This window comes from Rhizobium sp. LARHSG275 (genome assembly GCF_052871115.1).
Genome location: NZ_JBIXJN010000016.1, coordinates 112,562 through 170,232 on the forward strand (window position 1 = coordinate 112,562; position 57,671 = coordinate 170,232).

At 61.6% G+C, this 57,671-nt stretch carries 47 protein-coding genes (2 of these 47 running past the window's edge); 32 read left to right on the forward strand and 15 right to left on the reverse strand.

Translation table 11 applies throughout. From position 1 onward, the window contains the following. From ACIPSK_RS21945 to ACIPSK_RS22060, 24 genes are all read left to right on the forward strand, one after another. Positions 1–167: the final stretch of an NADH-quinone oxidoreductase subunit A gene (locus ACIPSK_RS21945; RefSeq protein ID WP_010055493.1), read on the forward strand. It extends 199 nt beyond the left edge of the window; 167 of the gene's 366 nt are visible here — the last part of the coding sequence; its start codon lies beyond the left edge, outside the window; its stop codon occupies positions 165–167. Then, on the forward strand, positions 158–742 hold the full coding sequence (locus ACIPSK_RS21950; RefSeq protein ID WP_003547368.1) for a NuoB/complex I 20 kDa subunit family protein: 585 nt from the start codon (positions 158–160) through the stop codon (positions 740–742). The genes ACIPSK_RS21945 and ACIPSK_RS21950 overlap by 10 nt, the downstream gene beginning before the upstream one ends. Before the next feature lie 18 nt (positions 743–760). Further along, positions 761–1,363, forward strand: coding sequence for an NADH-quinone oxidoreductase subunit C (locus ACIPSK_RS21955; RefSeq protein WP_017963848.1), 603 nt, complete (start codon positions 761–763; stop codon positions 1,361–1,363). A gap of 51 nt (positions 1,364–1,414) precedes the next feature. After that, a complete protein-coding gene (locus tag ACIPSK_RS21960; protein ID WP_162117282.1) occupies positions 1,415–1,771 on the forward strand; it encodes a four helix bundle protein in 357 nt (118 codons plus the stop codon). Positions 1,772–1,850: 79 nt separating this feature from the next. Beyond that, a complete protein-coding gene (locus ACIPSK_RS21965) occupies positions 1,851–3,041 on the forward strand; it encodes an NADH-quinone oxidoreductase subunit D (protein ID WP_018241591.1) in 1,191 nt (396 codons plus the stop codon). After that, positions 3,041–3,310 (forward strand): hypothetical protein, encoded by a 270-nt coding sequence (locus ACIPSK_RS21970; RefSeq protein ID WP_017963850.1) that lies wholly within the window; start codon positions 3,041–3,043, stop codon positions 3,308–3,310. The genes ACIPSK_RS21965 and ACIPSK_RS21970 overlap by 1 nt, the downstream gene beginning before the upstream one ends. Before the next feature lie 16 nt (positions 3,311–3,326). Further along, positions 3,327–4,493, forward strand: coding sequence for an NADH-quinone oxidoreductase subunit E (locus ACIPSK_RS21975; protein ID WP_162117238.1), 1,167 nt, complete (start codon positions 3,327–3,329; stop codon positions 4,491–4,493). A 10-nt stretch (positions 4,494–4,503) separates the two neighbouring features. After that, the gene (nuoF, locus tag ACIPSK_RS21980; RefSeq protein WP_162117239.1) at positions 4,504–5,808 is read left to right on the forward strand and encodes an NADH-quinone oxidoreductase subunit NuoF; all 1,305 of its coding nucleotides are present in this window, start codon (positions 4,504–4,506) and stop codon (positions 5,806–5,808) included. Positions 5,809–5,810: 2 nt separating this feature from the next. Next, complete coding sequence (locus ACIPSK_RS21985; RefSeq protein WP_162117240.1) at positions 5,811–6,479, forward strand: 5' DNA nuclease; 669 nt, start codon at positions 5,811–5,813, stop codon at positions 6,477–6,479. 218 nt (positions 6,480–6,697) lie between these two features. Further along, a complete protein-coding gene (gene nuoG / locus ACIPSK_RS21990) occupies positions 6,698–8,779 on the forward strand; it encodes an NADH-quinone oxidoreductase subunit NuoG (RefSeq protein ID WP_162117241.1) in 2,082 nt (693 codons plus the stop codon). Between the two features lie 12 nt (positions 8,780–8,791). After that, the gene (nuoH, locus tag ACIPSK_RS21995; protein WP_162117242.1) at positions 8,792–9,835 is read left to right on the forward strand and encodes an NADH-quinone oxidoreductase subunit NuoH; all 1,044 of its coding nucleotides are present in this window, start codon (positions 8,792–8,794) and stop codon (positions 9,833–9,835) included. Positions 9,836–9,875: 40 nt separating this feature from the next. Next, the gene (gene nuoI / locus ACIPSK_RS22000; RefSeq protein ID WP_003547385.1) at positions 9,876–10,367 is read left to right on the forward strand and encodes an NADH-quinone oxidoreductase subunit NuoI; all 492 of its coding nucleotides are present in this window, start codon (positions 9,876–9,878) and stop codon (positions 10,365–10,367) included. Positions 10,368–10,511: 144 nt separating this feature from the next. Then, on the forward strand, positions 10,512–11,126 hold the full coding sequence (locus ACIPSK_RS22005) for an NADH-quinone oxidoreductase subunit J (protein WP_033180330.1): 615 nt from the start codon (positions 10,512–10,514) through the stop codon (positions 11,124–11,126). Between the two features lie 23 nt (positions 11,127–11,149). Beyond that, positions 11,150–11,458 carry an NADH-quinone oxidoreductase subunit NuoK gene (gene nuoK, locus ACIPSK_RS22010; protein ID WP_027685143.1) on the forward strand — a complete coding sequence of 103 codons (309 nt, stop codon included), beginning with the start codon at positions 11,150–11,152 and terminating at the stop codon, positions 11,456–11,458. Positions 11,459–11,465: 7 nt separating this feature from the next. After that, the gene (gene nuoL, locus ACIPSK_RS22015) at positions 11,466–13,466 is read left to right on the forward strand and encodes an NADH-quinone oxidoreductase subunit L (protein WP_162117243.1); all 2,001 of its coding nucleotides are present in this window, start codon (positions 11,466–11,468) and stop codon (positions 13,464–13,466) included. Further along, positions 13,466–14,977, forward strand: coding sequence for an NADH-quinone oxidoreductase subunit M (locus tag ACIPSK_RS22020; RefSeq protein WP_162117244.1), 1,512 nt, complete (start codon positions 13,466–13,468; stop codon positions 14,975–14,977). The genes nuoL and ACIPSK_RS22020 overlap by 1 nt, the downstream gene beginning before the upstream one ends. An 18-nt stretch (positions 14,978–14,995) precedes the next feature. Next, positions 14,996–16,441 (forward strand): NADH-quinone oxidoreductase subunit NuoN, encoded by a 1,446-nt coding sequence (nuoN, locus tag ACIPSK_RS22025; protein WP_018484027.1) that lies wholly within the window; start codon positions 14,996–14,998, stop codon positions 16,439–16,441. Beyond that, entirely contained in the window at positions 16,441–17,205 is a 765-nt protein-coding gene (locus ACIPSK_RS22030; protein WP_162117245.1) for a biotin--[acetyl-CoA-carboxylase] ligase, read from the forward strand. Before nuoN ends, ACIPSK_RS22030 begins: the two co-directional genes overlap by 1 nt. A gap of 17 nt (positions 17,206–17,222) precedes the next feature. Next, positions 17,223–18,893 carry a ribonuclease J gene (locus ACIPSK_RS22035; RefSeq protein WP_162117246.1) on the forward strand — a complete coding sequence of 557 codons (1,671 nt, stop codon included), beginning with the start codon at positions 17,223–17,225 and terminating at the stop codon, positions 18,891–18,893. A 2-nt stretch (positions 18,894–18,895) separates the two neighbouring features. Next, positions 18,896–19,300, forward strand: a complete 405-nt coding sequence (gene mce / locus ACIPSK_RS22040) for a methylmalonyl-CoA epimerase (RefSeq protein ID WP_162117247.1) — start codon at positions 18,896–18,898, stop codon at positions 19,298–19,300. Between the two features lie 135 nt (positions 19,301–19,435). Further along, positions 19,436–19,711 carry a DUF1467 family protein gene (locus tag ACIPSK_RS22045; protein ID WP_162117248.1) on the forward strand — a complete coding sequence of 92 codons (276 nt, stop codon included), beginning with the start codon at positions 19,436–19,438 and terminating at the stop codon, positions 19,709–19,711. A gap of 582 nt (positions 19,712–20,293) precedes the next feature. Continuing rightward, a complete protein-coding gene (proS, locus tag ACIPSK_RS22050) occupies positions 20,294–21,616 on the forward strand; it encodes a proline--tRNA ligase (protein ID WP_162117249.1) in 1,323 nt (440 codons plus the stop codon). Between the two features lie 15 nt (positions 21,617–21,631). Further along, the gene (locus ACIPSK_RS22055; RefSeq protein ID WP_162117250.1) at positions 21,632–22,936 is read left to right on the forward strand and encodes a lipoprotein-releasing ABC transporter permease subunit; all 1,305 of its coding nucleotides are present in this window, start codon (positions 21,632–21,634) and stop codon (positions 22,934–22,936) included. A 14-nt stretch (positions 22,937–22,950) separates the two neighbouring features. After that, positions 22,951–23,634 carry an ABC transporter ATP-binding protein gene (locus ACIPSK_RS22060; protein ID WP_162117251.1) on the forward strand — a complete coding sequence of 228 codons (684 nt, stop codon included), beginning with the start codon at positions 22,951–22,953 and terminating at the stop codon, positions 23,632–23,634. A 233-nt stretch (positions 23,635–23,867) separates the two neighbouring features. Here the strand turns inward: ACIPSK_RS22060 and ACIPSK_RS22065 are convergent, their stop codons facing one another. Next, positions 23,868–24,332 carry a DUF5680 domain-containing protein gene (locus ACIPSK_RS22065; RefSeq protein ID WP_162117252.1) on the reverse strand — a complete coding sequence of 155 codons (465 nt, stop codon included), beginning with the start codon at positions 24,330–24,332 and terminating at the stop codon, positions 23,868–23,870. 501 nt (positions 24,333–24,833) lie between these two features. Between ACIPSK_RS22065 and dnaE the strand changes: the two genes are divergently transcribed. Further along, on the forward strand, positions 24,834–28,328 hold the full coding sequence (gene dnaE / locus ACIPSK_RS22070; RefSeq protein ID WP_162117253.1) for a DNA polymerase III subunit alpha: 3,495 nt from the start codon (positions 24,834–24,836) through the stop codon (positions 28,326–28,328). A 74-nt stretch (positions 28,329–28,402) separates the two neighbouring features. Here dnaE and ACIPSK_RS22075 read toward each other — a convergent pair whose 3' ends face one another. Continuing rightward, positions 28,403–29,659: a L,D-transpeptidase family protein gene (locus tag ACIPSK_RS22075; RefSeq protein ID WP_162117254.1), complete on the reverse strand. Its 1,257-nt coding sequence runs from the start codon at positions 29,657–29,659 to the stop codon at positions 28,403–28,405. Between the two features lie 92 nt (positions 29,660–29,751). Beyond that, positions 29,752–31,044: a DNA polymerase IV gene (locus tag ACIPSK_RS22080; RefSeq protein ID WP_162117255.1), complete on the reverse strand. Its 1,293-nt coding sequence runs from the start codon at positions 31,042–31,044 to the stop codon at positions 29,752–29,754. A gap of 76 nt (positions 31,045–31,120) precedes the next feature. Here ACIPSK_RS22080 and ACIPSK_RS22085 point away from each other — a divergent pair, with 76 nt between their 5' ends. Beyond that, complete coding sequence (locus ACIPSK_RS22085; RefSeq protein ID WP_162117256.1) at positions 31,121–31,708, forward strand: GNAT family N-acetyltransferase; 588 nt, start codon at positions 31,121–31,123, stop codon at positions 31,706–31,708. On the opposite strand, the gene ACIPSK_RS22090 is transcribed toward ACIPSK_RS22085, so the two are convergent. Then, positions 31,683–32,357 carry a hypothetical protein gene (locus ACIPSK_RS22090; RefSeq protein ID WP_162117257.1) on the reverse strand — a complete coding sequence of 225 codons (675 nt, stop codon included), beginning with the start codon at positions 32,355–32,357 and terminating at the stop codon, positions 31,683–31,685. The genes ACIPSK_RS22085 and ACIPSK_RS22090 overlap by 26 nt on opposite strands. Before the next feature lie 2 nt (positions 32,358–32,359). Then, complete coding sequence (locus ACIPSK_RS22095; protein WP_017963875.1) at positions 32,360–32,668, reverse strand: DUF3572 domain-containing protein; 309 nt, start codon at positions 32,666–32,668, stop codon at positions 32,360–32,362. A gap of 132 nt (positions 32,669–32,800) precedes the next feature. Between ACIPSK_RS22095 and ACIPSK_RS22100 the strand changes: the two genes are divergently transcribed. Further along, entirely contained in the window at positions 32,801–33,172 is a 372-nt protein-coding gene (locus ACIPSK_RS22100; protein WP_003547430.1) for a response regulator, read from the forward strand. Positions 33,173–33,190: 18 nt separating this feature from the next. Continuing rightward, the gene (locus ACIPSK_RS22105) at positions 33,191–34,564 is read left to right on the forward strand and encodes a PleD family two-component system response regulator (RefSeq protein ID WP_162117258.1); all 1,374 of its coding nucleotides are present in this window, start codon (positions 33,191–33,193) and stop codon (positions 34,562–34,564) included. A 745-nt stretch (positions 34,565–35,309) separates the two neighbouring features. Here ACIPSK_RS22105 and rpmG read toward each other — a convergent pair. The 9 genes from rpmG to ACIPSK_RS22150 form a co-directional block, all read right to left on the reverse strand. Then, positions 35,310–35,477, reverse strand: a complete 168-nt coding sequence (gene rpmG, locus ACIPSK_RS22110; RefSeq protein ID WP_003547442.1) for a 50S ribosomal protein L33 — start codon at positions 35,475–35,477, stop codon at positions 35,310–35,312. Between the two features lie 91 nt (positions 35,478–35,568). Beyond that, positions 35,569–36,753 (reverse strand): MFS transporter, encoded by a 1,185-nt coding sequence (locus ACIPSK_RS22115; protein WP_162117259.1) that lies wholly within the window; start codon positions 36,751–36,753, stop codon positions 35,569–35,571. Between the two features lie 249 nt (positions 36,754–37,002). Beyond that, positions 37,003–37,455: a DUF983 domain-containing protein gene (locus ACIPSK_RS22120; RefSeq protein ID WP_162117260.1), complete on the reverse strand. Its 453-nt coding sequence runs from the start codon at positions 37,453–37,455 to the stop codon at positions 37,003–37,005. Positions 37,456–37,474: 19 nt separating this feature from the next. Then, positions 37,475–39,847, reverse strand: coding sequence for a ribonuclease R (gene rnr / locus ACIPSK_RS22125; protein ID WP_162117261.1), 2,373 nt, complete (start codon positions 39,845–39,847; stop codon positions 37,475–37,477). Between the two features lies 1 nt (position 39,848). After that, positions 39,849–42,503 carry a type I DNA topoisomerase gene (topA, locus tag ACIPSK_RS22130; protein WP_162117262.1) on the reverse strand — a complete coding sequence of 885 codons (2,655 nt, stop codon included), beginning with the start codon at positions 42,501–42,503 and terminating at the stop codon, positions 39,849–39,851. A 249-nt stretch (positions 42,504–42,752) separates the two neighbouring features. Then, on the reverse strand, positions 42,753–43,895 hold the full coding sequence (gene dprA, locus ACIPSK_RS22135; protein ID WP_162117263.1) for a DNA-processing protein DprA: 1,143 nt from the start codon (positions 43,893–43,895) through the stop codon (positions 42,753–42,755). Next, positions 43,895–44,515: a glycerol-3-phosphate 1-O-acyltransferase PlsY gene (gene plsY, locus ACIPSK_RS22140; RefSeq protein ID WP_017963882.1), complete on the reverse strand. Its 621-nt coding sequence runs from the start codon at positions 44,513–44,515 to the stop codon at positions 43,895–43,897. Before plsY ends, dprA begins: the two co-directional genes overlap by 1 nt. Positions 44,516–44,589: 74 nt before the next feature. Further along, the gene (locus ACIPSK_RS22145) at positions 44,590–45,879 is read right to left on the reverse strand and encodes a dihydroorotase (RefSeq protein ID WP_162117264.1); all 1,290 of its coding nucleotides are present in this window, start codon (positions 45,877–45,879) and stop codon (positions 44,590–44,592) included. Beyond that, positions 45,876–46,832 carry an aspartate carbamoyltransferase catalytic subunit gene (locus ACIPSK_RS22150; RefSeq protein ID WP_017963884.1) on the reverse strand — a complete coding sequence of 319 codons (957 nt, stop codon included), beginning with the start codon at positions 46,830–46,832 and terminating at the stop codon, positions 45,876–45,878. The genes ACIPSK_RS22145 and ACIPSK_RS22150 overlap by 4 nt, the downstream gene beginning before the upstream one ends. 178 nt (positions 46,833–47,010) lie before the next feature. Between ACIPSK_RS22150 and ACIPSK_RS22155 the strand changes: the two genes are divergently transcribed. After that, positions 47,011–48,669, forward strand: coding sequence for an acyl-CoA dehydrogenase family protein (locus tag ACIPSK_RS22155; RefSeq protein ID WP_017963885.1), 1,659 nt, complete (start codon positions 47,011–47,013; stop codon positions 48,667–48,669). A gap of 399 nt (positions 48,670–49,068) precedes the next feature. Here the strand turns inward: ACIPSK_RS22155 and ACIPSK_RS22160 are convergent, their stop codons facing one another. Continuing rightward, a complete protein-coding gene (locus ACIPSK_RS22160) occupies positions 49,069–51,942 on the reverse strand; it encodes an Rne/Rng family ribonuclease (RefSeq protein WP_162117266.1) in 2,874 nt (957 codons plus the stop codon). A 624-nt stretch (positions 51,943–52,566) separates the two neighbouring features. Between ACIPSK_RS22160 and ACIPSK_RS22165 the strand changes: the two genes are divergently transcribed. From ACIPSK_RS22165 to prfB, 3 genes are all read left to right on the forward strand, one after another. Further along, positions 52,567–53,823 (forward strand): N-acetylmuramoyl-L-alanine amidase, encoded by a 1,257-nt coding sequence (locus tag ACIPSK_RS22165; RefSeq protein WP_162117267.1) that lies wholly within the window; start codon positions 52,567–52,569, stop codon positions 53,821–53,823. A gap of 373 nt (positions 53,824–54,196) precedes the next feature. Beyond that, the gene (locus tag ACIPSK_RS22170) at positions 54,197–56,656 is read left to right on the forward strand and encodes a penicillin-binding protein 1A (protein WP_162117268.1); all 2,460 of its coding nucleotides are present in this window, start codon (positions 54,197–54,199) and stop codon (positions 56,654–56,656) included. A 102-nt stretch (positions 56,657–56,758) separates the two neighbouring features. After that, positions 56,759–57,671 (forward strand): peptide chain release factor 2 gene (prfB, locus tag ACIPSK_RS22175; protein WP_012756997.1). Its coding sequence is split into 2 segments (ribosomal slippage): positions 56,759–56,827 and positions 56,829–57,671, totalling 1,131 coding nucleotides (it continues 219 nt past the right edge of the window); the frame shifts between segments, so codons are not numbered across the junction.

The following is a 57,671-nucleotide window of genomic DNA, read 5'->3' on the forward strand; positions in this document are numbered from 1 at the left end:
CGATCCTCTTCATCATCTTCGACCTCGAAGTCGCCTTCCTCTTTCCCTGGGCCGTGTCTTTCGGCGCCATCGGCTGGTTCGGCTTCTGGTCCATGATGGTCTTCCTTCTCGTGCTGACCATCGGCTTTATCTATGAATGGAAGAAGGGAGCCCTGGAATGGGAGTAGCCCCTGTGAGCAATCAGCCGCTTGTGGCCCAGCAGCCCAAGGGGATCATCGATCCCTCGACCGGCAAGCCGATCGGCAGCAACGACCCGTTTTTTGGCGAGATCAACAACGAGCTTGCCGACAAGGGGTTTCTCGTCACCTCGACCGACGAGCTGATCAACTGGGCCCGCACCGGCTCGTTGATGTGGATGACCTTCGGTCTCGCCTGCTGCGCCGTCGAAATGATGCAGCTGTCGATGCCGCGTTATGACGTCGAGCGCTTCGGTTTTGCGCCGCGCGCCTCGCCGCGCCAATCCGACGTGATGATCGTCGCCGGCACGCTGACCAACAAGATGGCGCCGGCGCTGCGCAAGGTCTACGACCAGATGCCCGAGCCGCGTTATGTCATCTCGATGGGCTCCTGCGCCAATGGCGGCGGCTATTATCACTATTCCTATTCGGTGGTGCGCGGCTGCGACCGCATCGTGCCGATCGACATCTACGTGCCGGGCTGTCCCCCCACGGCAGAGGCGCTGCTCTACGGCGTGCTTCTGCTGCAGAAGAAGATCCGGCGTACCGGCACGATCGAACGCTAAGGGTTAAGGACAAGGCATATGAGTGAAGCCCTGACTGAGCTTGCGTCCTACCTTGGCGAAGCGCGCGGCAACCTGATCGCCGCATCGCAGATGAAGTATGGCGAACTGACGCTGACGACGACGGGTGAGAACCTGATCGCCCTGCTGACCTTCCTGCGCGACGACGCCAAATGCGGTTTCGTCAACCTGATCGATATTTGCGGGGTCGATTGGCCGCAGCGCGAGCTGCGTTTCGACGTCGTCTATCACCTGCTGTCGCCGAAGAAGAACCTGCGCATCCGCGTCAAGGTCGCGACCGACGAGGATACGCCGGTTCCGTCGGCCTGCCCGGTCTATCCGGGCGCCGACTGGTTCGAACGCGAGACCTGGGACATGTATGGCGTGCTCTTCACCGGCCATCCGGACCTGCGCCGCATCCTGACCGACTACGGATTCGAAGGCCACCCGCTGCGCAAGGACTTCCCGACGACCGGTTTCGTCGAGGTTCGCTATGACGATGCGGCAAAGCGCGTCGTTTACGAGCCGGTCGAACTGAAACAGGAATTCCGCAATTTCGACTTCATGTCTCCCTGGGAAGGCACGGAATATGTGCTGCCGGGCGATGAGAAGGCGAAGCCGTAGCGGCGAATAGTGAGTAGCGAATAGCGAATAGTTGGAAGGGGCGGGCAGACGATAAACTCCTACAAGGATCTTAAGGTCTGGCAGATTGCGATCGATCTCGCGGTGGATTGTTATCAACTGACCAGAAAATTTCCCAGGGAGGAGGTTTACGGTCTGACAGCTCAGATACGCAGGGCGGCGAGTTCGATCGCAGCCAATATTGCTGAAGGACACGGACGTGAGGTCACGGGAAGTTTCATTCAGTTTCTGCGTATCTCTCAAGGTTCGTTGAAGGAATTGGAAACGCATATGCTCATTTCTCATCGCATCGGCCTGACCGACGAGAGTGAGTTCAGGCAGATGACCGGAAAGTGCGACGAGACCGGACGAATGATTCGGGCGCTGATACGGAGTCTCCAGGAGAAGTAATGAGACCGAACGAAACTATTCGCTATTCGCCATTCGCTATTCGCTTGATTGGCAACGCGTTTGGCATGGAGCACGCAGCATGACCGAACATAACGTCCGCAACTTCAACATCAACTTCGGACCGCAGCATCCGGCGGCGCACGGCGTTCTTCGTCTTGTCCTGGAGCTTGACGGCGAAATTGTGGAGCGTGTCGATCCGCATATCGGCCTTTTGCATCGCGGCACCGAGAAGCTGATCGAGACCAAGACTTATCTTCAGGCCGTGCCCTATTTCGATCGGCTCGATTACGTCGCGCCGATGAACCAGGAACATGCCTATGCGATGGCTGTCGAAAAGCTGCTCGGCATCGAGATCCCGATTCGCGGCCAGCTGATCCGCGTTCTCTATTCGGAAATCGGCCGCATCCTCTCGCATCTTCTGAACGTCACGACGCAGGCCATGGACGTCGGCGCGCTGACGCCGCCGCTCTGGGGCTTCGAAGAGCGTGAAAAGCTGATGGTGTTCTACGAGCGCGCCAGCGGCTCACGCATGCACGCCGCCTATTTCCGTCCGGGCGGCGTCCACCAGGATCTGCCCGAACAGCTCGTGCAGGATATCGGTAACTGGTGCGACCCGTTCCTGAAGGCGCTCGACGACATCGACAACCTATTGACCGGCAACCGCATCTTCAAGCAGCGCAACGTCGATATCGGCGTCGTCTCGCTGGAGGAATGCTGGGCCTGGGGCTTCTCCGGCGTCATGGTGCGTGGTTCGGGTGCGGCCTGGGATCTGCGTCGCGCCCAGCCCTATGAATGTTATTCCGATCTCGAATTCGACATCCCGATCGGCAAGAATGGCGACAACTACGACCGCTATCTGATCCGCATGATCGAGATGCGCGAATCCGTCCGCATCATGAAGCAATGCGTCAACCGCCTGCTCTCGGATGCGAAGACCGGTCCCTTCTCGTCGATCGACGGCAAGGTCGTACCGCCGAAGCGCGGCGAGATGAAGCGCTCGATGGAAGCGCTGATCCACCACTTCAAACTCTATACCGAAGGCTACCATGTGCCGGCCGGCGAGGTTTATGCCGCCGTCGAGGCGCCGAAAGGTGAGTTCGGCGTCTATCTCGTCTCCGACGGCACCAACAAGCCCTATCGCTGCAAGATCCGCGCGCCGGGTTACGCCCATCTGCAGGCGATGGACTTCATGTGCCGCGGTCACCAGCTTGCCGACGTCGCGGCCGTGCTCGGCTCGCTCGACATCGTCTTCGGCGAGGTGGACCGCTGATGCAGCTTCTGCTGGCCATCGCAATTCTTCTTTCGGCATCCGGGGTTTCGGCTCAGGACTCCGATAGTCTCGGCACGCCGCTGGGCCGTAAGGAAGAGACGCCGCCGGCGCAGCAATCGTCCATGGGCGAGCTTTTGTCCAAGGGCTATCAGATCAAGGCTGCCATTCCGAACGGCAGCAAATTCGTAGTGTTTCTGCAAAAAGACCAGTCGGCCTATGCCTGCGAAATGCAGTCTTTGACCGCTTCGCGGTGTGGAACCCTAAACTGACAAGGCGTGAGGAAGAATGTCCGTTCGTCGATTAGCCGAAGATCAATTCCAGCCTGCCGCATTCGCCTTCAGCGATGAGAATGCGGTCTGGGCGGACAAGACGATCCAGAAATACCCCGCCGGCCGCCAGCAATCGGCGGTCATTCCGCTGTTGATGCGGGCGCAGGAGCAGGACGGCTGGGTCACGCGCGCGGCGATCGAAAAGATCGCCGACATGCTCGACATGGCCTATATAAGAGTGCTCGAGGTCGCGACCTTCTATACGCAGTTCCAGCTGCATCCGGTCGGCACCCGCGCTCACGTCCAGGTCTGCGGCACGACGCCCTGCATGCTGCGCGGCTCGGAAGCGCTGATGTCGGTCTGCAAGAGCAAGATCCATGCCCATGCCTTCGAGCGCAATGCCGAAGGCACGCTGTCCTGGGAAGAGGTCGAATGTCTCGGGGCCTGCGTCAACGCGCCGATGGTGATGATCGGCAAGGACACCTATGAAGACCTGACGCCCGAGCGTCTCGAAGAGATCATCGACATCTTTGCTGCCGGCAATGGCGCCAGCATCAAGCCCGGCACCCAGATCGATCGGGTGTTTTCGGCGCCCGAAGGCGGCCTGACCTCGCTGACGACCGAAGAGCCGAAGGCAAGGACGCGCGCCAAGAAGGCCGACGCCGAAACCGTGTCGGCTCCGGTCGACCGCGCTCCCGTTCCGCCCTCCGAGGCCGGCCGCGCGAAAAGCACCGATGCCGAAACCAATGCCGCCCTGAAGACGCCGGCAACGGCGCCGAAGGCGGCTGCGAAAAACGCAAAGGCAGCCGAGCAGCAGCCGATATCGGGCACTGGGGCTGCCGAACCGGCGCCGAAAGCTGCCGTCAAAGCGGAAGCTGCCCCCGCGGCAAAGCCCGCTCTGACCGACAAGAATCGGCCGGTCGGCATCGAAAAGCCCGCCGCACCGGATGATTTGAAGATGATCTCGGGTGTCGGCCCGAAGATCGAGGCGACGTTGAACGAAATCGGCATCTTCACCTTCGCGCAGGTCGCAGGCTGGAAGAAGGCCGAACGCGAATGGGTCGACGGCTATCTGAATTTCCGCGGCCGCATCGAGCGCGACGACTGGGTCAAGCAGGCCAAGGCGCTCGCCAAGGGCGGGGAAGCGGAATATATCAAGGTCTTCGGCAAGAAGCCGCGGTAAGAGGTGAAGCATGTTACAAGATAAAGACCGCATCTTTACCAACATCTACGGCCTCAAGGACAAATCCCTGAAGGGCGCGATGAGCCGCGGCCATTGGGACGGCACCAAGCAGATCCTCGAAAAGGGGCGCGACTGGATCATCAACGAGATGAAGGCGTCAGGCCTTCGCGGTCGTGGCGGCGCCGGCTTCCCCACAGGCCTCAAATGGTCCTTCATGCCGAAGGAAAGCGACGGCCGCCCGCACTACCTCGTGGTCAACGCCGACGAGTCCGAGCCCGGCACCTGCAAAGACCGCGACATCATGCGCCACGATCCGCATACGCTGATCGAAGGCTGCGTCGTTGCGAGCTTCGCGATGGGCGCCAATGCGGCCTATATCTACGTGCGCGGCGAATATATCCGCGAGCGTGAAGCGCTGCAGGCGGCGATCGACGAATGCTATGATTATGGCCTGCTCGGCAAGAACAACAAACTCGGCTGGGACATGGATATCTTCGTCCATCACGGCGCCGGCGCCTATATCTGCGGCGAAGAAACCGCGCTGCTCGAAAGCCTCGAAGGCAAGAAGGGCCAGCCGCGCCTGAAGCCGCCGTTCCCGGCCAATATGGGCCTCTACGGCTGCCCGACGACGGTCAACAACGTCGAATCGATCGCTGTCGCGCCGACGATCCTGCGCCGCGGCGCCGGCTGGTTCTCGGCCATCGGCCGTCCAAACAATGTCGGCACCAAGCTGTTCATGCTCTCCGGCCACGTCAACAAGCCGTGCACGGTCGAAGAGGAAATGGGCGTCACCTTCCGCGAACTGGTCGACCGCCATGCCGGCGGCATTCGCGGCGGCTGGGACAACCTGCTTGCGGTCATTCCGGGCGGCGCATCCTGCCCGATCGTTCCGGCCAAGGACATCATAGATTGCCCGATGGATTTCGACGGCCTGCGCGGCGTCGGTTCTTCCTTCGGCACGGCTGCCGCGATCGTCATGGACAAGTCCACCGACGTCATCAAGGCGATCGCCCGTATCTCCGCCTTCTTCAAGCATGAGAGCTGCGGCCAGTGCACGCCCTGCCGCGAAGGCACGGGCTGGATGTGGCGCGTGATGGAGCGGATGGCCAAGGGCAATGCCCAGAAGCGCGAAATCGACATGCTGTTCCAGGTGACGAAGCAGATTGAAGGTCACACCATCTGTGCGCTCGGCGATGCCGCCGCATGGCCGGTGCAGGGTCTGATCCGTAATTTCCGTCCCGAGATCGAAAAGCGTATCGACCAGTATACGGCAAGCGCGCTCGATCACGGTGCGGTTCTGGAGGCGGCTGAATAATCATGGCGGACAACGCATCCAAGGGTGGGAAGAAGGAAGAAGTCGCCGATTTCGCGGCCGGTTTCGGCCGTCTAGCCGCCGAGATGCTGGAAAATGCACGGGCGATGCCGGTGCATCCGCTGATGGCGCAGCCCGCGGCAGCCTTTGCCGCCGCAACGGCGATCGGATTCGGTATCTCGACCCAGATGGCCGGCGCTTTCTTCGGTGCCTGGCACAGCGCCCTGGAAACCACCGGCAAGGTCGCGGCCGCACTCGATGACACGCCGCCGGACGAGCCGATGCCCGATGTCGATATCCGGCCGGAGAATATTCGCTCGCAGGTCAAGGCTTACACCAAACCGCCGGCCGAGAAGAAGGCAAAGCCGACACTGACTGTTGTCAGGTCGATCAGCGCGCCGATATCCGTCAGCCAGCCAAAGCCGGCAGTTAAGGCAAAACCGGTTGCGCGGGCAGGAAAGGCAGACGATCTCAAGCTGATGGCCGGCATCGGCCCGAAGCTGGAGCAGGTGCTGAACGCCAAGGGCATTCGCAGCTTCGCCGAGATTGCCGCCTGGACCGACGAGGAAATCGCCCGGCTCGACGCCGAACTCGGCTTCAACGGCCGCATCGGCCGTGACGACTGGATCGGTCAAGCAAAAGTTCTGGCGGGGCGGGGCCGCAGGAAGAAATGAACTGTCCGGCCGTGTCGATCGGCCGGAAAGATGGGCGGGTCGGCGGACGGGCGGGGGCCTCAAGATGCCGGTGCGGGTTCCGGATCTGGAACGCGCGACAGAGAATTTGAGCGACATCAGCTGCCGGCAGGACGAAAGATCCGGCTTGGCAATGAGAGTGCTGCAAAAATAGGTTTGTTTGCCGTCATCAGGCAAACGGGAAACAGGACTGAGCGACGATGGCAAAACTGAAGATTGACGGCAACGAGATCGAAGTTCCGGATCATTACACGCTATTGCAGGCGTGCGAGGATGCTGGTGCCGAGGTTCCGCGCTTCTGCTTCCATGAGCGCCTGTCGGTTGCCGGCAACTGCCGCATGTGCCTTGTCGAGGTGAAGGGCGGCCCGCCGAAGCCGCAGGCTTCCTGCGCCATGAGCGTGCGCGATATCCGCGGCGGCCCGAACGGCGAACTGCCCGAGGTCTTCACCAACACCCCGATGGTCAAGAAGGCCCGCGAAGGTGTGATGGAATTCCTGCTGATCAACCATCCACTGGATTGCCCGATCTGCGACCAGGGCGGCGAATGCGACCTGCAAGACCAGGCGATGGCCTTCGGCATTGACACCTCGCGCTATCAGGAAGACAAGCGCGCCGTCGAGGACAAGTATATCGGGCCGCTGGTCAAGACGGTGATGAACCGCTGCATCCACTGCACGCGCTGCGTCCGCTTCACAACCGAGGTCGCCGGCATTTCCGAGCTCGGCCTGATCGGCCGCGGCGAGGATGCGGAGATCACCACCTATCTCGAACAGGCGATGACCTCCGAGCTGCAGGGCAACGTCGTCGACCTTTGCCCGGTCGGCGCGCTCACCTCGAAGCCCTTCGCCTTTACCGCGCGCCCGTGGGAATTGAACAAGACCGAATCGATCGACGTCATGGATGCCGTCGGTTCGGCGATCCGCGTCGACACCCGCGGCCGTGAAGTCATGCGCATCCTGCCGCGCGTCAATGAGACGATCAATGAGGAGTGGATTTCCGACAAGAGCCGCTTCATCTGGGACGGCCTGAAGACCCAGCGCCTCGACCGGCCCTATGTTCGCCGCGACGGCCGCCTGCAGCCCGCCACTTGGGCCGAAGCCTTCGGCGCCATCAAGGCCGCCGTCGGCGCAACCTCGGGTGACAAGATCGGCGCGATATCAGGCGACCTCGCTTCCGTCGAGGAAATGTATGCGCTCTCCGAACTGGTGAAGTCGCTGGGGTCGGCCAATCTCGACTGTCGCCAGGATGGGGCGGCACTCGATCCGTCGCTCGGCCGTGCAAGTTATCTCTTCAACCCGACCATATCCGGCATCGACCAGGCCGATGCGCTATTGATCATCGGCGCCAATCCGCGCTTCGAGGCGGCCATCCTCAACGCCCGCATCCGCAAGCGCTGGCGCCGCGGCAAGTTCCCGATCGGGGTGATCGGCGAGCGTGCTGAACTGCGCTACAGCTATGATTACCTCGGCGGCGGTCCCGACACGCTGAAGGATCTGGTCGACGGCACCCACGCCTTCGCGGACGTGCTGAAGAACGCCGCCAAGCCGATGATCATCATCGGCCAGGGCGCGCTGTCGCGCACCGATGGCGCCGGCGTTCTCGCCAGTGCTGCCAAGCTCGCCGGCTCGGTCGGCGCGGTCGTCGAAGGCTGGAACGGCTTTGCCGTCCTCCATACCGCTGCCGCGCGTGTCGGCGGCCTCGACCTCGGCTTCGTGCCGGGCGCCAAGGGCGTCAATGCCGCCGAGATGCTGACGGCGATGGACGTGCTCTTCCTGCTCGGCGCCGACGAGCTCGACTTCACCGCCAAGAGGGCCAAGCTCACCATCTATATCGGCTCGCATGGTGATAATGGCGCGCACCATGCCGACGTCATCCTGCCGGCCGCAGCCTATACCGAAAAGTCCGGCACCTGGGTCAACACCGAAGGCCGCGTCCAGATGGGCAACCGCGCAGGTTTTGCGCCGGGTGACGCCCGCGAGGACTGGGCGATCATCCGTGCCCTTTCCGACGTGCTCGGCAAGAAGCTTCCCTTCGATTCGCTCAGCGAATTGCGTGTCCGGCTCTATGCCGCTTTCCCGCATTTCGCCGCCATCGACGAGATCGCTGAAACCGATAGCGCCCAAATTGCCGCAGTTGCGAAAAAAGCCGGCAGGATGAACAAATCCGGGTTTGCGTCGCCGGTGAAAGACTTCTATTTGACGAACCCGATAGCGCGTGCCTCGGCTGTCATGGCGGAGTGCTCGGCATTGGCCCGCAACAACTTCAAAGTCGCGGCAGAGTAAGGGCAGGGGACTATGGATTCTTTCTTTTCAAGCTATGTCTGGCCGGCGATCATCATGATCGGTCAGTCGCTGCTGCTTCTCGTCTGCCTGCTCGTCTTCATCGCCTATGTGCTGCTCGCCGACCGCAAGATCTGGGCGGCCGTGCAGCTGCGCCGCGGCCCGAACGTCGTCGGTCCCTTCGGCCTGTTCCAGTCCTTCGCCGACCTTCTGAAGTTCGTCTTCAAGGAGCCGATCATTCCAGCCGGCGCCAACAAGGCGGTGTTCCTGCTTGCCCCGCTGGTGACGGTGCTTCTGGCGCTATCCACCTGGGCGGTGGTACCGCTGGCCGACGGATGGGTGATCGCCAACATCAATGTCGGCATCCTCTATATTTTCGCGATCTCCTCGCTCGAGGTTTACGGCATCATCATGGGCGGCTGGGCTTCGAACTCGAAGTATCCGTTCCTCGGCGCGCTACGCTCGGCGGCACAGATGGTGTCCTATGAAGTCTCGATCGGCTTCGTCATCGTCACCGTGCTTCTCTGCGTCGGCTCGCTGAATCTGACCGATATCGTCAATGCGCAGCATACCGGCCTCGGCACCATGCTCGGCCTGCCGGCGTCGTTCCTCGACTGGCACTGGCTGTCGCTCTTCCCGATGTTCATCATCTTCTTCATTTCGGCACTTGCCGAGACGAACCGCCCGCCCTTCGACCTTCCGGAAGCCGAATCGGAACTCGTCGCCGGCTTCATGGTCGAATACGGCTCCTCGCCATACATGATGTTCATGCTCGGCGAGTATGCGGCCGTCTGCCTGATGTGCGCGCTGACGACGATCCTCTTCCTCGGCGGCTGGTTGCCCCCGGTCGATATCTGGATCCTCAACTGGGTCCCCGGCATCATCTGGTTCACACTGAAGGCCTGTCTGGTGTTCTTCATGTTCGCGATGGTCAAGGCCTTCGTTCCGCGCTACCGCTACGACCAGCTCATGCGCCTCGGCTGGAAGGTCTTCCTGCCGCTGTCGCTCGCCATGGTCGTCATCGTTGCATTCGTGCTGAAACTGATGGGTTGGGCATGATCATGTCCGCTCTCGTTTCCGGCAAAATTGGAGGTTGAAGATGGCAAGCTTGTCCGGCTCCATCAGCTCGCTGTTTCTCAAGGAATTCGTCGGCGCGTTCTTTCTGTCGATGCGCTATTTCTTCCGCCAGAAGGCGACGATCAACTATCCCTTCGAAAAGGGTCCGGTTTCCCCGCGTTTCCGCGGCGAGCATGCGCTGCGCCGTTATCCGAACGGCGAGGAACGCTGCATCGCCTGCAAGCTTTGCGAGGCGATCTGTCCTGCCCAGGCAATCACCATCGAGGCGGGGCCGCGCCGCAATGACGGCACGCGCCGCACGGTCCGTTACGACATCGACATGGTGAAGTGCATCTATTGCGGCTTCTGCCAGGAAGCCTGCCCGGTCGATGCGATTGTCGAAGGCCCGAATTTCGAATTTGCGACGGAAACCCGCGAAGAGCTCTATTTCGACAAGGCGCGGCTTCTGGACAACGGAGACCGATGGGAGCGCGAAATCGCCCGCAACATCGCGATCGACTCGCCGTACCGCTGATTGAGATTTTGAAATGCCGCGATGGAGCTTAAGTGCTCCTGTCGTGGTCAATATGCACAGGAGCTTTGCCGGTTAGCACCAGCGAAAGCTCCATCGGGCAGGGAAACTCCCGGCTGCCCGGGGGAAGATGAAAAAGGCACCAACATGGGTCTGCAGGCTCTATTTTTCTATCTTTTCGCCTTTGTCGCGGTGGCGTCGGCGTTCATGGTCATCTGGGCGAAGAACCCGGTTCACTCGGTTCTGTTCCTGATCCTGGTGTTCTTCAACGCGGCCGGCCTCTTCCTGCTGGCCGGTGCCGAATTCCTGGCGATGATCCTGCTCGTCGTCTATGTCGGCGCCGTCGCCGTTCTCTTCCTCTTCGTGGTGATGATGCTCGATATCGACTTCACCGAACTGAGGGCCGGCGTTCTCGAATATGCGCCGATCGGCGGGCTGATCGGGGTGATCCTGGCGGCCGAACTGATCGTCGTCATCGGCGGCAGCGTTATCTCGCCTGAGATCGCCAAATCAGTCGCCATGCCGATCCCGGCGTTGAGCGAGCGCACCAATACCGCCGCTCTCGGCGACGTGCTCTACACCAACTACGTCTATTTCTTCCAGATCGCCGGTCTGGTGCTCCTGGTCGCGATGATCGGCGCGATCGTGCTGACGTTGAGACACCGCACCAACATCAAGCGGCAGAATATTCCGAGGCAAGTTGCCCGCACGCCCGCCACCGCCGTCGAGGTGGTTTCGGTCAAGCCCGGGCAGGGCGTCTAAAGGCAGGTCAAGGAACAAAGAACATGGTCATCGGACTTTCCCACTACCTGACGGTCAGCGCCATCCTCTTCACGCTCGGCGTCTTCGGCATCTTCCTGAACCGGAAGAATGTTATCGTCATCCTGATGTCGATCGAACTGATCCTGCTTGCCGTCAACATCAACATGGTCGCCTTCTCCCACTTCCTGAACGACATCGTCGGCCAGGTCTTCGCGCTGTTCATCTTGACAGTCGCGGCTGCCGAAGCGGCGATCGGTCTTGCAATTCTCGTTGTCTTCTACCGCAACCGCGGCTCGATCGCGGTCGAAGACGTCAATATGATGAAGGGCTGAGTGGCTCATGTTCCTCTATAAGGCTATTGTCTTTCTTCCGTTGATCGGTGCGATCGTCGCCGGCCTTTTCGGCCGCGCGATCGGCGCCAAGGCTTCGGAATATGTCACCAGCGGCCTGATGATCATCGCTGCCATCCTGTCCTGGGTCGTCTTCTTCACCGTCGGCATGGGTCACGCCGAAGGTGGCCCGATCAAGGTCGAGGTGCTACGCTGGATCCAGTCCGGCGGCATCGACGCCTCCTGGTCGCTGCGTGTGGATACGCTGACGTCAGTCATGCTGATCGTCGTCAACACGGTCTCGACGCTGGTGCACGTCTATTCGATCGGCTACATGCATACCGATCCGCATCGTCCGCGCTTCTTCGCCTATCTCTCGCTCTTCACCTTCGCCATGCTGATGCTGGTGACAGCTGACAATCTCGCCCAGATGTTCTTCGGCTGGGAAGGCGTCGGTCTCGCTTCCTATCTGCTGATCGGCTTCTGGTTCAAGAAGCCGTCGGCGACGGCTGCGGCGATGAAGGCCTTCATCGTCAACCGCGTCGGCGACTTCGGCTTCGTGCTCGGCATTGCCGGCGTCTTCGCGCTGTTCGGCTCGATCAACCTCGACACGATCTTCGCCAATGCCTCGAACTTCGCCCCGCATGAAGGCGGCGGCGAAGCGGGCGAGGTGATCCTCAATCTCTTCGGCATGCAACTCGACAAGGCGCATGCACTGACCGGGATCTGCCTGCTGCTCTTCATGGGCGCGATGGGCAAGTCGGCGCAGTTCCTGCTGCACACCTGGCTGCCGGACGCCATGGAAGGCCCGACTCCGGTCTCGGCCCTTATCCATGCCGCCACCATGGTCACCGCCGGCGTCTTTCTCGTCGCCCGCATGTCGCCGCTTTTCGAACTGTCGCCGGATGCGCTGGTTGTCGTCACTGTCATCGGCGCGATCACCGCCTTCTTTGCGGCAACCGTCGCTCTCGTGCAGAACGACATCAAGCGTGTCATCGCCTATTCCACCTGCTCGCAGCTCGGCTATATGTTCGTGGCACTGGGAGCCGGGGCCTATGGCGCAGCGATCTTCCATCTCTTCACGCACGCCTTCTTCAAGGCGCTACTCTTCCTCTGCGCCGGCTCGGTTATCCATGCCGTCGATGGCGAGCAAGACATGCGCTACATGGGCGGCCTGTGGCCGCATATTAAAGTTACCGCCGTGCTGATGATCATCGGCACGCTGGCGATCACCGGTTTTGGCATTCCCTTCACGCCGATCGGTCTTGCCGGATTCTTCTCCAAGGACGTGATCATCGAGGCGACCTATGCATCGCATTCGCCGGTCGCGGGCTTCGCCTTCGCGTTGCTGGTCATCGCGGCTCTCTTTACGAGCTTCTATTCCTGGCGCCTGATCTTCATGACCTTCTTCGGCAAGCCGCGCGCCTCGCACGAGGTGATGCACCACGTCCACGAGTCGCCGCAGGTCATGCTGGTGCCGCTCTATCTCTTGGCGATCGGCGCGGTAGTTGCCGGCGTGATCTTCGAAGGCCGGTTCTACGGCGAGGAATATGCCGAGTTCTGGAAGGGGGCGCTCTTCACAGGCGCCGAGAACGAACTCGTCGAAGAGTTCCACCATGTTCCGGCGCTCGTCGGCTTGAGCCCCTTCATCGCCATGGTTCTCGGCTTCGTCACCGCCTGGTACATGTATATCCGCTCGCCGCAGACGCCGCGCATCCTCGCGCAGCAGCACCGCGTGCTTTACCAGTTCCTGTTGAACAAGTGGTATTTCGACGAACTCTATGATTTCCTCTTCGTCCGCTCCGCCAAGGCGCTCGGTCGCTTCCTGTGGAAGAAGGGGGATGTCGGCGTCATCGACACCTACGGCCCGAACGGCGTCGCCGCCCGCGTCGTCGCCGTCACCGATCGCGTGGTCCGCCTGCAGACCGGTTACCTCTATCACTACGCCTTCGCCATGCTGATCGGCATTGCGGCGCTCGTTACCTGGATGATGCTCGGGAGTTCCTTCTGATGACCGATTGGCCTATTCTTTCAACGGTCACCTTCCTGCCGCTCGTCGGCGTGGTGCTCCTGCTATTGATGAACGGCGAGAGCGAAAGCGGTCGCAAGAACGTGCTGTGGATCTCGCTGATCACCACCGTCTTCACCTTCGTCGTTTCGCTCTTCATCTGGACCGGCTTCGACAACGCCAATCCAGGCTTCCAGATGCTTGAGAAGCATGACTGGCTCGGCACCGGCATCGGTTACCACCTCGGCGTCGACGGCATCTCGATGCTGTTCGTCATCCTGTCGACCTTCCTCATGCCCTTCTGTGTGCTGGCGAGCTGGCTCTCGATCGAGAAGCGCCTGAAGGAATACATGATCGCCTTCCTCATCCTCGAAACGATGATGGTCGGCGTCTTTGTCTCGCTCGATATCGTGCTGTTCTACGTCTTCTTCGAGGCGGGCCTCATTCCGATGTTCCTGATCATCGGCGTCTGGGGCGGTAAGGACCGCGTCTATGCGAGCTACAAGTTCTTCCTCTATACGCTGCTCGGCTCGGTGCTGATGCTGCTCGCCATCATGGCGATGTACTGGCAGGCCGGCACGACGGATATCACCGCGCTGCTCGCCTACAAGTTCCCGCCAGCGCTTCAGACCTGGTTATGGCTTGCCTTCTTCGCCTCCTTCGCGGTCAAGATGCCGATGTGGCCGGTCCATACATGGCTTCCCGATGCCCACGTTCAGGCGCCGACGGCAGGCTCGGTGATATTGGCCGGCGTGCTGCTGAAGCTCGGCGGCTACGGTCTCATCCGCTTCTCGCTCGGCATGTTCCCGGTCGCGTCCGATTATTTCGCGCCGCTCGTCTTCGCCATGTCCGTCATCGCCATCATCTATACCTCTCTGGTGGCGATGATGCAGGACGATATCAAGAAGCTGATCGCCTATTCCTCCGTGGCCCACATGGGCTATGTGACCATGGGCATCTTTGCCGCCAACATGCAGGGCGTTCAGGGTTCGATCTTCCAGATGCTGTCGCACGGCATCGTCTCCGGCGCACTCTTCCTCTGCGTCGGCGTCGTCTATGACCGTACCCATACCCGCGAGATCAACGCCTATGGCGGCCTCGTCAACAATATGCCGAAATATGCCGTGGCGATGATGGTCTTCACCATGGCCAATGTCGGGCTTCCCGGCACGTCGGGCTTCATCGGCGAATTCCTGACGCTGATCGGCGTCTTCCGCGTCAACACCTGGGTAGCGCTCTTTGCCGCCACCGGCGTCATCCTCTCAGCCGCCTACGCGCTCTGGCTTTATCGCCGGGTGATCTTCGGCGCGCTGGAGAAGGAAAAGCTGAAGGCGCTGCTCGATCTTTCCAGACGCGAACAGCTGATCCTCTACCCGCTGGTTGCGCTGACCATCTTCTTCGGCGTTTATCCGGCTCCGGTCTTCGATGCGACGGCCGCCTCGGTGGATCTGCTGGTCAACAATTACACGGCCGCCGTGCACGCAGCGCAGAATGTTGCGCTGTCTATGAAATGATGACGGGACTTATTGGACATGACCGCTGAAACAATTCTCCTCAGTCTGCATCTTTCCGCGCCGGAGCTCATCCTCGCGGTCGGCGCCCTTGTCCTGTTGATGGTCGGCGTCTTCTCCGGCGAGCGGTCGGGCCTTGTCGTCACCGGCTTGGCGATCGTCCTGCTCCTGGCCTCCGGCCTGTGGCTGCTCTTCGTGCCGGCAGAAGGCCTTGCCTATGGCGGCGTCTACATGGCGGACGGCTTCTCGCGCTTCATGAAGCTGGTGGCGCTGATCGGTTCGCTGGTTGCCATATTCATGTCGATCGGCCACGCCCGTGAAAATCAGCTCGACAAGTTCGAGTTCCCGGTTCTCCTGGTGCTTGCGACCCTTGGCATCCTGCTGATGATCTCGGCCAACGACCTGATCTCGCTCTATCTCGCGCTGGAACTGCAGTCGCTCGCGCTCTATGTCGTCGCAGCGATCAACCGTGACAGCCTGAAGTCGACCGAAGCCGGCCTGAAATATTTCGTCCTCGGCGCGCTTTCTTCCGGCATGCTGCTCTACGGCATGTCGCTGGTCTATGGCTTCACCGGCCACACCCACTTCTCCGAAATCGCCCAGGCGCTGTCCGTCGAAGGTGCGCGTTCGCTCGGCCTGATCTTCGGCCTGGTCTTCATCCTCGCCGGCATCGCCTTCAAGATCTCCGCCGTTCCCTTCCATATGTGGACGCCGGACGTTTATGAGGGCGCGCCGACGCCGGTGACCGCCTTCCTGGCCGCAGCCCCCAAGGTTGCCGCCATGGCGATGATGACCCGCATCGTCATCACCGCCTTCCAGCCGGTTCTGGCGGACTGGCAGCAGGTCGTCGTCTTCATCTCGATCGCCTCGATGCTGCTCGGCTCGTTTGCCGCGATCGGCCAGAAGAACATCAAGCGGCTGATGGCCTATTCCTCGATCGGCCACATGGGTTATGCCCTGGTCGGCCTTGCCGCCGGCAACCAGACCGGCGTCACTGGTGTCATGCTTTACATGGTCATCTACATGGTCATGACGCTCGGCAGCTTTGCGATCATCATGTCGATGCGCCGCAAGGACGGCACCGTCGTCGAGAATGTCGACGATCTCGCCGGACTCTCCACAACGAACCCGTTTATGGCCGTGGTGCTGACGGCGCTGATGTTCTCGCTTGCCGGCATCCCGCCGCTCGCCGGCTTCTTCGCGAAGTACTTCGTCTTCGTCGCCGCCATCGAAGCCAAGCTCTATGCGCTCGCCATCATCGGCGTTCTCGCCTCGGTCGTCGGCGCTTACTACTATCTGCGTGTCATCAAGCTGATGTGGTTCGATGAAGCCACAGGCGAATTCGCCCGTGTCTCCGGAGCGCTGCGTCTGGTCTTCGGTCTCTCCGGTCTCTTCGTCACCGCCTATGTCCTCATCGGCGGCCCGATCGGCGGTGCGGCAGAGCTTGCCGCTGCGACGCTCTTTTGATGGCTGCCGACGGACGGCGCCGGATATCGCTCGGCGATTTCAGGCACGAGGCTCTGTCGGAAACATCGTCCACCAACAGCGAATGCCTCGCCCGGGCTCGGGCGGGCGATGGCGGCAATCTCTGGGTGACCGCCGAGAGGCAGACGGGCGGCCGCGGCCGCCGCGGCAGGCTCTGGGTTTCCGAACGCGGCAATCTCTACGCTTCTCTTCTTCTGATCGACCCGGCCCCGATGGAGCGCCTTGGCTCCCTGCCGTTGGCGATCGCCGTTGCCGTGCACCAGGCGATCCGCAGGATGCTGCCGCTCGGTGCCGAACCGCTCGAGGTCAAATGGCCGAACGATATTCTCATCGGCCGAAAGAAGACCTGCGGCATTCTCGTCGAAGGCGAGCGGCTGCCGGACGGACGTTACGCGCTGATCGTCGGCATCGGCATCAATATCTCTGTGATGCCGGACAATCCGCTCTACCCCGTCACCTGCCTGCGCCAGCAGGGAAGTACGGCGTCGCCGGAGGAGCTCTTCGCGCATCTCTTCGCCGCCACGGCGGAGGTGCTTGAAATATGGGACCAGGGCCGTGGCATCGGCGAGATCACGGCGCTCTGGCGCGCGATCGCCTGCGGCATCGGCGAAAAGATTACGGTCAATTTGCCGGACCGATCGATTTCCGGACAATTCGCCGGAATTGATGATAATGGCTTGTTGATGCTCGATACCGGCGCTGGCAGGATAATGCCCATTGCTGCCGGTGATGTGTTTTTTGGATAGCGGAAAAATCGAAAATTATGGCGAAACAGGACGAACTGGTATTCCTGCCTCTGGGCGGTGTCGGTGAGATTGGCATGAATCTCGCTCTCTACGGCTACGGCCCGCCCGAGCATCGCCAGTGGATCATGGTCGATTGTGGCGTCACTTTTCCGGGGCCCGACCTGCCGGGCGTCGACCTCGTATTGCCCGATATCCGCTTCCTCGCCAGCGAACGAAAGAACCTCAAGGCGATCATCATCACCCATGCGCATGAAGACCATTATGGTGCGCTCGCCGACCTCTGGCCCGCCCTCAACGTGCCGGTCTATGCCTCTGGTTTTACATCAGGTCTGCTCGAAGCCAAGCGCAATTTCGAGAAGGCTAAGATCGGCGAAGTGCCGGTGACGCCGTTCAAGGCCGGCGATACGATCAATGTCGGCCCCTTCAGCATCGAAGGCGTCGCCGTCAACCATTCGATCCCCGAGCCGATGTCGCTGATGATCCGCACGCCGGTCGGCAATGTCATTCATACCGGCGACTGGAAGATCGACCACGAGCCTTCGCTCGGGCCTCTGACCGACGAGACGCGTTTCCGCCAGCTCGGCGACGAGGGCGTGCTGGCGCTGATGTGCGATTCCACCAATGCGCTGCGCGACGGTGTCTCGCCCTCCGAGAAGGATGTGTCCGAAAGCCTGCGCAAGATCATCGAGGATGCCGAGGGCAGGGTGGCGATCACCACTTTCTCGTCGAATGTCGGGCGTATCCGCACCGTAGCCGAGGCAGCCGAGGCGGCAGGCCGCGAAGTGCTGCTGCTCGGCAGTTCGCTGAAGCGCGTCGTCGACGTCGCCCAGGATGTCGGCCTGATGGAAGGCGTGAAGCCCTTCATCTCCGAGGAGGAATACGGCTATATCCCGCGCGACAAGGTCGTCGTCATCCTCACTGGCAGCCAGGGCGAGGCGCGGGCAGCCCTTGCCAAGCTCTCGCGCGACGAGATGCGCAATGTGGCGTTTGCGGCGGGCGATATCGTCGTCTTTTCCTCGCGCGCCATTCCCGGCAACGAGAAGGCGATCCAGGACATCAAGAACGGCCTCGTCGAGCAAGGCGTGCACATCATCACCGATACAGAGGCGCTGGTCCACGTTTCCGGCCATCCGCGCCGCAACGAGCTGCAGCGGATGTATGAGTGGACGCGGCCGAAGATCGTCGTGCCGGTGCATGGCGAGGCGATACATCTGACGGCCCACAAGGAGCTTGCCGAGCAATCCGGCATCGCGCTGGTGCCGCGGGTGCGCAACGGCGACATTCTGCGGCTGGCGCCCGGTCCGGTCGAGGTGATCGGCGAGGCGCCGCATGGCCGCATCTACAAGGACGGCACGCTGATCGGCGATTTCGACGAGATGGGGATCGGCGAGCGCAAGAAGCTCTCCTATGTCGGCCATGTCGCTGTCAATGTCGTGCTCGACGCCCGCTATGACATCGTCGGCGAACCCGACCTCATTTCGATCGGCCTGCCGACCTACGATGACGAGGGAGAGGATATGGAGGATACGCTCTTCGACGCGGCGGTCAGCGCCATCGAGAGCATTCCGCGCGCCCGCCGCAAGGATATCGACATGCTGCAGGAGGCCGTGCGCCGCGCCATCCGCTCGGCCGCGAACAACACCTGGGGCAAGAAACCCCTTGTCACCGCCTTCGTCACCAAGGTCTGAGCATGCTCGGTCGGGTCAACCATATCGCCATCGCCGTGCCCGATCTGGCCGCGGCGACGGCCGCCTATCGCGATACGCTGGGTGCTGCCGTATCGCAGCCGCAGGCTCTGCCGGAACACGGCGTCACCGTCGTCTTCGTCGAATTGCCGAACACCAAGGTCGAATTGCTGCAGCCGCTCGGGGCTACCTCGCCGATCGCCGCCTTCCTCGAAAAGAACCCGTCCGGCGGCATGCATCACATCTGCTACGAGGTGGACGATATCCTTCTCGCCCGTGACCGGCTGGTCGATGCGGGCGCGAGGGTGCTTGGCGACGGCCAGCCGAAGACCGGCGCGCACGGCAAGCCGGTACTGTTTCTGCATCCCAAACATTTCTTCGGCACGCTGATCGAACTCGAACAGGCCTGAGCCCTGCAACGGCAGAATGATAGCCCTGCTGCGGCAGAGTGACCCGAGGACGGCTAAACCTTTCGTTCGCTTTGAGTTGGTCGCGATTCCGCCGTATAACGACGCGATATCAGCGCGGCATCAACGGGAACCATAATGCTCCAGATCTTTCTTCAGGGATTTGCCGTCTACTTCGTCATCTGGTGGATGACGCTTTTCGCCGTTCTGCCGATCGGCCTGCGCACCCAGGCGGACGACAACGACGTCGTGCTCGGCACCGTTCCAAGTGCGCCCGCCCGGTTTCGCGCCGCTTTCGTGTTTTCGCTGACGACACTGATTTCGGCTCTGGTCTACGGCCTCTGGTACGTCTGCGACACCTATTTCGGCTGGGGCTTCGACGCCCTGCCGCAACTCGGCCCTAGCTTCTATTGAATCGTGGCTTTTGCTCAAACTTTGGGCAGATGTAAGCTGCGCGTTTCGTCATACGAGCGTCATGCTGTTGCGGCAAAGAACTCGCGTAACGGAATGAGGGCTATTCCCTTACGGAAGTCGGTCGGATTTTGGATGGGATGGAGGTGGAAAAGCCAAAAAAAAACAAGGCTAAAAGCCTTGTTTTAAGTATCGCGTGATCTGTAACCGTTGCCGGGGCTGCGACGAGCGCGCCTAAGATCTGATCCTCCCAAGACTTGACCGCGAATTCGGCAAGAATTTAACTTCCTGCCTGTTTTGTGAGCTAAAACTAGCTCAAACATTGGGCTTTGTCATCAGCTTTTTTTGCATTTTTGCTACACTCTAGTAAAATTTTTCTGTTGACAAGATTTTCGTACAAGTCCTTATAAACACGCGCTTTTTCATGCCCTTTTATTTTGCTGGTGCGAACATGCGCTTCCGGGAGGTTGCCGCCATCCGTTGCGGGTTTCCTTCCTGCCGCGAAGCGGCTATGAACGCTCCCGACATTAACAATGGTCTTTCGATTCCGCCTGCTGCGGGATCTCAACTGCTCCGGAATCCGCCATGCGTCTATCCCGCTATTTCATGCCCATCCTCAAGGAAAACCCCAAGGAGGCGGAAATCGTCTCCCACCGGCTGATGCTGCGCGCCGGCATGATCCGCCAGCAGTCGCAGGGCATTTATTCCTGGCTGCCGCTGGGCAAGCGCGTGCTCGACAAGGTCAACGCCATTATCCGCGACGAGCAGAACCGCGCCGGCGCCATCGAGTTGTCGATGCCGACCCTGCAATCGGCCGAACTCTGGCAGGAAAGCGGCCGCTACGACGCCTACGGCAAGGAGATGCTGCGCATCAAGGACCGTCAGGATCGGCCGATGCTCTACGGCCCCACCAATGAGGAGATGGTGACGGATATTTTCCGCTCTTCCGTCAAATCCTATAAGGACCTGCCGCTCAATCTCTATCATATCCAGCTGAAGTTCCGTGACGAGATCCGTCCGCGCTTCGGCACCATGCGCTCGCGTGAATTCATGATGAAGGATGCCTATTCCTTCGATCTGACGCGCGAGGCGGCGGAGCATTCCTATAACAAGATGTTCGCCGCCTATCTCAGAACCTTCGACCGGCTCGGCCTGCGCGCCATTCCGATGCGCGCCGACACCGGCCCGATCGGCGGCAAGCTCAGCCATGAATTCATCATCCTCGCCGATACCGGCGAATCCGAAGTCTTCTGTCACAAGGATTTCGTCGACTTCGATATTCCTGGCGAACACACCGATTTCGACAGTGTCGAGGGCCTGCAGGCGATCTTCGACAAATGGACCTCGCTCTATGCGGCGACCTCGGAAATGCACGACGAGGCGGCTTTCAACGCCGTTCCCGAAGGCGACCGCCTGTCGGCGCGCGGCATCGAGGTCGGCCACATCTTCTATTTCGGCACGAAATATTCCGAGCCGATGGGCGCGAAAGTGCAGGGACCTGACGGCAAGGAACACTTCGTTCATATGGGTTCCTACGGTATCGGCCCGACACGCCTTGTTCCCGCCATCATCGAAGCATCGCATGATGATAACGGAATCATCTGGCCGGCATCGGTCGCGCCCTTCGATATCGTCGTGATCAACATGAAGGCGGGCGATCAGGCCTGTGACGATACCTGCGAGCTGATCTATGCCGCGCTGAGCAAGGCCGGCAAAGATGTGCTCTACGACGATACCGACGACCGGGCCGGCACGAAGTTCGCGACCGCCGACCTGATTGGTGTACCCGTCCAGATCATCGCCGGCCCGCGCGCGGTCGCCAACGGCGAAGTGGAAGTGAAGGACCGCAAGACCGGCGTCCGCGAAACGATGACCATCGAAGCGGCGATCAACCGGTTCGTGGCTTAAGGAAACGGAGGCGAAATGGCAGAGGCAGCAGTGGACCGGAGTTCAAGATCCGGCTTGGGTCCGGCTGGCAAGCCATTTTCCACCTTCGAACGCCTCGTGGCGTGGCGTTATCTGCGCGCCCGCCGCAAGGAGGCCTTCATCTCGGTGATCGCCGGCTTCTCCTTCGTCGGCATCATGCTGGGCGTTGCGACACTGATCATCGTCATGGCCGTGATGAACGGCTTCCGAACCGAGCTCGTCTCGCGCATCCTCGGCATCAACGGCCACATGATCGTCCAGCCGTCCGATGGCCCTTTCACCGATTATGCCGACCTCGCCAGCAGGCTTGCCGCCGTGCCTGGCGTCAAGATGGCGCTGCCGTTGGTGGAGGGCCAGGTACTTGCCTCCGCCCAGGCGGGCGGCAGCACGGGCGCGCTGGTGCGCGGCGTCCGCGCGGAGGACCTGACCAAGCTCAAAGCGGTTTCTGAGAATATCAAACCGGGAGACATGGTAGGCTTTGCCTCCGGCCAGGGCGTGCTGATCGGCACGCGCATGGCCGATCAGTTGGGTCTTAGCGTCGGCGACCTTATTACGCTGACGTCGCCAGATGGTGACATTACGCCAATGGGCGTCAGCCCGCGCATCAAGTCCTACAAGATTTCCGGCCTCTTCGAGATCGGCATGTCGGAATACGACTCCTCGATCATCTTCATGCCGCTTGAGGAGGCGCAGCTCTATTTCAACGCCGAGGGGCTGGTGCAGTCGATCGAACTCTTCGTAGACAACCCCGACGATATAGACAATCTGAAGCCTAAGGTAGTGGAGGCGGCCGGCCGCCAGATCAACCTCACCGACTGGCGCCAGCGCAACCAGACTTTTTTCTCGGCGCTACAGGTCGAGCGTAACGTCATGTTCATGATCCTGACGCTGATCGTGCTCGTGGCCGCGCTGAACATCATCTCCGGCCTCATCATGCTGGTGAAGGACAAGGGCAGCGATATCGCCATCCTGCGCACCATGGGTGCCAGCGCCGGCGCGATCATGCGCATCTTCTTCATGACCGGAGCGGCGATCGGCATCGTTGGCACCATTGCCGGTGTGCTGCTCGGCGTCCTCGTCTGCGTCAACATCGAATCCGTCCGCCAGTTCTTCTCCTGGGTTTCAGGCACCGTGCTCTTCAATCCGCAGGTCTATTTCCTCAGCCAGCTGCCGGCCGAGATGGATCTCAGCGAAACGATCTCGATCGTCGCCATGGCGCTGACGCTCTCCTTCATCGCGACCATCTTCCCGGCCTGGCGTGCCTCCAGGCTCGATCCGGTGCAGGCCCTGCGCTACGAATAAGGAATGCCGCCTTCATGAAACGCAACGTCGTTCTCAAGCTTACCGGCGTCGAGCGCCATTACGGGCAGGGCGATACGCTGCTCTCGATCCTGAAGGGCGCAGATTTTTCGATATCGAAGGGGGAGATTGTCGCTCTCGTCGCCCCTTCCGGCACCGGCAAGTCGACGCTGCTGCATGTCGCCGGCCTGCTGGAGCATCCGGACGGCGGTGAAGTCAACATCAACGGCCATGCCTGTGACGGCTTGAGCGATGAGAAACGCACCGCGATCCGCCGCAGCGAAATCGGCTTCGTCTATCAGTTCCACCACCTGCTGCCGGAATTCTCGGCGCTGGAAAACATCATGATGCCGCAGCTGATCGCCGGGCTTTCCTGGAAGGAAGCCGGAGAGCGGGCCGGCCAGCTCCTCGATTATATGCGCATCGGCCATCGTGGCTCGCATCGCCCGGGCGAGCTTTCCGGCGGCGAGCAGCAGCGCGTTGCGATTGCCCGCGCCGTCGCCAATGCGCCGACCCTGCTTCTTGCCGACGAGCCTACCGGCAATCTCGACCCTGAAACGGCAAGCTATGTCTTCGACGCGCTGGAAGCGCTGGTGCGTCAGTCCGGCCTTGCTGCTCTCATCGCCACCCATAATCACGAGCTCGCCCGCCGCATGGATCGGCGCGTGACGATCTCCGACGGCAAGATCGTCGATTTCTGAGACTGCGGTCCACGGTGTCCGGTTTGCGCCGATGGCTGCCCCTCACCCTCTCCCCGTAAAAAACGGGGCGAGGGGACGTGCCAAACGCAGCGTCGAGGGTAGGGAAAGCCGTTGCGGCATGTCCCTCCGCCCCGCGAGCGGGGAGAAGGTGGCGGCAGCCGGATGAGGGGCTGATCTCGTCGACCTCCTGGCCGGACAATATGCCCTTTTGACAGAACAGCAGCGGGCCGCGATCAAGGGATGACCAGCCCGCCGCGATAATCGAGCATATAGGCTTTCTGGCCATCGACCATGATGCATTCGTGGCCGCTGAACCGCTCGCAGCCGCCTTTGCTGCGGTCGATATAACGGCCGACCGGATGGTCGAATTCCATTCCGCCAAGAAACCGGCCCTCTCGATACATCGCCGAAAGTGCTGTCTTGATCACCATCCCGGCTGCTGCGCCGTCGATGAGATCAGGCGCAATGACGCAGCCAAAATAATTCATCGCCCAGACGGGCTCGTCGGCAAGCCACACCACTTCCTGTCCGGCGAAATCTGTCCCGCCGAAATAGCTGTCGAGATAGCGCCAGTTGCCGCGTTCGTAACCGATATCGTGGGCACCCGGCCGGCAGGGCGCGCGCGCCACGCCGCCGCCGACATAGGCCGCAGCCTTCGCCTCCACGACGAATTCGTTCAGCATCGCAATATCCAACATGTCATTCTCCTCTCGGCCCGATGCTGGCAAATAGGCTGCGATGTGTAAAGAACGAAAAGTGAACACAGGTTGGAAATAAACGGGCCGCCGAGGGGGCTGGCCGTCTAGGCGCCGTGACGGATCTGGGACGGGCCGAGAAGGGGCAACCTGCTGGCCGTCACATTGGGCGCTGGCTCGCAGCGATTCACAGGTGCACATCCCGGCTTTTTTCGAACACAAGAAGGAAGGAAAAGATTCCTGTTGACAAGAGAACATACATAGAACAAACTGAAAACATAACGAGTAAAGGAGAGCCCGATGACTGACATGATCCGTGATATCGCAGCATTCACCTCCATCGCAATGTTCGTTGCCAGCTTCTCGCTCATCGTCATGGCGCTCTAAAGTTTTCAGGGGATCGCATGGCAATCATGCGGTCCGGACGCGGGACTTCTTCTGGACATCATCGCCCTCTATGCCGACAATGCGTCCGATTCATTCGGGTGATTGGGAAGGCATGTCATGGCGGATACGGCAAAGGGTTCAATGGGAGAGGCGACCGGCACGCCGGGCTTCATCCACCTGAGGGTCCATTCCGCCTATTCGCTTCTCGAGGGCGCCCTGCCGCTGAAGAAGATCCTCTACAAGGCGACCGGCGACAGCCAGCCGGCGATTGCGATTACCGACACCAACAATCTGTTCGTCGCCCTCGAATTCTCCCAGAAGGCGATGGAGGAAGGCCTGCAGCCGATCATCGGCTGCCAAGTCTCGATCGACATGGAAGACGGGTTGGAAACCGAAAAGCGCGGCGGTCAGCAGGCCCTGGTCAAGCTGCCGGCGATCGTTCTTCTCGCTGCGACGGATGCCGGCTACGAACGGCTGGTCGATCTCGTCAGCCGGGCCTATCTCGGCGGCGAGAGCAACCAGGCCGTTCATATCAGCACCTCCTGGCTGGAGGAGGCGGGCACGGAAGGGCTGATCGCATTGAGCGGCGCCTTGACCGGGCCAGTCGACGTGGCGATCAAGGAAGGCCATCCCGCTCAGGCGGAAGCCCGGCTGCTCACGCTGAAGCGTCTCTTCGGCGACCGGCTCTATGTCGAACTGCAGCGGCACGGCACTTACGACAAGCGGCACGAGCAGAAGATTATCGGGCTCGCCTATGCTCACGACCTGCCGCTGGTTGCGACCAACGAGGCCTTCTTTCCGACACGCGACGATTACGACGCCCATGATGCGCTGATGGCGGTCGCGCACAACGCCATCGTCTCCGACGACAGCCGCTTTCGCCTGACGCCGGATCACTATCTGAAGAGCCGGGCCGAGATGGCCAAGCTCTTCGCCGACCTGCCGGAAGCGCTGGAAAATACGATCGAGATCGCCAGGCGGTGCTCCTTCGTGCTGAAGACGCGAAAGCCGATCCTGCCGCGCTTCACCGGTGCGACCGACGATGCCGAGGAGGCCGAACGCGCCGAGGCGAGCGAGCTGCGCCGCCAGGCGGTCGAAGGGCTGGACGTGCGGCTTTCGACGCTCGGCATGTCGCCGGGCTACGAGGAAAAGGATTATCGTGAACGGCTGGATTTCGAGCTCAGCGTCATCGAGCGCATGCGTTTTCCCGGCTACTTCCTGATCGTTGCCGACTTCATCAAATGGGCCAAACAGCATGACATTCCGGTCGGCCCTGGCCGTGGTTCGGGCGCCGGTTCGCTGGTCGCCTATGCATTGACGATCACCGACGTCGATCCCTTGCGTTTTTCGCTGCTCTTCGAGCGCTTCCTCAATCCGGAACGCGTCTCGATGCCCGACTTCGACATCGACTTCTGCCAGGACCGCCGCGAAGAGGTGATCCGCTATGTCCAGGCCAAGTACGGTCGCGAGCAGGTGGCGCAGATCATCACCTTCGGTTCGCTGCAGGCGCGCGCCGCCCTTCGCGACGTCGGCCGCGTGCTTGAGATGCCCTACGGCCAGGTCGACAAGATCTGCAAACTCGTGCCGAACAACCCGGCCAATCCGACGCCGCTCTCCAAAGCGATCGAGGAGGAGCCGAAGCTGCAGGAAGAGGCGGCAAAGGAACCGGTTGTCGCGCGGCTGCTCGACATCGCCCAGAAGATCGAGGGGCTTTACCGCCACGCCTCGACCCATGCCGCCGGCATCGTCATCGGCGACCGGCCGCTTTCCAAGCTGGTGCCGATGTATCGCGATCCGCGCTCCGATATGCCGGTTACTCAGTTCAACATGAAATGGGTCGAGCAGGCGGGCTTGGTCAAATTCGATTTCCTCGGCCTGAAGACACTGACCGTGCTGAAGGTCGCGGTCGATTTCGTCGCCAAGCTCGGCATCAAGGTCGATCTCGCGGCCATTCCTCTCGACGACAAGAAGACCTACGAGATGCTGTCGCGCGGCGAGACGGTCGGTGTGTTCCAGGTGGAAAGTGCCGGCATGCGCAAGGCGCTGATCGGCATGAAGCCGGACTGCATCGAGGACATCATCGCGCTGGTGGCGCTCTATCGTCCCGGCCCGATGGAGAACATCCCGACCTACAACGCCCGCAAGCACGGCGACGAAGAGCTGGAATCGATCCATCCGATGATCGACCACCTGCTCAAGGAAACGCAAGGGGTCATCGTCTATCAGGAACAGGTGATGCAGATCGCCCAGGTTCTATCAGGCTATTCGCTGGGGGAGGCCGACCTTCTGCGCCGCGCCATGGGTAAGAAGATCAAGGCCGAGATGGACCAGCAACGCGAGCGCTTCGTCGTTGGCGCCGTCAAGAACGGCGTATCGAAGCCGCAGGCCGACAATATCTTCGAACTGCTGGCGAAGTTCGCCAATTACGGCTTCAACAAATCGCATGCCGCCGCTTATGCCATCGTCTCCTACCAGACGGCCTACATGAAGGCGCACTACCCGGTCGAATTCCTCGCCGCTTCGATGACGCTCGACATGTCCAACACGGAAAAGGTCAATGATTTCCGTCAGGATGCCAAGCGCCTCGGCATCGAGGTGATCGCACCCTCGGTGCAGAGCTCCTTCCGTCATTTCGAGACCGGCGACAACCGCATCTACTACGCGCTCGCCGCCCTCAAGGGCGTCGGCGAATCCGCCGTCGACCATATTGTCGAGGTGCGTGGCGACAAGCCCTTTGCGAGCATCGAGGACTTCTGCCTGCGCATCGATCCGCGTCAGGTCAATCGTCGCGTGCTCGAAAGCCTGATCTATGCCGGCGCCTTCGATTGTTTCGACATGGACCGCGCCCAGCTAGCAGCCGGCCTCGACCGCATTCTCGGTTATGCCCAGCGCGCCCAGGAGAACAAACTGAGCGGCCAGTCGGACATTTTCGGCAGTACGTTGACGTCGGGGCCAGAGAAAATCTCCCTGCCGCCGTTCTCGCCCTGGCTCCCCTCCGAGCGGCTGCTCAAGGAGTTCCAGGTGCTGGGCTTCTATCTCACAGCCCACCCGCTCGATTCCTACAACAATATCCTGCAGAAGATGCGGGTGCAGACCTTTGCCGAATTTTCCGCCGCCATCAAACAGGGCGCGGCCAATGCGCGCCTTGCCGGTACCGTCATCTCGAAGCAGGAGCGCAAGACCCGCACCGGCAACAAGATGGGCATCATCGTCTTCTCCGATTCTTCGGGCCAGTTCGAAGCGGTGCTGTTTTCGGAAATGCTCAACCAGTATCGCGACGTGCTGGAGTCAGGCAAATCCTTCGTGCTGACCGCGACCGGCGAGGAGCGGCCGGAGGGCATCGGCCTGCGCATCCAGACGATCCAGTCGCTGGAGGAAAAGTCGCTGCAGATGCAGAAGGCGCTACGCGTTTATGTCCGCGATTCCGGACCGCTGAGAATGGTTGCCGGCCATTTGAACGCCAAGGGCGATGGCCTCGTTTCCTTCATCGTCATCAAGGAAGAGGGCAAACGCGAGGTGGAGGTGGCGCTACCGGAGAAATACCGCATCACGCCGGAGATCGCCGCCGCCCTTCGCGCCGCCCCCGGCGTCGTCGACGTCGAGCTTGTCTGATTAATGCATGTCGCTCGGAAGTGTGCAGCGGTTCCGGGATAACGACATGCATAAAACAAAGAGCGTGATGGCCATCACCCGCGGGTGATCGTGATGAAATCCGTGCCTTCGCCGGTCTCTCGGCCGAGGCCGGTATCGGAGATCGTCAGCGTCGAGCCGGGCGCGATGAGGGCGTCGATCTTGCGGCGGGTCTCATCGGGGATGGTGATCCGGCTGAGCGAACGGGCGATCGGCTTGCCTGTAATGATCGAGCTTTCCTGATTGGTGATGCCGAGCCGCTTCATCGTCTCGCGGGAGAGATTGTTCTCGAGCGTGATGCCGAGCCAGTCGGCCGTGCCGGCCTTTTCATCGACCGCATGCAGCGTGAAGAAATGTGTGCCGAGCGCCAGTCCCGGATCGGCGATCGTCACCGGCGCTTCGAAGACCGGCTTGAAGGCCTGCCGCACCATGATGACGCCGTTCGGCGGCTCGCCCTTGCCAGCCGCGGCATAGACTTCTCTGAGCAGCGTGTCGGAAACCAGGCTCCTGTCGGCGGCAAATTCCGTCGGCCGCAGCGTCTTGAAGGTCTTGATCGCCTGCACGGTCGACGGACCGAGCAAGCCGTCCGGATTGCCCGCGGGAAAACCGAGCTGGTTGAGCAGGGTCTGGATGTCGATCACCGTCTCGCGCAACGGCCGGCGCGTAATCAGCATGCTGATCGGCTCGGACGGCGGCTTGGGTTCGGACGCTGCAATCGGCTGCACTGCCGGCATCGGCATCGCAGCGGTATCGTTCATCGCCACCTGCACCGGCTTCTCGGGGCTGTCGGGCATGGAGGGCCGCAGTTCGACGTCCGAAAGCAGCGGCATCGCCGCTGATGCATCCGGATGGAAAAGGGTCGGATGATCGATCGGCCGCGGCACCAGTTCACCGTCGCTGATAATGACGGGGACGCCGGGATCGGTCATCCCATAAAGCATTTTTGCGAAAGCGCCCGGCATGCGCACGCAGCCATGCGAGGCCGGATACCGCGGCACCGAATTGGATTCGTGCAGCGCGATGCCGGACCAGGTCAGTCTTTGCATGAACGGCATCGGCGCCGCCGAATAGAGGTTGGATTCGTGGTATTTCTGCTTTTCCAGCACCGAGAAGATGCCGCTCGGCGTCGTGTGGCCGTCCTTGCCGGTCGAGACCTTCGAGGTCGCGACGACGTCGGTGCCGTCATAGACCACAAGCGACTGCTTATCCTTCGAAACGATGATCTGCAGCGTGCGCGCATCCGCGGCAAGAGCGGGGTGCACGAGTGCGGTGGCCGACAGCAAGCCGAGGCCGAAGACGAGACGCGAGAACATGAGACCCAACCATACGCAATACTTGCCCGGCACATTATGAGACGAAGTTTAAGGAAGATTTTATAGGCCGGATCGCCGGCTGCCCTCACGCGTTAGTGATCGCGCTTGCTGTTGCCGAAGGTGTAGCCGGTCTCGACCGTCTTCTTGCCGAACTTGTCACGCAGCTTGTCCATCGCCGCTTCGGCCGCCGCTCGCCGGCCCGATTGCTGGTCGATGAGATCGGGCGGATCGGCGCGGGCGGCATCGCCGAGATCGGTGACGCCGATGCCGATCAGGCGGAACTTCGTACCATCTGTCTCTTTTTCGAGAAGCTCGAGCCCGGTGCGGAAGATCTTGTCGGCAAGCTGGGTCGGGTCTTCGAGCTTGCGGTTGCGGGTGCGCGATTTGAAATCGGCGCTCTTCATCTTCAGAACCACGGTCTGGCCGGCAATGCCGCTTTTCTTCAGCCGCCAGGAGACCTTTTCGGAGAGGTTGCGCAGGATCGGCACCAGATCGTCGTAACGCGAGATGTCGTCGAAGAAGGTGGTTTCGGACGACACGCTCTTGGCGGCATCATTGAGATGCACTTCGCGGTCGTCAATGCCGCGCGACAGCCGGGCGAGCCGCTGGCCGATGCTGCCGTAGCGGCGCATCAGATCGTTTTCCTCCATCTGCTGCAATTGGCTGATGGTGCGGATGCCGTCCGCCTCCAGCGTTGCGGCAAAGGCCTTGCCGACGCCCCAGATCGTGGTGACGGGACGCGGCGCCAGGAACTCGACCGCTTCCTCGCGGCCGATGACCGAAAAGCCGCGCGGCTTCTGCAGGTCGGAGGCGACCTTGGCGAGAAATTTGCAATAGGAAAGCCCGACCGAAACGGTGATGCCGATCTCCCTTTCGATGCGGCGGGCAAATTTGGCCAGCGTGCGCGCCGGCGGATCGTGATGCAGCCTCTCGGTGCCGCCGAGTTCCAGGAAGGCCTCGTCGATCGATAGCGGCTGCACCAGCGGCGTCAGATCCTGCATCATGGCGCGCACCTGCCGTCCGACCCGGACATATTTCTCCATGTCCGGACGGATGACGATCGCTTGAGGGCATGCCTCCAGCGCCTTGAACATCGGCATGGCCGAACGCACGCCGTGGATGCGGGCGATATAGCAGGCGGTGGAAACCACACCGCGTTTGCCGCCGCCGATGATGACAGGCTTGTCGGCAAGCTCCGGATTGTCGCGTTTCTCCACCGCGGCGTAGAAGGCGTCGCAATCGATATGCGCAAGCGTCAATGCGTAGAGTTCGCGATGGCGCACGAGACGCGGGCTGCCGCAGGAAACGCAACGGCGCGCCTCGCCTTTCTGCTCGGCAAGGCAGTCGCGACAGAAGCCGGGTGTCTTGTCAGGCGCGGGTGTCATGATGAGAACAAAGATTGAACATCGCGAAGTTACGCCTTATGCTTCCGAGTCTCAAGAGAGGGAGGGAGCTTTGCCTTTGGATAACGACCTTCTTTTCGAGCCGGTAACGCCAGGACGCTGGGACGACTTCGAAACCCTGTTCGGGCCGCAAGGGGCCTTCTACAATTGCTGGTGCGTCGCATTGCGCCTGCCGCATGCCATGAGGACTGAGATGGCGGCCGACGAACGTAAGGCGCATATGCGGGGACGGATTAACGAGGGTCCGCCGCCTGGCATCCTCGGTTATGCTGACGGCGTGCCGGTCGCCTGGGTGCAGGTCGGGCCGCGCCACGACGTGCCGCAGTTCAATTCGCTGCGCACCGTCTCGCGACCGCTGGAGGAGGGCGATGCGCATGATCCATCCATTTGGGCCGTCAGTTGCTTCTTGCTGCTGCCCAAACTGCGCGGCAAGGGAATGAGCCACCGTCTGCTCGCCGGCGCAATCGATCATGCCCGGCGCCAGGGAGCGCGGCTGCTCGAAGCCTGCCCGATCGATCATGTCAACCAGTCGAAATCCGTGACGCTCTGCGTCGGCTCGACGGCAATCTTCGATGCCGCCGGCTTCGAGACGGTGGCACGGCGCAAGGACGGCCGTCCGCTCATGCGGCTGGAACTGCGTGCATGACAGTGCCGGAGACAAAATGCGCCTCGATGAGAGCGGCCGCATGCGTCCAGTCGCTGGCGCGGGTGATGTCGTCGGAGGCGGCCGGTGCGAAACGATGGACGGGCGAGTTCGGCATCAGGTGAATCAGCAGGCAATCGGCGACGTGATCCCTGACGGAATGCAGATTACGCGCCATATCATCGATGAAGACGACGGGAAGGGAGCGGCTGGCATGCAATGCGTGAACGATCGGCCCCTTGGGTTGTTCGGTGGCAAGCAGCGGAAAGAGCAGGCCCATCCTGTCGAGCAGGCGACGGCGCTGGTCTTGGAACCGCGGCGGCATGGCTGTCAGGAAAAGGATATCGGCCTCTTCCGAAAGCCGGTCGAGCGTTTCGACGACGCGGTCGAGCGGCGTCTGCCACAGTTCTTGGGCCTCGAAGAATTCCTCGATCAGCCGGCTGACCTCTTGATCCTCGATCTCCGCGCCGTCGGCTTGCGAGACGATGTTGCCGTGAAGCCGGAACGATCGCGGCAGAAACGCGTGGCCCTGGCTCTGAAGGAAAAGCTGGAAGGGACCGATGAACTGCAGCACGACGTCGTCGACGTCGCAGACGATCAAGGGCCAATCGCCGAGGCGGATATGCGAGATGTCGAATTCCCCGGAGGTCACGGTCAATACTCTCCGGAATCGAGACCCGGCGAAGAGAAATGCTGCCAGGCCGCCGTCACCGTCTCCGGGCTGATCCCGCTCGCCGCGCAGAAAGCCATCGCCGTCGGTTCATGGTTCATCAGGAAATCCATCATGCCGGCGAGGAATCCCGGATCGTTGACGGCGTTGCGCACCTGGCCGGGCGCCACACCCGTCAGGGCGAGAAAGCGGCCGAACATGTCGGGATCGCCGGCAAGCCAGCCGAGCACGGCGATCGCCGTCTCGTGCGGGTCGGCAGCCTGTTGTTTCGAAGTCTTGAAGTTGCTTTGCATTTCGCGGGGTAAGTTACCTTTTCTTCAACCAAATACCGGTAGCGTGCGCTATCGGTTTCACGCAGCTTTTGTCCGCATGTGCCTTTCTCATGGGACGAACCGCTGCGCGAACGGACGTAGGGACAGCATGTCATGCCCAAACAGGTGATGATTGTAGAAGATAACGAGCTCAACATGAAGCTCTTTCGCGACCTCATCGAGGCGTCCGGCTATACGACGATCCAGACCAGAAACGGCATGGAGGCGCTCGATCTGGCGCGCAAGCATCGCCCCGACCTCATCCTTATGGATATCCAGCTTCCCGAGGTCTCCGGCCTCGAAGTCACCAAATGGCTGAAGGAAGACGACGAGTTGCACGTGATTCCCGTCATCGCCGTGACGGCTTTCGCGATGAAGGGCGACGAGGAGCGGATCCGCCAGGGCGGCTGCGAAGCCTATGTTTCCAAGCCGATCTCGGTTCCGAAATTCATCGAGACGATCAAGACCTATCTGGGCGATGCCTGACGCATCGGAAAGACGCTTATGACCGCGCGAATACTGGTGGTTGACGATATTCCGGCCAACGTGAAGCTGCTCGAGGCGCGGCTGCTTGCGGAGTACTTCGACGTGATGACCGCAGCGGACGGCTACACGGCACTGGCGATCTGCGAGCGCAACCAGGTCGATCTCATCCTGCTCGACATCATGATGCCCGGCATAGACGGTTTCGAGGTCTGCGAACGGCTGAAGGCCAACCAGAAGACCGCCCACATTCCAGTCGTCATGGTCACCGCGCTCGACCAGCCGACCGATCGCGTACGCGGCCTGAAGGCCGGCGCCGACGATTTTCTCACCAAGCCGGTCAACGATCTGCAACTGATCTCCCGGGTGAAGAGTCTGCTGCGACTGAAGACGTTGAGCGATGAGCTGCGCATTCGCGCCGACACCGCCCATACGATGGGTATCGACGAGCTCTCACGGGCAGGCGAGGGCCGCGCCGACGAGACCGCTCAGGTCCTGCTCGTCGACGGCCGCGCCAATTCGCAGGAGCGCATCATCAAGGCGTTGAAGCCCGTCGCCGACGTGCTTGCCCTCTCCGATCCGCAGGCCGCCCTCTTCGAGGCGGCCGAAAGCGCGTTCGATCTCGTCATCGTCAACGCCAATTTCGACGATTACGATCCGCTTCGCCTCTGCTCGCAGTTGCGCTCGCTGGAGCGCACGCGCTTCCTGCCGATCCTGATCATCACCGAGCAGGGCGCTGACGAGATGGTCGTCCGCGCACTCGATCTCGGCGTCAACGACTACATCATCCGCCCGGTCGATGCCAACGAACTGGTCGCCCGCAGCCTGACGCAGATCCGCCGCAAGCGCTACAACGACCGGCTGCGCGCCAGCGTCAAGCAGACGATCGAGCTTGCCGTGACCGATCCGCTGACCGGCCTTTACAACAGGCGCTATCTCGACAATCACCTGAACGTGCTCTTCAACCGTTCGATGGCGCGGGGCCGGCCGCTTTCGGTGCTGATCACCGATATCGACCGCTTCAAGCATGTGAACGACACCTACGGCCATGACGGCGGCGACGAGGTGTTGCGGGAATTTTCAAATCGCGTCCGTTCGACCATCCGCGGTGCCGATCTCGCCTGCCGCTACGGTGGAGAGGAATTCGTCGTCGTGATGCCCGACACCTCGCCGGAAATTGCCGCCGCCGTCGCCGAGCGCCTGCGCGCGGCGATCGAAAGCGCTCCCTTCATGCTGAAACACTCCGGGGAAGCGCTGAATGTCACTGCTTCCTTCGGCATCGCCTCGCGTATTGCGTCAGTGCTGACCCCGGGCCAGCTGATGAAACAGGCGGATCTGGCCCTTTACGAGGCCAAGAATACCGGTCGCAACCGTGTGGTCGCCGCGGCCGCGTGACGAATCACTTGCCGCCATATGTGCCATTTGCGAGTTTTCCACTGCGGTAAGCGAATTATTACCGATTTTTAATCTTCGCCTGGGCAATGCGGGGCGAAAATTTCGAAACTCAATAGCCCAAAAATGGACTCGCCGCGTTGCTGCGGAGATGTGCGACGCGATAGTCTTGCGAGCATCAGGCCGTAGCTCAGAGTGAAATGGAGACTATAAAAAATGCCTGCCGCCGACAGTGTCAAATAGATTGCGGGGACGTCACCTCACGTAAGGGGAGGGGAGACGTAAGTTGTTAAGCTATATTGTCGAATTTCTTCGAAGGGCGAAGCGCTACGCTTCAAGCTCAAGCAGAGCCGATCAATCTTTGTATGTCCCAAATCTGGACTTTTAACCATAGAATCAAGATAAGAAAATTCATCATTAAGAATTTGTTGATTTTCTTTCATTTTTGCGCAAATTATCGGCTCATAAGAGAAGCGCTCCCGTTGAGGAGTTGTCGATACCCCATGATGCTCAGGTCCGCCGCATCTCCTGGGTCGTGGGGTCGGTCGGCTAGTAGGCAAGTTATAGCGGTTCCTCGTGCCGTTTTGCATGCTGGCCGACCCCCTTTCAAGAAAACGCCGCCACTTCCCGAAGATGGAAGGGCGGCGTTTTGCCTGTTTGCGCTATCATTTTTCAAAGACCACAAACTGGCAATAAAAAACGCGCACCGAAGGCGCGCGCTTTTTTTGAAATCCGTCAGGCCAAGTGATTACTTGATCTTGGTTTCCTTGAACTCGACATGCTTCTTTGCAACCGGGTCGTACTTCGTCTTCGTCATCTTGTCCGTCATCGTACGGCTGTTTTTCGTCGTGACGTAGAAGAAACCGGTGTCGGCTGTCGACAGCAGCTTGATCTTGATTGTTGTAGCCTTGGCCATGGTCGTCCTGCCTTTAAGAAAATGAAAGCCGTGGAAGCCGGAGGGCTCCACGGCAAATTCTGGCGCGAAACTACGAATCCCGCCCGAAAAGTCAAGTCCGTTTTCGAATGAACATCAGTCTGATGCCGGAAAGTAGGGCGTAGAGACCGAAGAAAGCGGCAATCGCCCAGGCAAAACCGTTATTTCCAGCGACATCGATCGCCGCGCCGATCGCCTGCGGCCCGGCTACGGTTCCCATCGCATAACAGAAGACGAAGGCAGCATTGGCCGCCGCAAGATCGGAACCCGTCAGCCGCGAGCCGAGATGGCTGAGGCCGACCGTATAGAGGCCTGAGACGCAGCCGCCCCAGAAAAGCAGGAGCCCGGCCATCAGCAGCCAATTGTCGAGCAGTAGCGGCAACATCATCGAGCCGATGAAGCCCATCAGCGCCATGCCGGCCAGAAGCGGCCGCTTATCGGCGATGCGGTCGGAAAGCAGGCCGAGCGGGATCTGAAAGATGACGTTGCCGACGCCCATCATGGTGAGCAGCAGTGCGGCCTGCGATTCGGTGAAATGGGCGCGCACCGCAAAGATCGGAAAAAGCGACAGGCCGCCCGCTTCGACCGCGCCGAAGATGAAGACCGCCGCCGTCGCCGTCGGCACCAGGAAGACGTAGCGCATGAAATGCAGCTCCGGTTTTTCCTCGAGCACCGGGCTCTCGTCGCGGGCGATGAAGATCGGGATGGCCGCCAGCAGGATGGCGGCGGCGCCGATCAGGAAGGGAAAGATGCCCTCGCTGCCGAGGATGGAAAAGAGCAATGGTCCGGCCGCGAAGCCAAGGGAAAGCACCGTCGCATAGATGCCGAGCACGAAACCGCGTTTGGACGGCGGCGAAGCGGCGTTGATCCAGAATTCGGAGAGGATGAAGAGCGTCGTCGTCGCGCCATGAAAGGCGAAACGCAGCGGAAACCACATCCAGAAATCTTGGGCGTAATAGAAACCGAGCGCGCTCAGCGCCGAAATCAGCACGGCCCAGAGCATTGTCGGCGCCACGCCGTATTTATGGGCAAGCTTGGTGGTGATCGGTGCGGCGGCCATCGCCGCGACGCCAGCCATCGCCGTGTTGAGCCCGATCAGGGTGGACGAGATGCCGCGTTTTTCGAGGATGATGCTGAGGAGGGGCAGACCGAGGCCGATTGCTATGCCAACGGCTGATATGGACGAGATGGCTGCCACCAGAGAAGGCCAATGGATTTCTTCGACATCGCCCGGTGTGCCGATTCTCGGCTGAGACATTTATGCATCCTTAGAAAGCTGTGCGAGCGAATCGGCCGATCGCCTCGCATAGAAAGACACAGGCGTGCCAATTCCAGGTGACGGGCAGCGTTTCGCAGTATTTCCGATGTGAGTGACCACCTGCGGAATGTAAAGCTTGTTCAGACAAGAAAAGCTTACCTTGTCAAGTCGTTGAGGATCGCCGGCTACCCCGGCGGGTCGGTGGAGGGCTGGCACTACACGTTAAATATGTCTGGAAGGTGAAGGCGCTCAATCAGGCCGTTCGGGAATGTCATAATCGTCCGGGCCATCACTCTCGCCACCGAAGCCGTGCATGCGCAGCGCCCATTGCAGGCCGATGACCCCGCCCTTGATCGGCTGGATCGAGGCGAGCGCGGTCATGACGGTGATCGGCGCCCAGATGGCAAAATGGGCCCAGACCGGCAGCACGAAGGTCATGTCGGTCAGCATATAGCCGCCGACCACGACGTGTCCGAGGACGAGGATGACGATATAGGGCGGCAGGTCGTCCGCGCGCTGGTGATGCATCGCCTCGCCGCAGGCCGCGCAATGATCAACCGACTTCAGGAAGGCGCGAAAGAGTTTGCCGCTGCCGCAGGCCGGGCAACGATTCATCAGCCCGCGCATGATGGAGCGCCCAACTGGGCGCTCGACCTCGGGCGTGTCCCCGTAGCGGAGGGCCGGATCGGTCGGTGTGCTCATCGCATGTTCCTCTTCGGATCTAGTGCCGTCCGCGTGGCGGCCTTGTTCCAGGCTTCTTGCGGACCTGGCCCCTGTCGCGGCGACCTGCCTTGTGGAAGGAGCGCACTGCCGCCGGCATCTCGCGGCCCTCGCTGACCATTTCGAAGCGCAGCGCGCCGGCAAGCGGGATCGCTTCGGCAAGTTTCACAGTGACGCTGTCGCCCAAGCGATAGCCGAGCCCCGTTCGTTCACCCGAGAGCGCTTGATGTGCCTCGTCGTAAATGAAGTAATCGGTGCCGAGCGTAGATATGGGGACGAAACCGTCGGCGCCATAGTCCGGCAGGGCGACAAAAAGCCCCGATTTTGTCACGCCCGAGACCCGTCCGGCAAATTCCTCGCCGACCCGGCCGCTGAGGTGATGGGCGATCAGCCGATCGACCGTCTCGCGCTCGGCTGCCATGGCTCGGCGCTCGAAGGTCGAGATTTCGGCGGCGATATCATCGAGCGCCGCCTCTTCGTCGGGCGTGATGCCGCCTTCGCCGAAGCCGAGCGAGCCGACGAGGGCGCGATGCACGATGAGGTCGGCATAACGGCGGATCGGCGAGGTGAAGTGGGCGTATTTCATCAGGTTGAGGCCGAAATGGCCAATATTCTCCGGACCGTAGATCGCCTGGCTCTGCGAACGCAGCACCATCTCGCTCACCATGGTCTGATGCGGCGTGCCATCCGCCTTCGCCAGGATGCCGTTGAAGTTGTTGGCGCGCATGTTGCCGCCCTTGGCAAGCGAGATTCCCAGCGTGGCCAGAAACTCCCGCAGGATCTCCTGCTTGGCAAGCGTCGGGCCGTCATGAATGCGGTAGATCAGCGGCTGGCGTTTCTTTTCCAGGGTCTCGGCCGCGCAAACGTTCGCCTGGATCATCATCTCTTCGATCAGCTTATGCGCGTCGAGCCGTGGCGGCACGACGACCCGGTCGACCGTGCCGTCGGGCTTCAGCAGGATCTTACGCTCCGGCATGTCGAGTTCCAGCGGCTGGCGCCGGTCGCGTCCGCGCTTCATCACCTCATAGGCGTGCCAGAGCGGCTTCAGGATCGGCTCGAGCATCGGTCCGGTCTGATCGTCCGGATTGCCGTCGATCGCCGCCTGCGCCTGCTGGTAGGAGAGCTTGGCGGCGCTCTTCATCATGATGCGATGAAAGATGTGGCCGATCTTGCGGCCTTCGCCGGAAAAGCTCATGCGCACGGCGAGCGCCGGGCGGTCGACGCCCTCTTTCAGCGAGCAGAGATCGTTGGAGATGCGCTCGGGCAGCATCGGCACGACACGATCGGGGAAATAGACAGAGTTGCCGCGCTTCAGCGCCTCGCGGTCGAGCGGCGAATTCGGGCGGACATACCAGGAGACGTCGGCAATCGCGACGGTGACGATGACGCCGCCGGGATTGTCGGGCGAGGGATCGAGCTCGGCATAAACCGCGTCGTCATGGTCCTTGGCATCGGCCGGGTCGATGGTGATCAGCGGCACGTCGCGCCAGTCCTCGCGATGCGACATGGTGGCGGGCTTTGCGGCCTCCGCCTCGGCGATGACGGCAGGCGGGAAGACGTGCGGGATGCCGTGCGCATGGATGGCGATCATCGAGATCGCCTTTTCCGAACCGACGGAACCGACGATGGAAAGCACCTTGGCACGCGGCAGGCCGAAACGGCCGAGGCGGGCGATTTCGACTTCGACCAGATCGCCGTCCGTGGCGCCGCCGGTGAAATCGGGATCGATCACCATCTCCTCGCCGCGCCGTTCGATCGGCAGCAGCCGCCCGCCGCCGCCCGGCGCAGTGCGGAAAACGCCCATCGAGGCGCCGCGGCGCCTGTCGATCACCTTGATGATCCGTGCCGTATACGCCGGCCCACCGCGATCGACAGCCGGGAAGATCTTCGCCAGGATGCGATCGCCGAGGCCTGCGACCGGCGCCTTACCCTTGCCCTGGCGGCCTGCCGGCGATTGCTGGCGGATGGCGACGGCGGGTGCCACGCCCTGGTCCTCCGGCCACTCTGCCGGCCGGCCGATCAGATCGCCGTCCTTGTCGCGCGTCGTGATGTCGAGAACGGTGACGGGCGGCAGCGCACCGGGCCGGATCAGCGACTTGCGGTTCTTCTGCAGCATGCCTTCCTGCTCGAGCTCCTGCAGCATCTGCTTGAGCTCGACGCGGCTATCGCCTTTCAGGCCGAATGCTTTGGCGAGTTCACGCTTGGACGCTTTCTGCGGATGATCGGCGATGAAGCGCAGAATCACCTCGCGCGAAGGCAGCGCGCCGTGGACGATGTTCAGCGGCTCGACGGCGGGAGCATCCTTGCCGGCGCGGCCGGTCTTGCCCGGGCGCTTGCCCGCAGGGTTCGTTCTCTCGCGCGGTATTCTGCTCACGTCAGCCCTTTTTCGATTTCGCGGGCGCTTTCGCCTTCGTTATCTTCGGTTTGGCGGCCGTCTTGGTGCTCTTGGCTTCGGCGGCTGCGGCCTTTGGCTTGGCTTTCGCCTTGGCCGCCTTGCCCGCAGGGGCCTTGCCGGCCTTCTCGGCGATCAGCGCAAGCGCCTCTTCGACGGTGATCGCCTGCGGATCCTTGCCCTTCGGCAGCGTGGCGTTGACCTTGCCCCAGTTGACATAGGGGCCGTACTTGCCGTCGCGAACGGTGATGGCGCCGCCATCAGGATGATCACCGAGCGTCTTCAGCGCTGCCGGCGTGCCGCGCGCACCCCGGCCCGGAGCCTGGTTCGCCTTTTCGGCAATGACAGTCACGGCACGATTGAGGCCGACCGAGAACACGTCCTCGACGGTTTCCAGATTGGCATAAGAGCCGTCATGCAGGAGGAACGGCCCATAGCGGCCGATGCCCGACGAGATCATCTTGCCGGTTTCTGGATGTTTGCCGATATCGCGCGGCAGCGAGATCAGCGCCATCGCTTTTTCATAATCGATGTCCTCAGGCTTCCAGCCCTTCGGCAGCGAAGCGCGTTTGGCTTCCTTGCCGTCGCCGCGCTGTATATAGGGGCCGAAGCGGCCGGAACGCAGCGTCAGCTCCTCGCCGGTCGTCGGATCGGTGCCGAGGTTCTTCGGCTCGTTGAGCGCAGCACCGTCCGCTTCTCCGCCGTTTTCGGAGGAGAGCTGGCGGGTGTAGTTGCAGTCCGGATAGTTCGAGCAGCCGACGAAGGCGCCGTATTTGCCGAGCTTCAGCGACAAGTTGCCGGTGCCGCAGACCTGGCAGATGCGCGGATCGCTGCCGTCCTCTCGTTTCGGGAAGACGAGTGGTGCCAGCGCCTCGTTCAGCGAATCCAACACGTTGGTGACGCGAAGTTCCTTGGTGTCCTCGATCTGGGCGAAGAAATCCTTCCAGAAATCGCGCAGCACCTGCTTCCAGTTCAACTCGCCGGCGGAAATCCGGTCAAGCTTCTCTTCGAGATCGGCAGTGAAGTCGTATTCGACGTATTTGGTGAAGAAGCTCTCGAGGAAAGCCGTCACCAGCCGGCCCTTGGCCTGCGGGATCAGCTTGCGCTTGTCGATCGTCACATAGTCGCGGTCGCGTAGCGTCGCGAGCGTCGCCGCATAGGTGGAGGGGCGGCCGATACCGAGCTCCTCCATCTTCTTGATCAGCGAGGCTTCCGAATAGCGCGGCGGCGGTTCGGTGAAATGCTGCGTCGAATTGATCTTCTGCCTAGCGAGCGCCTCGCGCGCATTGATCTCCGGCAGGCGGCCATCCTCGTCGCCGTCGTCGCTTTGCTCGCCATCTTCCTTCTGGTCGGTATAGGCGGCGATGAAACCATCGAAGCGTATGACCGAACCGACGGCACGCAGACCGGCCTTCTCGCCTTTGTTGTCAGCGGTGATTTCAGCCGTCGTGCGCTCGATCTCGGCCGATGCCATCTGGCTGGCGATGCCGCGCTTCCAGATCAGCTCGTAGAGCCGGATCTGGTCGGCATCGAGGAATTTGCGTACGCGGTCGGGCGAACGATAGAAATCGGTCGGCCGGATCGCCTCGTGCGCCTCCTGGGCGTTCTTCGCCTTGGTCGAGTAGAGGCGCGGCTTTTCCGGCATGTAGCGCTCGCCGAACTGGTCGACGATAGCGCTACGCGCAGCATCGATCGCCTCGGGCGCCATCTGCACGCCGTCGGTTCGCATATAGGTGATGAGACCAACCGTCTCGCCGCCGATATCGACGCCCTCATAGAGCCTTTGCGCGATTTGCATGGTGCGCGAAGCGGAGAAGCCGAGATTGGAGGAGGCCGCCTGCTGCAGCGTCGAGGTCGTAAACGGCGGTCCCGGGTTGCGCTTGACCGGTTTCGCCTCGACCGTGTCGACCACATAGCTCGCACCTTCGAGCAATGCCTTCAGCCGGCCGGCATCTTCGCCGTTGCCGATTGCGCGCGGCTGCAGCCGTTTGCCGCTCGCCGAAACCAGTCTTGCCTCGAACTCGTCGCCGCGCGGCGTCTTCAGCAGCGCCGAGATGTTCCAGTACTCTTCCGAAATGAAGCGCTCGATCTCGGATTCGCGGTCGCAGACCAGGCGAAGCGCCACTGACTGAACGCGGCCGGCCGAACGCGCGCCGGGCAGCTTGCGCCACAGCACCGGCGAGAGATTGAAGCCGACGAGATAGTCGAGCGCGCGGCGCGCGAGATAGGCATCGACCAGCGGCACGTCGATGTCGCGCGGATCGGCCATCGCGTCGAGCACGGCTTTCTTGGTGATCGCATTGAAGACGACGCGCTTGACCGGTTTACCGTTCAGCACCCGCTTCTTGTTCAGCATGTCGAGAACGTGCCAGGAAATCGCTTCGCCTTCGCGATCCGGGTCGGTCGCGAGAAACAGGCCATCGGCGGACTTCACCGCGTCGGCGATGTCCTTCATCCGCTTGGCGGAGGCGCTATCGACCTCCCAAAGCATTTCGAAATCCTGATCAGGAAGCACTGAGCCGTCCTTGGCAGGCAGATCGCGCACATGGCCGAAGGAGGCGAGCACTTTGTATCCCGGACCCAGATACTTATTGATCGTCTTGGCCTTGGCAGGCGATTCCACCACTACAACATTCATGATGATTCTCTAAAAAGGAAACGACGCCAGCGTTGAAGCCAGCGCGACACACACCGCAACATGGATATCGGCCACCCGACATGGACAGGGAAATCGCCGCGGTCAAGGGGTTTGCTACAATTTTACCTCTTGTGTCTATTGCAACCAAAGGGATGCAACCAGCAGAATACAGTTATAGATATATGTCCTAAGATTTTCGACTCAGCGTTCGACAATGCGAAAAGCCGCTACTCGATGTCGTACCCAAGTTCAATCGGAAAGCGAGACGAGGCCGCCCTGATGCCGGTGCAGCCGGCCTGATATATCGAGTTCCAGAAGGATGAGATAGACCGCGGATGCCGAAAGGTCGGTATGGCGGATAACGTCGTCGATCTCGACCGGCGTCGGCCCGAGCGCGTCGATAATGCGGTTTCGATCGGAATCGCCGGGTGGCACCGACATTGCTTTGCCGTCAGGCGCCGGCTCCTCCGCCATCGATGACGGGAACAGCTCGAATTGCGCAAGCGGCGCCAGGGCCTCGACGACATCGGCGGGTGCGGTGACGATCGAAGCTCCGTCCTTCAGCAGGCCGTTGGTGCCATGGCAGCGCGGATCGAGCGGTGAGCCGGGCACGGCGAACACCAGGCGGCCGAAGTCGCCAGCCAGCCGTGCGGTGATCAGCGAGCCCGAACGCGCCGCCGCTTCGATGACGACGAGGCCGAGGCCGATGCCGGCGATCAGCCGGTTCCGGCGCGGGAAGTCGCGGGCGCGGGGCTCCCAGCCGAAGGGCATCTCGCTTACCGCCAAGCCGTTGCCGCCGGTTATCTCTTCGAGCAGGCCGATATTCTCCGGCGGGTAGGGTTGGTCGAGGCCGCCGGCGAGCGCAGCAATCGTGCCTGTGCCGAGGCTTGCCCGGTGGGCAGCAGTGTCTATGCCGCGCGCCAGGCCGGAGACCACGGTATATCCAGCCCGGCCGCAGTCGCGTGCCACCATCGCCGCGAATTTCGCGCCCGCGATCGAGGCGTTGCGCGAGCCGACGATGCCGATGGCCGGTCGTTTGGCAGCGGCAAGCGCGCCCTTGACGGCCAGAAGCGGCGGCGCGCCGTCAATCTGCTTCAGCGCTTGCGGATAATCCGGCTCACCGATGCCGACGAAGCGGGCGCCGAAGCGGTGCGCCGCCTCCAGTTCCCGATGGGCCTCGGCCTCGCTGGCGATGCGGATTGCCCGCGTGGCGCCGCCACGCGCCGAAAGCTCCGGCAGTGCGGCAAGCGCTGCCTCGGCCGAGCCGAAATGATTGATGAGGTCGCGAAAGGTGGCAGGGCCGATATTGTCGGAGCGGATAAGGCGCAGCCAGGCAATTCTTTGCCGTTCGGTCAGCACGACGCCTTTTGGTCCGGCGCTCAGCGCATCCATTATCCCTTTGCCCCGATCTTGCTTTCCGTCCCGCTCATCAGGCGGGAAATATTCGCCTTGTGCTTCCAGTAGGAGATGAGGGTCATGATCGCCATGACAGCCGCAACCTTTTCGTTGCCCAGTATCCACAGCGCAACCGGAATGACAAGCATGGCGACGAGCGCCGACAGCGAGGAGTAGCGGGTGGTGAAAGCGACCGCCAGCCAGACGGCGGCGAAGAGCACGACCATGATCGGCGCGACGCCGAGCAGGGTGCCGATATAGGTGGCGACACCCTTGCCGCCCTTGAAGCCGATCCAGACCGGGAAGAGATGGCCGATGAAGGCGAAGAAGCCGGCGATGATCGCAGCCTCCTCACCGAGGAAATAGCCGACGATCCAGGCCGCGGCCGATGCCTTCAGCGCATCGAGCAACAGCGTCGCCGCGGCGAGCGACCGGTTTCCTGTTCTGAGCACATTGGTCGCGCCGATATTGCCGGAGCCGATGCTGCGCACGTCGCCGAGGCCGGCGGCGCGTGTGAGGATCAGGCCGAAAGGGATCGAGCCGAAGAGATAACCGATAACGGCGGCGGCAAGCGCGATCGGCAGCGTGATCTGCCATGACATGAGATTGGATAACATATGCCCCTCAGCCCCTCCGTGGCCTATCCTCGAGTCAGCCTTCTCCCGCTGCGGGATGGACGGTGAGGTCGATCCTAAATTGCGTGGACAAGCTTTCCCGAGACGTATGTCGCGACGGCCCGCCCGCTGAAGCGCGCATCCTCGAACGGCGTATTCTTCGAGCGGGAGAGAAGCATGTCTTTGGCGACAAGCCAAGGCTCATCGAGATCGATCAGTGCGATATCGGCCGCAGCGCCCGGCTTCAACGTGCCGGCCGCGAGGCCGAAGATTTGCGCGGGGCGGGTAGACATGGCGTCGATCAGGCGCATCAGGCTCACCTGGCCGCCATGGTGAAGCCTGAGGGCTGCCGCCAGCAGGGTTTCGAGGCCGATCGCGCCATCCTCCGCCTCGCTGAAGGGCAGGCGCTTCGTATCGACATCCTGCGGGTCGTGTGAGGAGACGATGATATCGATCGCGCCGCTGGCAAGGGCGTCGGCCATGGCCACCCTGTCATCTTCCGGGCGCAGCGGCGGATACAGCTTGAAAAAGGTGCGGTATTCGCCGATGTCGTTTTCGTTGAGCGCCAGATTGTTGATCGAGATGCCGCAGGTGACCTTGGCGCCGCGGCTGCGGGCGCGTTCGATCGCCTCGACCGATTCCGGCACCGAGATCATCGCGGCATGATAACGGCCGCGCGTCAGCTGCGCGATCCTGAGATCTCGCTCGAGCGGGATGAGCTCGGCTTCCTTTGGAATGCCGGAAAGCCCGAGCCAGCTGGCGAAAAGCCCCTCATGCATGACGCCGTTGGCGCCGAGATATTTGTCGCGCGTTTCGCAGCAGACGACGGCCCCGAATTCACGCGCATAGGTCATGATCCGGCGCAGCACCTGCGTGTCGTGGACGCTGGAATGGGCATCGGTGAAGGCGACGGCGCCTGCCTGCATCAACAGGCCGATTTCCGTCATCTCCTCGCCGGCGAGGCCCTTGGTGATGGCGGCTGCCGGATAAATGTTGACGGCGGCCGTGTCCCGCGCCGTCTTCTTGACGAATTCGACGAGCGCGATGTCGTCGATAACAGGATCGGTGTCCGGCATCATGATGATTGAGGTGACGCCGCCGGCCGCCGCCGCCCGGCTCGCCGAGGCGATCGTCTCACGGTGTTCGCCGCCGGGTTCGCCGACATGGACGCGCGCATCGACGAGCCCGGGCGTCGCCACAAGGCCCGTGCAGTCGCGGATGACGGCGCCATCAGGCGCGCCCTGGTTCTGCGCCTTGTGGCCGGCGGCGAGAATCACGCCGTTTTCGGCGATGATCGTCCCCACCTCGTCGAGATTGCGCGACGGGTCGATGATGCGGACGTTCTTGAGGACGATCGGGTTGCTCATGCCATCATTCCATCGCTTCGGGGACCCTGGTTCTGCGAGACGAGCAGCGTCTCCATCACAGCCATGCGCACCGCGACTCCCATTTCCACCTGTTCGGCGATCACGCTCTGCGGCCCGTCCGCCACTTCCGAGGCAATCTCGACGCCGCGGTTCATTGGGCCGGGATGCATGACCAGGGCATCGTCCTTCGCCGCTTTCAGCGTTTCGGCGTCAAGACCGTAAAAATGAAAGTATTCGCGCACCGAAGGCACGAAGGCGCCGGACATGCGCTCGCGCTGCAGCCGCAGCATCATCACGACGTCGGCGTCCTTTAGCCCTTCCTGCATCGAATGGAAGACCTCGACGCCCATCTCGGCGATGCCGGCGGGCAGGAGGGTCGCCGGTGCGACGACGCGCACGCGGGCGCCCATTGCGTTGAGCAGCAGGATATTGGAGCGCGCCACCCGCGAATGCAGTACGTCGCCGCAGATCGCCACGATGATGCGCGAAAGCTTGCCCTTGGCGCGGCGGATAGTCAGCGCGTCGAGCAGTGCCTGGGTTGGATGTTCGTGCTGCCCGTCTCCGGCGTTGACAACCGAGCAGGAGACCTTCTGGGCGAGAAGGGCGGCCGCACCCGCGCTCGAATGGCGGATCACCAGCACGTCGGGGCGCATCGCATTCAGCGTCATCGCCGTGTCGATCAGCGTTTCGCCTTTCTTCACCGAGGAATTGCCAACCGACATGTTCATGACGTCGGCGCCGAGCCGCTTGCCGGCAAGCTCGAAGGAGGCCTGCGTGCGGGTCGATGCCTCGAAGAAGAGGTTGATCTGCGTCAATCCGCGCAGCGTCGACGTCTTCTTTTCTCTCTGGCGGCTGATCTTGACGGCCTCGTCCGCCTTGTCGAGAAGATAGGTGATATCCTGCTCGGTGAGGCCCTTGATGCCGATGAGGTGGCGGTGGGGGAAAAAGACCATGACCCTGCCTCTTGCTGTCTCTGGCGGTCTATAAAGAGTGCGGCCCGCCGGGGCAAGCATGCGCTGTGGGCAAAGGCTTATGTCCCCATGCATTTTCGCCCGAATTCCGATAGAGCAGAATGAACCGAATCATAACTTCCGGTTTCCCTTTGCCGGGTTCTTACACTAGAAGCGAATTATGACCTCCGCCAACCGGATTGACGACAAACTCGCAGAACTCAACCAGCCGAGCCTGTGGTCCGGCATCAACGCCTATCGATCCGATCCTCTGATCGTCGATCTGACGGCGGCTCTGCCGCGCGGCATCCGCGAAGACCTGGAAAATATGGGCCGCTACGTCACCTCGCCGGAGGCGCAGGAGATGGCGCGCATGGCAAACCAGGGCGTGCCGCAGCTGCGCACTCATGGTCCACGCGGTGAGCGCCTCGACGTCGTCGAGTTTCACCCGGCCTGGCATGCATTGATGCGTCGCTCCATGTCGGTCGGCCTGCATTCCTCCGTCTGGGACCCCCAGGCCGATACCGAGGCCAAGGACGAGGCCCATAGAGTTCGCGCCGCGCGGTTTTACCTGACGTCGCAGCTGGAGTCCGGCCATCTCTGCCCGTTGACGATGACGAGCGCCTCCGTCGCGGCGCTCTCGGCCTCGCCCGCGGTCCAGAAGGACTGGGCGCCGAAAATTCTCTCGCGCAAATATGATTCGTCGAACAAGCCAGCCATGCAGAAATCGGCCGTGACCATCGGCATGGGCATGACGGAAAAGCAGGGCGGCACGGATGTGCGCGCCAACAGGAGCGCTGCCGAAAAGGTCAGCGAGGGCATCTACCGGCTGTCCGGGCACAAGTGGTTCATGTCCGCGCCGATGAGCGATGCCTTCATCATGCTGGCGCAGACGAAGGAGGGGATGGGCTGCTTTCTCGTGCCGCGCCTTCTGGAGGATGGTTCCGCCAACGGGCTGCAGTTCCAGCGGCTCAAGGACAAGGTCGGCAACCGCTCCAACGCCTCGGCCGAGGTCGAGTTCACCGATACGTTTGGTTTCCTGCTCGGTGGTCCGGATGCCGGCATCCGCACGATCCTCGACATGGTGACGCTGACCCGGCTCGACTGCGCGCTGGCCTCCTCAGGCATGATGCGCGCCTCGCTCGCCGAAGCCGTGCACCACACCCGCGGCCGCAGCGTCTTCGGCAAGATGCTCGTCAACCAGCCGATCATGACGCGCGTGCTCGCCGACATGGCGCTCGACGTCGCCGCCGCGACGGCGCTGTCCTTCCGTCTGGCCGACGCCTTCGACAAGGCGCGCGGCAATGCCGAGCAAGCGGCCTATGCCCGCGTCATGACGCCGGTCGCCAAATACTGGTGCTGCAAGATCGCGCCCGCGCTGATCTACGAGGCGATGGAATGTATCGGCGGCAATGGCTACATCGAAGAACGCCCGATCGCCCGCCATTACCGCGAGGCTCCGGTCAACGCCATCTGGGAAGGCTCCGGCAACGTCATGGCGCTCGACGTGCTGCGTGTGCTCAACCGCGGCAAGGATCTGTTCGAGACGGTCTTTGCCGGCCTTGCCCGCGATCTCGGCCCTGCCGGCAAGAAGACCATCGACGTGCTGCGCGCCGCAATCGCGCTGTGCGAACAGGATGAGGGCGCCGCGCGCCTGCTCGTCGAGCAACTGGCGCTCGCCGCCGGTGCCGCCGAACTCTATCGGCTGGGCGCTGGGCGCATTGCCGATGCCTTCATCGAGACGCGTCTTGCCGGCGGCTGGCGCTCCACCTACGGCATGCTCGATTCCCGCTTCGACGCCAGCTACATCGTCGACCTGCTCTATCCGCCGGCCGCCTGATCATAAGCGGGGTCAGGTGATCCCGAGCACCGAGACGCTGAACTGTCGACGACGATCACTTTGTATCTTCAGACCGGTCGTGACGCCTCTCGTTGAGGTCGCCTTCCCAGCCTATCCGCGCGCGATCGCATTTTTCCGCCGGTATTTCTCAACGAGACTTCGCAAGGCCAGCTCGACGGCGGCCTTCCTGTCGCCAATCCCGTGGCGGTCATTGCCCCGTCGAGCAAGGCATCATCGATATCGATATTCGTCGGTATGATCGCGCTCCATATGTGTCCATCATTAGAGATACACATCCACGTCACGGCGGTTCAAGCTCGGCGACGAACCTTGCCATAAACAAAAATCCGGCCGCGTCGCCACGGCCGGATTTCAGTGTTTACGTCCGAAAATCAGCGTTCAGAAGAAGCCACGGCGCTGCCACCAGCCGGCTTTCTTCGGCTTGCCGTCATCGCCTTCGCCATTCTCGACGCGGGTGGATTTCACCGTCGGCTCGGAGGAGGAGATGTTGGATTCACGGTTGGCGCGAAGCGGCTTTGCCTCTTCCTGGACTGGCGGTGCGAGATCGGCGGAGGCTTCCACCAATTCTGGTTCTGCCTCGACCGCAGGTACCGTCTCTGCAATCGGTTCCTCGACCGGCGATGCGGCAGGTTTGCGGCGGCCGCGACTGCGGGCGGGCTTCACCTCTTCGGTTATGACAGGTGCGCTCTCGACGGCTGCCATTGCGGCCTGGCCCTCATCGGCTTGTTCGGCAATCGCCTCGACCGCCACGGCTTCGCTCGGAGCGCCGTCGTTCGAAACGTCGTCGCCTTCGTCCTCATCACCGCCATTGTCTTCACCGGCTTCGCCGGCCGTCAGTTCGGAACCATCCTCGGCGCGATTGCGACGGCCGCCACGCTTGCCGCGACGGCGCCGCTTGCGGCGCTGCGATTCCTCGCTTTCAGCGCGTGTCTCAGGCGTAGCTTCGGCGTTTTCATCACCTTCGCTGCCCTCGTCGTCACTGTCCTCATCCTCGTCGCCGGCTTCGCCTGCTGCCGATGCCGGCTGCTCGGCAGTGCCGTTGCGGCCACGGCGGCGCCTGCGGCGCTTGCGCTTGCGGTTGCCGTCAGCTTCGCCTTCCGAGCGTGCTGCGACGGGCCGTTCGGCAACGGCCGGCTTTTCCTCGAGTTCCTCGTCTTCCTCCTCATCCACTTCGATGACGATATCGTCGTCGTCATCCTCGGGAATGGCTGCGAAGTTGAAGAGCGTTTCGATCTTGACCGGGTTTTCCACCGGATCGCCGCGATCGATCGCGAAATGCTGTGCGCCGACCGAACCGTCTGCATCGATGACGATAGCGACGCCGAAACGGCTTTCGTAATCGATGATCGTCTGGCGCTTGTGGTTGAGCAGGTAGAGCGCGATGTCAGGCGTGGTGCGCACGGTGATGTTGTGCGTGGTGTTCTTCAGCAGATATTCCTCGATACCGCGCAGGACATGCAGGGCGACGGAGGACTGCGAGCGCACATGGCCGGTGCCGCCGCAATGCGAGCAGACCTGCGTCGTCGATTCGAGAACCGACGCGCGGATGCGCTGTCGCGACATTTCGAGCAGGCCGAAATGCGAGATCCGGCCGACTTGGATGCGGGCGCGGTCGTTCTTCAAGCATTCCTTCAGCTTCTTCTCGACGGCGCGGTTGTTGCGCTTCTCTTCCATGTCGATGAAGTCGATGACGATCAGGCCGGCAAGGTCGCGAAGGCGAAGCTGGCGGGCGACTTCGTCTGCAGCCTCGAGATTCGTCTGCAGCGCGGTGTCTTCGATCGAATGTTCGCGGGTCGAGCGGCCGGAGTTGACGTCGATCGAAACCAGCGCTTCGGTCTGGTTCATGATCAGGTAGCCGCCGGACTTCAGCGTCACCTGCGGCTGCAGCATGCGGTCGAGCTGAGCCTCGATGCCGGAACGCGAAAAGATCGGATGGATGTCGCGGTAGGGCTGAACCACCTTGGCATGGCTCGGCATCAGCATCTTCATGAAGTCTTTCGCTTCACGATAGCCCTCTTCTCCGGAAACGATGACTTCGCTGATATCCTTGTTGTAGAGGTCGCGGATCGAGCGCTTGATCAGCGAGCCTTCCTCATAGACGAGGCAGGGTGCCGTGGATGCCAGCGTCAGCGTGCGCACGTTCTCCCACAGGCGCATCAGATATTCGAAGTCACGCTTGACTTCGACCTTGGTGCGATTGGCACCGGCGGTGCGAAGGATGACGCCCATACCCTGCGGCACCTCGAGCAGGCGCGCAATTTCCTTCAGGCGCTTGCGATCGGCGGGATTGGTGATCTTGCGGGAAATGCCGCCGCCGCGCGCCGTGTTCGGCATCAGGACGGAATAGCGGCCGGCGAGCGAGAGATAGGTGGTAAGGGCTGCGCCCTTATTGCCGCGCTCTTCCTTGGCGACCTGCACGAGCAGGATCTGGCGGCGCTTGATGACTTCCTGGATGCGGTACTGCTTGCGTGGCTTGCGCTGCACGCGGTCCGGCACCTCTTCCATCGCGTCTTCGGCGCCCACGGATTCGATGATTTCCTCTTCGCCGTGATCGTCATCATCGTCATCATCGTCGTTGCGACGCTTGCTGGTATCGACGTCTTCGGAGATCGAGTCGGTTTCCACCATCGCGGCCATCGCGCCGCCGGTCGAGCCGTCATCCTCATTGTCGACGGTTGAAGCGCCTTCGGCTTCAACGTCTGTGGGAACAGCGTCTTCGGTCTCGGTCGTTTCGGCGGCCGGTTCTACGACCTTCTTGCGGCTGCGGCGCGGCCTTGCCTTCTTCGCAGGCGCTTCCTCGGCGGCCGCGGGCGACGCCGCGGTCTCTACCGCTGCCGTCTCTTCCGTTACGGCAGCCGTTTCCGGCGCTTCTGCCGGAACGATGCCGACATCCGGCTGATCCTGCTTGGAAAGATCGACCATCGGCGCGGTTTCGACATGCTCGACGTCTTCGTCGCGGCGATGCTCTTCGGCTTCGGCCCGAAGCAGCGCCTGACGGTCGGCAAGCGGTATCTGATAATAATCGGGATGGATTTCGGCGAAGGCCAGGAAGCCGTGCCGGTTGCCGCCGTAATCGACGAAGGCGGCTTGCAGCGAGGGCTCGACCCTCGTTACCTTTGCAAGATAGATGTTGCCGCGGATCTGCTTCTTGTGCTGGGACTCGAAGTCAAATTCTTCTATGCGGTTCCCGCGAACGACAACGACGCGCGTCTCTTCCTCGTGAGACGCATCGATAAGCATTTTGTCTGCCATGTAAGCTGTGCTCCTCGGCGTGGCCGCGAGAGCGCATTCCCGACTGCTGTTGAGACAGAAAGAATGCGGTCCGCAGTGGCCGCGCCGGATAATGAAAGTCGCGCCTGATGCGAGGGGGAGGGCAGCAGCCAGACCGCAGCCGGAACCATTTCGGTCCGGGGCCTGTACACTTCAGATAAAACCTGCTGCGAAACCATCAACAACCAAGCGTGATCGACAAATGTGAAGACCCGTTCGGGTCCGATGAGTTTGCTCCCTGAGAGCGTGGTGGCTGATCCACCAATGAATTCCGACAATAAGCCGGAAAATCAGGATCCAGTTCTAGGGATTAAGCGCATGAGACGGCGGACGATGACCGGTGTGGCGCCAGGTCCTGATCTGGCTGGCAGCCTTTGCGGCGACTCTATCCCGTCAACACTTTACCCTGAAATTCGTTGTATGTTTTCTGTGTCACAATAGCAAGGGAAAAGCCAAATGTGCCATAATATTGATGGATTTCGCAACGCATAGAAGCTGGGGATAAAGTGATCGCGATTCGGCAGGCTGCAGCGGGTGTTTCGTCACACCGACGTTCACTGCTGCGGCGTCGGGTCCATCGCAATACAAATAGGGTGTGGCGGTTTATTGTTTAAGAGGGCTCGGATCGCGGCGAAATCCGCAGCGCGGCGATCGATAATCGCAAGGCGGGTTCTGGCGGCGCTTTTGGCCGCCAGTCTCCTGCCGGTCGCTGCCAGTTCCGACGAGGCCAGGGATCCGCTGCTTGCCTACGGCGCGCGCATCGTCGGCGACGACGCAAGGACCCGCATCGTCATCGATTTCGATCGCGAGCCGCGTTTCTCGGTCCACTATATCGCCAATCCGGAACGCATCGTCGTCGACCTGCCGGCGACCGCCTTCGGTTTTCCGGCGAAGGATCTTGCCGCCCGCGGTCTGTTCAAGGATATCCGCTACGGCAAGATGGACGAAGAGAGCGCCCGCATCGTGCTGACCACTGCAGGGCCGGTGAAGCTGGCGCTTGCCAAAGTGCAGGCCGATGAGACGGGCAACGGCCATCGCCTCGTGCTCGATGCGGAGATGATCGACAAGAAGGCCTTTGCCGAACTGGTAAAGACGCAATCCTGGAGCGATCGGACTGAGGCGGCGCAGACGACGAGCGCCATTCCGGCACCGGAAAAAGCCGCCCCCGGCGATTTTGTCATCGCCGTCGACGCCGGCCATGGCGGCATCGATACCGGCGCCATCGGCGTCGATACCAAGACCGAGGAAAAGCAGGTGACGCTTGCTTTCGCCAAGGCTTTGACCGACCGGCTGAACAAGGAGCCGGGCATCAAGGCTTTCCTGACGCGCGAGGATGACGAGTTCCTGTCGCTTTCGCAGCGCGTGCTGATCGCCCGCCAGAACCATGCCGGCCTCTTCATTTCGCTGCATGCCGACACGCTGAAGCAGAAGGATATCCGCGGCGCCACCGTCTACACGATCTCCGACAAGGCATCCGACAAGCTCGCCGCCGATCTCGCCGAACGTGAAAACCTCTCGGATCAGATCGCCGGCAAGGAGACGGTTGCCGAGCCGCCCGAGGTCGCCGACATCCTGCTCGATCTGACACGGCGCGAGACGCAGGCGTTCTCGATCTCGCTGGCCGAGAGTGTGCTGAATTCCTTCAAGGATCAGGTCGGCACCATCAACAATCCGCACCGTCATGCCGGCTTCCGCGTGCTGCAGGCCCCCGACGTGCCGTCGATCCTTCTCGAGATCGGGTTCCTCTCGAATGCCGAAGACGAGAAACTGCTGCTCGACGAGGCCTGGCGCGGCAAGATCGCCGGTCTCTTGACCGACGCAGTGAAGCGATACCGAGCCGCCGTCATGGCGAATGGCGGCTGACAGCCGCCGCCCAAAAATCTGTAGCGGTTGCGGCACGGCGGCCCGCATAAAAACAAAGATTCATAAAAACAAAGATTTAAGTCCGCCGCATGAATCAAATTCTGAGCAGGATACCCAGATCGGCAGTTGGGACGGCGTTGCTTGGATGTGACAGTCCTAATGAAACGCGGCCGCAGCGGTGAATGCGGCGCAGACAGCCCTATTTTGCTCACATTCGCGCCGTTACTCCGGCTTATGTTTCGCAGCCTGAGGCGCGAAATCGGCTTGTGGCGGTTGCGCTCATAGAGTAAGCCGCGCAACGTGCAAATTGCCTTGATCTGTGCAATCGTTGCGGCTGCGCCGATTGAAGATCGAAGAGACCGGTAGCTGAAATATGGTTAGACTTTTTGGATATTTCTTCGGAATGGCCTGCGTCCTGTTTCTGGTCGCGGCGGCGGGTGTTGCCATCTATCTCGCCAATGTCGCGAAGGATCTCCCGGATTATGCCGTTCTGAACAGCTACGCGCCGCCGGTGACGACCCGCGTCCATGCCGGCAATGGCGCGCTTATGGCCGAATACGCCAAGGAAAAGCGTCTCTTCCTGCCGATCCAGGCCATTCCCGACCGCGTGAAGGCCGCTTTCCTGTCGGCCGAAGACAAGAATTTCTACAATCATCCGGGCGTTGATCTCACCGGCCTTGGCCGTGCAATCCTCGTCAACCTGCAGAATTTCGGTTCCGGCCGCCGCCCGGTCGGTGCCTCGACGATCACCCAGCAGGTGGCCAAAAACTTCCTTTTGAGTTCGGACCAGACGATCGACCGCAAGATCAAGGAAGCAATCCTCTCCTTTCGCATCGAGCAGGCCTACAGCAAGGACAAGATCCTCGAACTCTACCTGAACGAGATTTTCTTCGGTCTGAATTCCTACGGCATCGCTGGCGCGGCACTCACCTATTTCAACAAATCCGTCACCGAACTGACCGTCGCCGAAGCCGCCTATCTGGCATCGCTGCCGAAGGGACCTGCCAATTATCATCCTTTCCGCCATCCGGAAGCTGCGCTCGAGCGCCGCAACTGGGTGATCGACCGGATGGTCGAGAACGGCTATGTCAGCCAGCCTGACGGCGAGGAAGCCAAGAAACAGCCGCTTGGCGTCACCGCCCGCACCACCGGCCCCTCGCTCTTTGCTTCGGATTATTTCGCCGAAGCCGTGCGCCGCCAGTTGATCGACCAGTACGGGGAAAAAGTCCTCTATGAGGGCGGCCTTTCGGTACGGACGTCGCTCGATCCGCAGATGCAACTCGCTGCCCGCAAGGCGCTGCAGGACGGTCTGGTTACCTATGACGAGCGCCGCGGTTTCCACGGCCCGATCAAGCAGATCGATGCAAGCGGCGATTGGGGTAAGGCGCTTGCCGATATCCCCGCACTGTCCGACGTACCGGAATGGCGGCTTGCCGTCGTACTCGCAGTTTCCGACTCGACCGTCGACATCGGCCTGCAGCCGGCCAAGGACGGAAGCGGCAAGATTGCGGCCGACCGTCAGCGCGGCACGATCGACGCCAAGAATATGCAATGGGCCTTCCGTTCGGCCGACGGCGCCCGCAAGTCCACGAAGTCGCCGGTCGGCGCCGTAGCTGCCGGTGACGTCGTCTATGTCGAGAAGCTCGGCGATAACACTTCGACCTCCTATCGCCTGCAGCAGCCCCCGAAGGTCCAGGGCGGCCTGGTCGCGATGGACCCGAAGACCGGCCGCGTGCTCGCCATGGTCGGCGGCTTCTCCTACGGCCAGTCCGAATTCAACCGCGCCACTCAGGCGATGCGCCAGCCGGGCTCCTCCTTCAAGCCCTTCGTCTATGCGGCGGCGATGGACAATGGCTATACCCCGGCCTCGGTTATCATGGACGCTCCGATCGAGATCGTCTCGGGCGGCCAGGTCTGGAGGCCGGAAAACTACGGCGGCGAAGTCAGCGGCCCGTCGACGCTGCGCTCGGGCATCGAGCATTCGCGCAACCTGATGACGGTGCGCCTGGCCAACGATCTCGGCATGAACATCGTCGCCGAATATGCCGAGCGCTTCGGCATTTACGATCACATGCTGCCGGTTCTCTCCATGTCGCTCGGCGCCGGCGACACGACCGTGCTGCGGATGGTCTCGGCCTATTCGGTTATTGCCAATGGCGGCAAGCAGATCAAGCCGACATTGATCGACCGCATCCAGGACCGCTACGGCAAGACCATCTTCAGGCATGAGGAGCGTCTCTGCGAGGGCTGCAATGCCGGCGACTGGCAGAACCAGGAAGAGCCGAATATCGTCGACAACCGCGAAACCGTGCTCGACCCGATGACCGCCTACCAGATCACCTCGATGATGCAGGGTGTCATCCAGCGCGGCACCGCCGCCGGCAAGGTCGATCTCGGCGGTCGCGATGTCGCCGGAAAGACCGGCACCACCAACGACGAGAAAGATGCCTGGTTCGTCGGCTTCACGCCGGATCTGGTCGCCGGCCTCTATATGGGCTTCGATACGCCGGCCCCGCTCGGCCGCGGCGGCACCGGCGGTGTTCTCTCTGCGCCGATCTTCAACGAATTCATGCAGGCGGCCGTCAAGGACATGCCAGAATCGAAATTCGTCATTCCATCAGGCATGAATCTGATCCCGATCGACCGCAAGACCGGCATGGCGGCCGTCGACGGCGATCCGAACACCATCATCGAGGCCTTCAAGCCCGGCACCGGCCCGGCCGACAGCTTCTCGGTCATCGGCATGGACAGCACCATGGCGCCTGAAGAAATCCTGAAGACCTCGCCGCAGGCCAACCAGGCCGTCCAGACCGGCACGCCCGGCCTGTTCTGATCGAGGCCCGAATTTTTGAACGCCCGCCGCGGCCCTTTACATCCGCGGCGGGCGTCTCTATGTCACCAGCACTTGAGAAGACCGAGATAGAGAAGCAGGATAATGCGAGCGGAAATCGAAAACGTGGTCGATGAAACCAAGCAGGCTATCACCCTGCTGAGGAGGCATCTTTGACTGGGACCAGGCGATAAGACGGCTGGACTGGTTGAACAACAAGGCTGAGGATCCGAACCTCTGGAACGACGCTTCCGAAGCGCAGAAGCTGATGCGCGAGCGCCAGCAGCTCGATGACGGCATCAATGGCGTCAAGCAGCTCGAACAGCAGCTGAACGACAATATCGAGCTGATCGAGCTTGGCGAGGAAGAGGGCGACCAGAGCGTCGTCAAGGAAGCCGAGGATACGCTGAAGGCCTTGAAGGCCGAGGCCGCGCGCCGCCAGGTGGAAGCCATGCTCTCCGGCGAAGCCGATGGCAACGATACCTATCTCGAAGTCCATTCCGGCGCCGGTGGCACCGAAAGCCAGGACTGGGCGAACATGCTGCTGCGCATGTACACCCGCTGGGCCGAGCGCCAGCGTTTCAAGGTCGAGCTTCTCGAAGTCCATGACGGCGAAGAAGCCGGCATCAAGTCCGCGACCTTGCTCGTCAAGGGCCATAATGCCTACGGCTGGCTGAAGACGGAATCGGGCGTGCACCGCCTGGTGCGCATCTCGCCCTACGACAGCAACGCGCGCCGCCACACCTCCTTTTCGTCGATCTGGGTCTACCCCGTTGTCGACGACTCGATCCAGATCGAGATCAACGAAAGCGACTGCCGCATCGACACCTACCGTTCCTCGGGTGCCGGCGGCCAGCACGTCAACACCACCGACTCGGCCGTGCGCATCACGCATATTCCGACGGGCATCGTCGTGCAGTGCCAGCAGGAGCGCTCGCAGCACAAGAACCGCGCCAAGGCGTGGGACATGCTACGCGCCCGCATGTACGAAGCGGAATTGAAGAAGCGTGAAGATGCC

Coding starts and splice junctions, on each gene's coding strand:
- ACIPSK_RS21950 (WP_003547368.1), top strand. CDS start 158: ATGGGAGTAGCCCCTGTGAGCAATCAGCCGCTTGTGGCCCAGCAGCCC.
- ACIPSK_RS21955 (WP_017963848.1), top strand. CDS start 761: ATGAGTGAAGCCCTGACTGAGCTTGCGTCCTACCTTGGCGAAGCGCGC.
- ACIPSK_RS21965 (WP_018241591.1), top strand. CDS start 1,851: ATGACCGAACATAACGTCCGCAACTTCAACATCAACTTCGGACCGCAG.
- ACIPSK_RS21970 (WP_017963850.1), top strand. CDS start 3,041: ATGCAGCTTCTGCTGGCCATCGCAATTCTTCTTTCGGCATCCGGGGTT.
- ACIPSK_RS21975 (WP_162117238.1), top strand. CDS start 3,327: ATGTCCGTTCGTCGATTAGCCGAAGATCAATTCCAGCCTGCCGCATTC.
- nuoF (WP_162117239.1), top strand. CDS start 4,504: ATGTTACAAGATAAAGACCGCATCTTTACCAACATCTACGGCCTCAAG.
- ACIPSK_RS21985 (WP_162117240.1), top strand. CDS start 5,811: ATGGCGGACAACGCATCCAAGGGTGGGAAGAAGGAAGAAGTCGCCGAT.
- nuoG (WP_162117241.1), top strand. CDS start 6,698: ATGGCAAAACTGAAGATTGACGGCAACGAGATCGAAGTTCCGGATCAT.
- nuoH (WP_162117242.1), top strand. CDS start 8,792: ATGGATTCTTTCTTTTCAAGCTATGTCTGGCCGGCGATCATCATGATC.
- nuoI (WP_003547385.1), top strand. CDS start 9,876: ATGGCAAGCTTGTCCGGCTCCATCAGCTCGCTGTTTCTCAAGGAATTC.
- ACIPSK_RS22005 (WP_033180330.1), top strand. CDS start 10,512: ATGGGTCTGCAGGCTCTATTTTTCTATCTTTTCGCCTTTGTCGCGGTG.
- nuoK (WP_027685143.1), top strand. CDS start 11,150: ATGGTCATCGGACTTTCCCACTACCTGACGGTCAGCGCCATCCTCTTC.
- nuoL (WP_162117243.1), top strand. CDS start 11,466: ATGTTCCTCTATAAGGCTATTGTCTTTCTTCCGTTGATCGGTGCGATC.
- ACIPSK_RS22020 (WP_162117244.1), top strand. CDS start 13,466: ATGACCGATTGGCCTATTCTTTCAACGGTCACCTTCCTGCCGCTCGTC.
- nuoN (WP_018484027.1), top strand. CDS start 14,996: ATGACCGCTGAAACAATTCTCCTCAGTCTGCATCTTTCCGCGCCGGAG.
- ACIPSK_RS22030 (WP_162117245.1), top strand. CDS start 16,441: ATGGCTGCCGACGGACGGCGCCGGATATCGCTCGGCGATTTCAGGCAC.
- ACIPSK_RS22035 (WP_162117246.1), top strand. CDS start 17,223: ATGGCGAAACAGGACGAACTGGTATTCCTGCCTCTGGGCGGTGTCGGT.
- mce (WP_162117247.1), top strand. CDS start 18,896: ATGCTCGGTCGGGTCAACCATATCGCCATCGCCGTGCCCGATCTGGCC.
- ACIPSK_RS22045 (WP_162117248.1), top strand. CDS start 19,436: ATGCTCCAGATCTTTCTTCAGGGATTTGCCGTCTACTTCGTCATCTGG.
- proS (WP_162117249.1), top strand. CDS start 20,294: ATGCGTCTATCCCGCTATTTCATGCCCATCCTCAAGGAAAACCCCAAG.
- ACIPSK_RS22055 (WP_162117250.1), top strand. CDS start 21,632: ATGGCAGAGGCAGCAGTGGACCGGAGTTCAAGATCCGGCTTGGGTCCG.
- ACIPSK_RS22060 (WP_162117251.1), top strand. CDS start 22,951: ATGAAACGCAACGTCGTTCTCAAGCTTACCGGCGTCGAGCGCCATTAC.
- ACIPSK_RS22065 (WP_162117252.1), bottom strand. CDS start 24,332: ATGTTGGATATTGCGATGCTGAACGAATTCGTCGTGGAGGCGAAGGCT.
- dnaE (WP_162117253.1), top strand. CDS start 24,834: ATGGCGGATACGGCAAAGGGTTCAATGGGAGAGGCGACCGGCACGCCG.
- ACIPSK_RS22075 (WP_162117254.1), bottom strand. CDS start 29,659: ATGTTCTCGCGTCTCGTCTTCGGCCTCGGCTTGCTGTCGGCCACCGCA.
- ACIPSK_RS22080 (WP_162117255.1), bottom strand. CDS start 31,044: ATGACACCCGCGCCTGACAAGACACCCGGCTTCTGTCGCGACTGCCTT.
- ACIPSK_RS22095 (WP_017963875.1), bottom strand. CDS start 32,668: ATGCAAAGCAACTTCAAGACTTCGAAACAACAGGCTGCCGACCCGCAC.
- ACIPSK_RS22100 (WP_003547430.1), top strand. CDS start 32,801: ATGCCCAAACAGGTGATGATTGTAGAAGATAACGAGCTCAACATGAAG.
- ACIPSK_RS22105 (WP_162117258.1), top strand. CDS start 33,191: ATGACCGCGCGAATACTGGTGGTTGACGATATTCCGGCCAACGTGAAG.
- rpmG (WP_003547442.1), bottom strand. CDS start 35,477: ATGGCCAAGGCTACAACAATCAAGATCAAGCTGCTGTCGACAGCCGAC.
- ACIPSK_RS22115 (WP_162117259.1), bottom strand. CDS start 36,753: ATGTCTCAGCCGAGAATCGGCACACCGGGCGATGTCGAAGAAATCCAT.
- ACIPSK_RS22120 (WP_162117260.1), bottom strand. CDS start 37,455: ATGAGCACACCGACCGATCCGGCCCTCCGCTACGGGGACACGCCCGAG.
- topA (WP_162117262.1), bottom strand. CDS start 42,503: ATGAATGTTGTAGTGGTGGAATCGCCTGCCAAGGCCAAGACGATCAAT.
- dprA (WP_162117263.1), bottom strand. CDS start 43,895: ATGGATGCGCTGAGCGCCGGACCAAAAGGCGTCGTGCTGACCGAACGG.
- plsY (WP_017963882.1), bottom strand. CDS start 44,515: ATGTTATCCAATCTCATGTCATGGCAGATCACGCTGCCGATCGCGCTT.
- ACIPSK_RS22145 (WP_162117264.1), bottom strand. CDS start 45,879: ATGAGCAACCCGATCGTCCTCAAGAACGTCCGCATCATCGACCCGTCG.
- ACIPSK_RS22150 (WP_017963884.1), bottom strand. CDS start 46,832: ATGGTCTTTTTCCCCCACCGCCACCTCATCGGCATCAAGGGCCTCACC.
- ACIPSK_RS22155 (WP_017963885.1), top strand. CDS start 47,011: ATGACCTCCGCCAACCGGATTGACGACAAACTCGCAGAACTCAACCAG.
- ACIPSK_RS22160 (WP_162117266.1), bottom strand. CDS start 51,942: ATGGCAGACAAAATGCTTATCGATGCGTCTCACGAGGAAGAGACGCGC.
- ACIPSK_RS22170 (WP_162117268.1), top strand. CDS start 54,197: ATGGTTAGACTTTTTGGATATTTCTTCGGAATGGCCTGCGTCCTGTTT.